This is a genomic window from Streptodolium elevatio (assembly GCF_040649515.1).
GTDB lineage: Bacteria > Actinomycetota > Actinomycetes > Streptomycetales > Streptomycetaceae > Yinghuangia > Yinghuangia elevatio.
The window spans coordinates 56,158-109,934 of record NZ_JBEZFP010000009.1 but is presented as its reverse complement, the minus strand read 5'-3'; the positions used below and the strand labels follow the sequence as shown (position 1 = coordinate 109,934).

The following is a 53,777-nucleotide window of genomic DNA, read 5'->3' as shown; positions in this document are numbered from 1 at the left end:
CCCATCCCGGGGGACACGCCCTCTTCGCTGTCGGGTGCCGCCCAGGCGTCGATGAGGCGCCCCGCCTCGGCGGCGAACGCGTCGCGCCACGCGCCGTGCAGGTAGTCGGGTGCCTTCGCCCAGTCCGGCTGCTCCTTAGCCGCCAGCGCTTGGAAGTTCACGACGACCTGGTACAGGTGGTTGGCCAGGTCTCCGACGGTGAAGTCGGCGCAGGGCGTGGGCGCGGCCAGGAGGTCGTCGGGAACTCCCCGGACCACGGGGACGGCGCGCTCGGCGGCGGCCGCGAGGAGATCGGTGATGCGCTGGGTCATGCGGCCCACGTTATGCGTCGGCCCGGCGGGGCTCTTGAAGAAACGCGACACCGGCGAGCGCCGGCCCACGGGAGGCCCAGGAGCGGCGGGACGGGGCGGCGGAGCTGGAAACGGGCGGGAAGGCGTGGCGAACGGGCAGGAATTGCCGAGCGGCACGGGCGGGGGCGATGGAGGATGGTGGCAGGAGCCGCGCGCACGACAAGTGCGGGAACACGTGCGGGAAGTGGTGCGGAATGCGGAAACCGAGGAGGCGCCGACAACATGACCGATCCTGACCTGCGGCACATAGCGGTCGTCCTGGACCGTTCGGGATCGATGCAGAGTGTCAAGGAGGACACCGAGGGCGGGCTCAAGGCCTTCCTGGAGGACCAGCGCGACGTCGAGGCGCGGACGACGGTCTCGCTCTACCAGTTCGACGACCGCTACGAAGTCGTCTACGAGAACAAGTTGGTGGCCGAGGTCCCCGACTTCTCGCTCCGCCCGCGCGGAATGACGGCGCTGCTGGACGCGGTCGGCCGGACCATCGCGAAGGTCGGCGAGGACCTCGCGGCGCTGCCCGACGCCCGGCGCCCCGGTGAGGTGGTCATGGTGATCCTCACCGACGGACTGGAGAACGCGTCGTCGGAGTACTCGCTGTCCCGGGTGCGCGAGATGATCACGCACCAGCAGGACCGCTACGGCTGGGTGTTCGTGTTCCTCGGCGCCGACCAGGACGCCTTCGCGGCGGCGGGCGGCATGGGCATCGCGGCCGACCAGGCACTGAGCTACAGCAGCAAGAAGACCCGCCAGACGTTCCAGTCGGCGAGTTCGATGCTGCGCCGGGCCCGGCAGGCGCCGGCCCCGGCCGCGGGCGGCTCCGCGTACTCCTTCTCCGACGACGAGCGCGTCCAGAGCAGCGACGACTGACAGCACGCCGTCCGCGGTCGTCGACCGCGGACAAGCGGTCGTCGACCGCGGACAAAGAAGGAGAGGGAGGGAGCGGGCGCACAGCGGCCGCTCCCTCCCTCCTTCCTTGCGCTGCCGGACGCCGCCGCCCGCGCGAACCGCCGGTCAGCGCGCCCCGGCCCGCCCGCGGCGGATCAGGACGAACGCCACCAGCAGCGCACCGGCCAGCACGATCGCGGCGTCCACCAGCACGCCCGCGCTGATGCCGGACAGCAGCGCGTCGGCCTCGGAGTGGGAGCCGGACTGCGACTCCATGCGGGCGGTCACGACCGAGCTGATGACCGGGATCCCCATCGCGAGGGCGACCTGCTGGGTCATCGACGCGAGGCCGGTGACGAGGCCCTGCTCGTCGTCCGCGACCCCCGAGGTGCTCGTGACCATGAAGCCGACGATGGCGAACAGGTGGCCGACGCCGCCGAGCGACAGGGCGGCCAGCACCAGGGCGAGCTGCCCGCGCGAGTCGCCGACGTTGAACAGTGCCGCGGTCGTGACGCCTTGCAGCACCAGGCCGACGACCAGCGCCGCCGCACTTCCGATGCGGGCGATCACGCGCGGCGCGAGGACGCCGCCGAGGAAGCAGGCGACACCGACGACACCGAACGCGAGGCCGGTCTGCAACGCCGAGTACCCGAGCACCTGCTGCAGGTACAGCGTCATGACGTAGACGAGCGCGGACTCCATCGTGAAGGTGACCAGACCGCCGACGTTGCCCCAGCTGACGGTACGCCGACGCAGCAGCCGCACCGACGCGAGCGGGGCTTCCGCGTGCAGTTCGACGAACCAGAACACGACCAGGAGCGCCGCGCCCGCGGCGAGCATCGCGAGCGCGACCGTGTCGCCCCAGCCTTCCTCCCCCGCGCGGGTGATGCCGTACACCAGGGCCAGCAGGCCCCCCGCGGCGGTGACCGCACCGGGTACGTCGAGCCGCGTCGTACCGGCCGCCCGGCTCTCGGCGATGACGGCGGGGGTCGCCAGGATGACGGCCGCCGCGATCGGCACGTTGACGAGGAAGGCCCAGCGCCAGCTGAGCGTGTCGGTCAGCAGGCCGCCGAACACCGCGCCCGCGGTGAACCCGGAGGCCAGCAGGGCGCCGTTCAGACCGAGCGCCCGGTCGCGCAGCGGCCCCTCCGGGAAGGACGTGGTCAGCAGCGACAGCGCGGCGGGGGTGGCCATCGCGGTGGCCAGGCCCTGGATCACCCGGCCGACCAGCAGAATGCCCGGCGTCGGTGCGAGTCCGCCGACCAGCGAGCCGACGATCAGCAGCGCCATGCCGGCCATGAACATGCGCCGTCGGCCGACGAGGTCCGCCACCCGGCCGAAGACCAGCGTGAACCCGGCGGCGGCGAGCGCGAACGACGTCGCCACCCACTGGAGGTCGGCGAGCCGGAACCCGAGGCCGTCGCCCAGTTTCGGGAGCGCCACGTTGAGGATCGAGAAGTCGACGGCCAGCATGAACTGCGAGCCGAGCAGCAGGACGAGGATCATCCGCTGGCGCGGCGTCATCTTGGGTGCCGCGTCGCCGGTGCGTACGGGTGGCCCGGCGTGCGGCGCGCTTTCGGAACCTGTTTCCAGGGTGGTGGACATCGTGGGGTGCCTCTCGGGGACGGTGGTGCCGGCCGTGCTGCCTGCTTACGCCGAGAAGGGTTCCGCGGCCGCCGGGACGTACCCAGCCCTCTGCCGGACGTAGGCCCGCGGAGCATGGTTTTGCGAATCCTGGTACTGACAGGGACACCCTCGCGGCTGGCCGCGACCCGCCGCTCCGGCGATGCTGGGCGGCATGGAACGACGCGATGACCTGGGAGAATTCCTGCGCAGCCGACGCGCGAGGCTGCGACCCGAGGACGCGGGGCTGACCGCGTACGGCGCGCGCCGACGCGTACCGGGCCTGCGCCGGGAGGAGTTGGCCCAGCTCGCCGGCGTCAGTGCCGCGTACTACACGCGGCTCGAACAGGGCCAGAGCGGCAACGCCTCGGACGCCGTGCTCGACGCGCTCGCGCGCGTCCTGCGCCTGGACGCGGACGAGCACGCACACCTGCGCAACCTCGCCCGCCCGCGGCAGGCTCGGCGCCGCAACGCCGCGAAACACGAGAGGGTACGCGCGCCGCTGCGCCGCCTCGTGCACGCGATCGACGAGGTGCCGACCATCCTGGTCGGCCGGTTCGGACACATCCTCGCCTGGAACCGCCTGGGGCACGCGCTGCTCGCGCCGCACTACGACTTCGCGGCGACCGACCGGCCCGCGGACCGGCCGAACTGCGCCCGGCTGGTGTTCCTCGACGCGCACACGCGCGCCCTCTACCCCGACTGGGCCGCGAAGGCGAGCGACAACGTCGCGTACCTGCGGGTCGCGGCCGGGCAGTACCACGACGACCCGCAGCTCACCGAGCTGGTCGGCGAACTCACGCTCAAGAGCCGGGAGTTCGCGGAGATGTGGGCCGCGCATCCGGTGCGCGGCAAGCGCCACGGCACCCAGCGCCTGGAACACCCGCTGGTCGGGGCCATGTCACTGGAGTACGAGTCGCTGCACCTGCCCGACGACTCCTGTGTGCTGTCCACGTTCACCGCGGAACCCGGATCGCCGTCCGAGTCCGCGCTGATGCTGCTTGCCGGCCTGACGCTGCCGACGCGTTCGCAGACCGCGTCGGCTTCCGTCACATCGGCCGGGGACCCGCGCTGACCGCGTGCTCCACGACCGGCCCGAGCGGCCGGAAGCCGAGCGCGCGGTACACCGGCTCGCCCTGCCCGGACGCCTGGAGCACCGCGACGGGACAACCGAGTTCGGCGGCGGTGCGCACCGCCGCGCGGGACATCGTGCCGCCGTACCCGCGCCTGCGGTGAGCGGCCAGGGTCGCGACGTTGTAGATGCCCGCGACGTCGGCGTGGCCGAACACCTCGGCCGCCGCGACCGGACGTCCATTCGCATAGCCGACGAGGTAGCGCGACGCGCTGTCGGGCGCGAGCGCGGTGGCCGCGGTCGCCGCGAAGAACTCGGTGACGGTCGCCGCCTCCGGCGTCCAGTTGGCGGCGAGGACGGCCGCGAAGTCGGCGAGTCCCGCGGCGTCCGCGGCGGTCCTGACCTCCAGTTCGGGGGTCCGGGCCGCGGCGCCGGCGCGGCTTTCGACCGAGGCGGAGGGTGTTGCGGACACGGCGGCGCCGTCGGCGTCGACGCCGGTGGCGAGGGCCGGTTGCTCGGCGACTTCGGCCGGCACCGCCCACATCGCGAGCCCTTGTTCCGCGCAGGGGGCACCGGCCGCTTCCAGGCGGCGCGACAGGTCGTCCGGTCCGGACGCGGGGCCGATCCACCAGGAGAACGGGCGGCCGACCCGGCGCAGGTGCCGCAGCGTGTCGGCGATCCGCAGGTCCGCGTCGCGCGGCGCGAAGCGGGCGTGGGCCACGATGTTGAAGGTGTCGTCGTCGAGGCCGCTGTCCGCGACGGTCACGTCGGGCGTCTCGGTGACGGTCATGTGCCGGGTGCGTCTGTGCAGGTGGCAGGCATGTTCGGTGAGATTGAGCTCCATGCGCAGGGCGAGGTCGGCGGCATCCACACCTCCATGATCACACTCGGGGGTCGGGCGCGGTCAGGACAGGCGTTTGAGGTATCCGTCGGGGGCCAGCAACGAGCCGGACTCGCTGCCGTAGCGGTCGACGTCCTGCCCTGGGGACAATTGCCGCTGCCACGAGATGGGCTGCCGGTAGTGGCCGATCACGTAGCCGCCGGCCGGCGCGTAGCGCCAGCCCGGGACGACCGCGTCGTAGTAGGTGTCGAGGAACTGCGGAGGCGTATCTGCGGCACCTCACTGAGGAGCCCGCGTCCCTCGCCTTCTCTCCCTCGACCCTTCGCCCCGGCCCCTCCCTGCTGCTCTCCCTCCCTCGGCGCCGAAACGGTACGGTCTCCTGACGACTTTGTGAGGGGGCTCCATGCGCAAGCCCGCACCCGCCGCGTTGGCCGGTGTCGACCTGACCGACCTCGACGTCTTCGCGGCGGGCTTCCCGCACGACCTGTTCGCGGTGCACCGCCGCGAGGCGCCGGTGTGGTGGCACGAGCCGACCGCGCACACGCCGGACGGCGTCGGGTTCTGGTCGGTGGCGACGTACGCCGAAACGCTGGAGGTGCTGCGGGACGCCGAGACCTATTCGTCCGAGCACGGCGGCACCATGCTCGCCGACTCCCCCGCCAGCGGCCTGGTGCTGAACATGCTGGACGACCCCCGGCACAACAGGATCCGGCGGCTGGTGAACAAGGGCCTGACGCCGCGCATGGTGGCGCTGCTCGGCGACGACCTGCTGCGCCGCACCCGGGCCCTCTTCGCCGCGGTGCCCGAGGGCGAGCCGGTCGACTTCCTGGCCGCGGTCGCCGGCGAACTGCCGATGCAGACGATCTGTTCGATGCTCGGCGTGCCGGAGGAGGACCGGCACGAACTGTTCGGCTACATCGAGCACCTCTTCGACCACCGCGAGGGCCGCGACGCCGAGAAGGCCGCGGCACAAAAGGCGATGTTCGCGTACGGCGCCGCCCTCATCGCGGAGAAGCGCGAGCGGCCCACCGAGGACATGCTCTCGCTCGTCGTGCACGCCGAACTCGCCGACGTGGATCCGCCGCGCCTGACGCAGGTGGAGCTGCACATGTTCTTCAACCTGTTGTTCGCCGCCGGTGCGGAGACGACCCGCAACGCGGTCGCGGGCGGCGTCCGGGCGCTGGTCCGGAACCCGGAGCAATTGGCCGCGCTGCGCGCCGCACCGGACCGGCTCATGGGCAGCGCGGTCGAGGAGATCATGCGCTGGACCTCGCCGTCGCCGTCGAAGCGGCGGACCGCGACCCGCGACACCGTGCTCGGCGGCGCGGCGGTCGCGAAGGGCGACAAGGTGCTGGTGTGGGAGGGCTCGGCCAACCGCGACGCGGGAGCGTTCGCCGACGCCGACCGCTTCGACGTCGGCCGTGACCCGAACCCGCACCTGGCGTTCGGCCAGGGGGTGCACTACTGCCTCGGCGCGAACCTCGCCCGGCTGGAGACGCGGACGGTGCTGCGGGCACTGGTGGACACCTTCGGCACGGTCGAGGCGGCCGGACCGGTGGAGTGGACGCGCAGCAATCGGCACACGGGAATCAGGCGCCTTCCGCTGGTGTTCGGCGACAGACGTCGAGACTCCTGAGAATTCCGGGGAACCACCTGCATGAACCACAAAGCCGAATTGGGAGAGTTCCTGCGCTCGCGACGGGCGCGGCTGGGGCCGGAGGAGGCCGGGCTGCGGACGTACGGCGAGCGCCGCCGCGTCCCCGGCCTGCGGCGCGAGGAGCTGGCGCAGCTCGCGGGGGTGAGCGCGGACTACTACGTGCGGTTCGAGCAGGGCCGCACCGGCAACGTGTCGCACGAGATCGTCGAGGCCGTCGCGGGCGCGCTACGGCTCGGCGGCGACGAGCGGGAGCACCTGCACCGCCTCGTCCAGGCGGCGCAGGGGGCGAGCACGCGGCGATCGCCCGCATTGGGGTCGGCCGCGCAAGGGTCGGCCGCTCCGGCGGACGCGGACGCGTACGCGGTGCCGCAGGAGGTGCGGCCCGGCCTGCGGCGGCTGCTGGAGTCAATGCCGCACACGCCCGCGTTCATCGCGGGGTGGCGCACCGAGATCCTGGCGTGGAACCCGCTGTTCGCGGCGCTGGTGGTGGATCCGGGCGCGCGGCCCCCGGCGGACCGCAACAAGGCGCGCCTGGTGTTCCTGGACGCCGAGGTGCGGGGCCGGTTCGTGAACTGGGAGGCGAAGGCGCGCGACACCGTGGCGTACCTGCGTCTGGCGGCGGGCCGCCACCCCGGCGACCCGGCGTTCGCCGCGTTGATCGGCGAACTGAGCGAGGGCAGTGCGGACTTCCGGCGGCTGTGGGCCGAGCACGAGGTTCGGGACAAGACGCACGGCGGCTACCACGTGCGACATCCGGAGCTGGGCGTGTTCACGCTCGCGTACGAGTCCTTCCGGGTGGCGGACGACGCGGACCAACTGCTGATCACCTACACCGCCGAGGCGGGCTCGCCGTCCGAGGCCGGGCTGCGCATTCTGGCCGAGCAGACGGAAAGCGCGGGATCCGAGCGGTACCTGACAGAAGGTGTCAGGTACCGGGCATAGCGTCGCCCTTGTCAGCAGGGCCGCGATCGGCGGCTCTCGCACAAAGGCCCGCCTCCGCAGGGCCCGGCAAGGAGATGCAGCATGGCGACAATCGTTCTGATCCCCGGATTCTGGCTCGGCGCGTGGGCGTGGGACCGGGTCGCCGAACCGCTGCGGGCGGCGGGGCACGACGTGGTGCCGGTCACCTTGCCGGGACTGGCCGAGCGCGGCGGCGAAGGCCCCGCGGGCATCGACCAGGACGCCCACGTCCAGTCGGTCGTCGACCTGCTGGAGAAGGACGACCTGCGCGATGTGGTGCTGGTCGGGCACAGCGGCGGCGGCATCACCGCGTACGGCGCCCTGGACCGTGTCCCGGACCGGGTCGCGCGGATCGTGTTCGTCGACAGCGGTCCGCTCGCGGACGGCACGGCGCAGATCGACACGGCGGAGCCGGAGGAGCAGGAGGACATCCGGCGGCAGGTCGCGGAGTCGGGCGGGGTCGCGATCCCGGTGCCGCCGTTCGACGCGCAGGCGGACCCGGTGAACCTCGCGGGGCTGTCGGACGCGGACCTGGCGCTGCTGCGCGAGCGCGGCACGCCGCAGCCGTGGGGTGTCGCGACGGGCCCGCTGCGGCTGACCGACCCGGCGCGGTACGACGTCCCGAGCCACCTGGTCGCCTCGACGTTCCCGCAGGAGGTCGTCGAGCAGATGACGGCCGCCGGCCACCCGTTCTTCGCGGAGTTCGCCGCGGCGCGTACCCGGACGGTGCACGCGGTGCCGACGGGGCATTGGCCGATGTTCTCCGAGCCGGCGCGGCTCGCCGAGGTGCTCGACGGCATCGCGCGGAGCTGAGGGCCGCGGGCGGGCCGGCGGGATCGGCCGAGGTCGTACGGGGTCAGGAGCGGGCCAGGCGCAGCAGCCGGGCGCGCTCCTCCTCGACGATCTGCTGGGCGCGCCGGACGACTTCCTCCGTGAGGCCGTCGGGTACTTCGCCATGGGTGCGGTAGCGCTGGAGCTCGCGGGGGCGGACGCCGGTGATGTCGTACGCCTTGAGCGCGGCCAGGCGTATCGCGTACGCGTCGAGCGTCCGGGTCATCGCCACCTCGTCGGGTCGAACGGGCGCGGCGGCCGGTGGGCCTGCCGTGCTGCCGACGTCTCCGGTGACGGGTCCGCTGTCGGATGCGGGGACGGATGCCCGCACGGGTGTGCTGTCGGTCGCGCCGTCAGGCGCACTCTCGGACACACCGGCTGATCCGGCTCCGGCGTCGGCGGGGGCTCCCGGTGGGGTGCCCACACTGGTACGAACGCACGAACCGCCTTCCGCGTTGCCGGATTCCTCGATTTTGTCGATCAATCCCGGAGATTCGCCGACCGGTTCGCCGACTTGTCCGGATTTGCTGCGCTCCGTGCGTGGGCGCGGGACCGCACGGCCCCCGGAACGCCTGCGCCCGGTCTTGCTGTCGTTCAACACCGCCCCCGGTGATCGCCGCTCGGCTGCCGCGGATGTGAAGGGTCGTCTCCCATCCTTGTCGACACGTGTCGCGTTCGGATTCCCTCGATGGGATGAATTCCGAGGCAACTTGAGGACGACAAAGGAGCGCCGGACCGGCACCACTCGGCACGGATCCCTACAATCCGCTCGACCATTCGGCGTACCGTGCCCACGGCCGCACAGACTGTCACGATCCCCGCATCGACGCCAAGTACTAACGGTCAGTAGCTTTTGACGATCAGTCACGTGACCGCCGCCACATCCATTTCCACCTGCGGGGCAGGCATTTGGCAGGCATGGGAACACGGTTCTGCGGTGATACGTTTTAGGAGCAGTAGTCACCCAAATTGCCACGGCGCCCTGACCTCCGGACGCCGTGGATTTCACAAGGAGCGTGTGTGTCCGCCCAAGAGACGGACCCCCCGAGTACCGGTCCCTCCCGAGCCAGTGATCCGCGCGGCGTCGTTCGGGAGGATGTCCGATGAACGCCGCCTCCGCCGCCTTCGGCATACTCGCCGTGGTCGTCCTGACCGTCGGCACCGGCTTCTTCGTCGCCCAGGAGTTCGCGTACGTCGCGGCCGACCGCACCGAGCTGCGCCGCCGCGCCGAGGCCGGCGACCGCGCCGCAGGGCGCGCCCTCAAGGTGACCCGCCGCCTTTCGTTCATGCTCTCCGGCGCGCAACTGGGCATCACCGTCACGACGCTGCTGGTGGGCTTCATCGCCCAGCCCGCGCTGAGCGTCATCCTCTCCCCCGCGCTCGACCCTCTCGGCATGCCGTCCGGCGTCGACACCGTGGTGACCCTCGTGCTCGGCTTCGGCATCGCGACCGGCGTGCAGATGGTCCTCGGCGAACTGATCCCCAAGAACTGGGGCATCGCCGAACCCGAGCGCGTCAGCGTCCTGCTGGCCCGGCCGACCCTGGCGTACCTCAAGGTCATGGGACCGGTCATCCGGATGTTCGACAACGTCGCGAACCGGCTCGTGCGCGCCCTCGGCATCGAACCGGTCGAGGAGATCCACGGCGGCGCGACCACCGAGGAGCTCGGCCACATCGTCGCCGAGGCGGACCGCGAGGGCGACCTCGCCCCCGAACTCTCGGACATGCTGCAGCGAGCCATCGCCTTCGGCGACCTGACGGTCGATCAGGTGATGGTTCCCAGGCCCGACGTCATACGGGTGCGGGCCGACAGCAGCACCGCCGAACTGATCGCCCTGGTCCAGGAATGCGGTCACTCGCACTACCCCGTCGTCGGCGATCGTGTCGACGACATCGTGGGCATGGTCGGCGTCGCCGACCTGCTTGCCGTGGCTCCCGAGGACGCCGACCGCGTGACGGTCGGCGAGATCGCCCGGCAGCCGCTGCTCATCCCCGACACCGCCGGCCTGTCGTCGCTGCTGGAGCAGCTGCGGGCGGTCGACGAGGAGTTCGCGATCGTGCTCGACGAGCACGGCGGGCTGGCCGGCATCGTGACGTACGAGGACGTGGCCGAGGAGCTGGTCGGCGAGATCGCCGACGAGTCGGACGTCGAATCCGTCGTGGACGCCTTCCCCGAGGACGGCTGGTGGCGCCTCGACGCCGTCCTGCGCGTCGACGAGGTCGAGCGCATCATCGACACCGAGCTGCCCGAGGGGCCGTACGACACCCTCGGCGGCCTGGTCATCGCCCGCCTCGGACGCCTTCCGCAGGTCGGCGACCGGGTCACGATCCCCGACCCGGACGAGGCACGCGACCCGGACGGGCCGATCACCACGGTCGTGGAGATCGAGGTACTGACCGTCGAGCGGCATGTGCCCGAGCTGGTGCGCGTGCGTACGCACGTACCGCTGGATGCGAGTGCCGTGTCGGCGCCGGCCACCGCCGGGTCCGACGGCGACCGGGAACCGCAGCCGGCCGCGAGCGCGACCGCAGGCGCCGCCGAGCACCGTGAGGTGGCGGCGTGACGGCCGTGGATACCTCTTCCCTCTCTTCCCTCTCTTCCCTCGACATGGCGGCAGGCGGCGGCACCGGGATCGGCCCGATGCCCGCCTTCATAGCGACCATCGTGCTGCTCGCCGGCAACGCCTTCTTCGTGGCGGCCGAGTTCGCGCTGCTGGCGGCACGTCGGCACCGGCTCGAACAGGCCGCGGCGGCGCGCAAGCGCGGTGCCGGATCGGCGCTGGCGGGCGTACGCGAACTGACGCTCATGCTGGCGGGCGCGCAACTGGGCATCACCATGTGCTCGCTGGGCCTCGGCGTCGTGTCCGAACCCGCCTTCGCCGCGATGCTCGACCCGCTCTTCCGCTCGATCGGCCTGCCATCAGCGGCCGGACACGCGGTGGCCTTCGCGGTTGCGCTCAGCACGATCGTGCTGCTGCACATGGTGGTCGGTGAGATGGCACCGAAGTCGTGGGCGATCTCCGACCCCGAGCGCGCCGCGCTGCTGCTGGCGCCGCCGTTCCGTACCTTCACCCGCGGTGTACGCCCGCTGCTGCGCGCCCTCAACGGCATCAGCAACGCGGCCCTGCGGGCGGCCCGGATCCGTCCCCGGGACGAGCTGACCATCCCCAAGGACGCGGAGGGCCTGCGCCGGCTCGTCGGCGAGTCGCGCCGCCTGGGGCTGATCGGCAGTGCCGAGCACGACGTGCTGACCGCGACGCTGCGCACGCACACCGAGGCGCTGGCCCGCCTGGTGGTCCCGGCGGACCGCATCGACGAGGTCCCGGCGGCCGCGAAGCCCGAGGAGATCGTGGCGGCGTCGCGCCGGAACGGCCGCAATCGCCTGCTGGTCCGCGAGGCCGACGGGCGCCTGACCGGTGTCCTGCACGTACGCGAGGTGCTGGCGATACGCGGCCTGGGGGCGGACTCGCCCAACGCCCCGACGGCCGGCGAACTCGCCTCGCCTGTCCTGACGTTGGGCATCGACACACCGATCCAGCGGGCCGTGGCGGCGCTGCGCGAACGGCGCGCGTCACTGGCGCTGGTGCACGACGCGCACGGGCAACTGCTGGGCATGGTCGGCCTCGACGACCTGCTGGGCAGTGTGCTCGGCGGCGCGCGGACGGCGGCGTGACCCGAAGGCACCGTCGGCGGCAGTGCCGCACCTCTTGATCGCGACCCGCCCGGAGCTCGGCGAAGTGCCGGTCCAGGGCGGCGCGGTCACGGTGTTGTGACGAGGGTGGCGTGGAGCGGGAGCCATGCGGCGCCCGCGCAGTGCGCGCGTACTTCGTCGGGTGCGAACCAGGCCGCCGCCACGCACTCGGAGTCGGGTGCGGGGCGGGTGTCCGGGCCCGGACCGGCCAACTGCACGGCGTGGAAGGCCATGTAGGCCCGGGCCGGGTAGCCGTAGTCGGCGGGCGGGTCGGCGTGCAGGGTGATGCGCTGTCCGCCGAACGGCCGGAGCCGCGCGGCGTCCACGATGTACCCGGTCTCCTCGGCGAGTTCGCGCGCGGCGGCCTCGGCGGGTGCCTCGCCGTCCGCCACGTGCCCGCCGGGTACGTCCCACCCCCGGCCGGGTCGATCGACCCGGGCGAGGAGGGTGTGCCCGCGCGTGTCCACGACGACGGCGAAGGCTGCGGTGACGGCGTACCCGTCGGGCGTCCCCGGGGTCAGCACCACGTCCATGGTGTGCGGAAGCGGGATCCAGGGGACGGTCAGGCGGTCGAGCACGCGTGCGGTCATGTGCCCATCCTCACGCGTACCGCATGCCCATCGCCTCCCGCACCTCCCTCAGAGTCGCGTCCGCGACGACGTTGGCCCGGGCGTTGCCCGTGTGCAACACCTCGCGCACGTACGCTCGGTCGCACGCCAGTTCGGCGCGCCTGGCCCGCATCGGGGCGAAGTGGTCGTTGACCGCGTCCGTCACGACCTGCTTGAGGCGGGCCGCTCCCCCGCCGCCGATCTCCGCCGCGACCTCGGCCGGGGCGCGGTCCAGGCAGAGCGCGGCGAGCAGGACAAGGCTCGACACGCCGGGACGCCGTACCGGGTCGTACGTGATCGTGCGGTCGGCGTCGGTAGTCGCGCGGCGGATCAGCCGGGCCGTCTCGTCGGCCGTCGAGGCCAGCGACACCGCGTTGCCGCGCGACTTGCTCATCTTCGTGGCGTCCGTGCCCAGCAGCAGGGGCGCGGCGGAGAGGAGCGCCTCCGGCTCCGGGAACACGGCGCCGTAGCGGTCGTTGAAGCGCCGCGCGATGGTGCGGGTGACCTCCAGGTGCGGCAACTGGTCCTGCCCGACCGGGACCATGTCGGCCTTGCAGAACAGGATGTCGGCCGCCTGATGGGCCGGGTACGTGAACATCAGCCCGCTGACCGCCGCCTGCCGCGAGTGCGCGATCTCGTCCTTGACGGTCGGGTTGCGCTGGAGCTCGGCGACCGAGACCAGGCTCAGGAACGGGAGGAGGAGCTGGTTGAGTGCGGGCACGGCGCTGTGCGCGAAGACCGTGGTGCGCTCGGGGTCGATGCCGGCGGCAAGGTAGTCGAGCACCAGTTCCTCGACGTACTCGGCGAGGTGGTCGGCGACATCGCGGTCGGTCAACACCTGGTAGTCCGCGACGACGAGGTACGTCTCCACGCCCGCGTCCTGCAGCCGCACCCGGTTCTGCAGGGTGCCGAAGTAGTGGCCCAGGTGCAGGCGTCCGGTGGGCCGGTCGCCGGTGAGCACGCGGTGCGCTCCGGGGTCGTCGGGCACGAGTGTCCCGCGCGTTTCGGGCGCGGGCGGGTGGCACGCGCGGTCTTCGCTCGCGGGAGCGGGGGCTTGGACGGGGGCCGAGGCGACGGCCGGGGCCGTGGTGGTCAGGGCTGTGGTGGTGGTCAGGGCTGCGGTGGTGGTCATCGGGGGCTCCTGTGCTTCGGGGTTCCGGCTGCGGGAGGGGCGTCTCGCGGACGGCCTCGCCGGCTCGGAAGGTTCCGGGCGCAGGGCAGAGAAAAGGGCCGTCCGGTACGAACGGCCCGTGGCGTGTCTGAGTCGTGGCCGCTCCTAGGAGGAGCGCCACCAGGACAGATTCGCCGACGACTTCATGCGCCAAAGGTAGCAGGCACGGGTGGTCAGGAGTCGAGGGCCTCGGTCACGCGCGCCCAGGTTCCGTCGTCGGACCAGCGGCGGTGGCGGCCGTACAGGGTCTGCCAACTGCCGTACCTGCCCGGCACGTTGCGCCACGGTACGCCGGTGCGTTCGCGATAGCGGATGCCGTCGACGACACGCCGGTCGTCGGCGCGCGCGGCGCCGCGCTGGTCACCGGGCGGCAGCAGCGCGCGGATGCGGCGCCACTGGGTGTCGGTGAGGTCGGTCGGCGCCTCGGCCGCGGCCTGGTCCGAGACGGGCCGGTCGCGTTTTCCAAAACAAGGTCGGCCGGCGGCTGCGTCCGAGAGCCGGACCCGGGTCTGGCGTACCAGGTCCTCGAACAGGTCGTCGTCCTGGTAGCTCGTCAGCCGTGTGTCGATCCGCGCCCAGCGCCGGGCCATTTCCGGGGACGCGGTCTCCAACGCGGACTCCAGCGCCGTACCGACCGCCTGTCCCGGGCGGGCGAGCGGCGACTTCGCCTCCAGCAGCACGACCCCGACGGTGGTCCGGGCAATCCAGACCAGCGCGTCGGCGCGGGCGTCGTCGTCCAGCGGCCCGCGTTCGAGCACCGCGAGCAGGCGGTCGAGGGCGGCGGCCCACGCGGGCGCGATCTGCGTCGGGGTGCCGATCAACTGCGCTGTCCAGGGGCTTTCCACGATGCGGTGGCGGACGTCGGCCATCCACATCACCACCGCGTCATCCCACGGCACCGACGGGTCGACGGCCGCGCCGACCTCCTCGAGCGCCGCGTCCGCGACCGCGGCGAGCAGTGCCGCCCGGCCGTCGACGTGCCGGTAGAGCGCCATCGGCGTGACCCCGAGCCGGGTTGCGACCGCGCTCATCGTCAGCGCGTCGACGCCGCCTTCGGACAGCACGGCGCGGGCCGCGAGGACCACGTCGCGCAGCGTCAGGCGCGGGCGCGCGACGGCACGCGTCGGGGCGGCCGGGCCGTCGGCGTCCGCCTCGGCGGTGTTCATTGACCGTGTCACGGAGCAATGCTAGAACGTAATCGCTGAAGTTTACGTCATATACAAGAAGTCGACAGAGATTCGCCGCGGACGCCTGCCGGGCGTCCCGCATCGGGGCCCGGGGCCGCCGCGGCGTTACCGCCCGCCGGAGGAGCCCGCATGACTGTCACCCGCGATGTCGTCATCGACCCCAACCAGACCTGGGCACCGCTGGAGAAGCGTCTCGCCGACGAGCGCGACCCGGTGCTGCGCCGGAACCTCGAGGCGGTCATCGCGCACCAGAAGGCCGAGGCGCACGGCGACCTGGAGGCGCTGATGGCCACGCTGGCGCCGGAACCGGTCTACCGCCTCGGCGCGCCGGACAACCCGCGCCTGCACCCGCGCGGCACCGAGAGCGTTCGCGCCTACTACGGCGCGTTCGTGGCGAGCGGCGCCACCCAGCTCGTCCACGACATCGACCGCCTCGCGGTGGACCGGAACCTGATCCTCACCGACGGGACCATCCGCATCGCGTACCCGGGCGCCACGCTGACCGCCATGGGGATCGAGGTCGACGACAAGTCCGCCGACGCGTTCTACCTGTACGAGTCGCGCATGTCGATCGTGTGGGTCATCGACGACGAGGGCCGCATCATCGGCGAGGAGAGCTACACCGACCGCAACGGCTTCGAGGGGATTGCGGGGCGCAGGCTACAGGAGGGCGACATCGCGCCGCTGCGCGCGTGATGCGCGTACCGTCGCCGCCCGGGGCACCGCCCTGCGCGCCCGGCGCTGTGCGCCTGGACCTGCGGGCAGTCCCGTTGACAAGCCCCGCGTAACCGCCCTCGACATCGGGAGAGCTCCATGCGTGAACTGACCGGCCGCGTAGGCGTCGTCACCGGTGCCGCACGCGGCATCGGGCGCGGCACCGCCGAGGCCATGGCCGCCGCCGGCATGCGCGTCGTGCTCGCCGACCTCGACGCCGACCGCCTCGCGGGCACCGTCACGGCGCTGCGCGAGACGGGTGCGGAGGTGATCGGCGTACCGACGGACGTGACGGACCCCGCGGCGGTGCGGGCGCTCGCGGATGCGGCGGTCGAGGCGTACGGCACGGCTCACGTGGTCGTCAACAACGCCGGAATCTGTACGTTCGGCACCGCCTGGCAGACCGAACTCGCAGACTGGCACCGGGTATTCGATGTCAACATGTTCGGCGTCGTACACGGCGTGCAGGCGTTCATGCCGCTACTGCTCGCCAACCCGGAGGGCGGGCACGTCGTCAACGTGTCGTCGATGGGCGGCATGCTGATCGGCCCGATGATCGCGCCGTACACGGCCAGCAAGGCCGGGGTGATCGCGCTGTCCAAGGCGCTCCGGGCCGAACTGGCGATGACGGGTGCCGAGGTCGGGGTCACGGTCGTCTGCCCGGGCAACGTCGCGACCGAGATCGCCGAACACCTCATCACGGCCGCCGAACTGCCGCCGCAGGGCGCGCCGATGATCGAACGGCTGAAGAAGGGCAACGAGCACGGCATTCCGGCGTTGGAAGCGGGCGGGATCATCCTGGACGCGGTGCGCACGGGCGCTTTCTGGGCCCTGCCCAACGGTGCCGCGCAGTTCCCGCTGGTCCAGAAGGACCACGACGAACTCCAGGCCGTCGTCGGCTGACAGAAACGGACCGCCGTCGGTTCCGAGGAGTTGCAGGGGCGCCCTCGGGACCGGCGGAGGTCAGCGGCGCCGGGTTCCGTCGCCGCCCGGACCCGGTACGCGCGCCCGCCCGGGCCCACCCGCTCCTGTCCCGCGGATACGGCGGTCAACCGTCCGCCAGGCGGTCTTCCACGTACGCGACGAGGTCCGGATCGGCGGAGGTCAGCCGCTCCGCCTCCTCGCCTCCGTCGCAGCGGCACAAAGCCACCGTCACGCTGCCGCCGCGCCTCGCCGCGACCCGCCACACCCCGCCCGCGTCCTCCCAGCGACGCAGCACCGCCACCGCCCCACCGGCCTCGCCCGCTGTACTCCGCACCTCGCCCATACCAGCCATACTCCGCGATCAACCGCGTCGCGGACGAGCCCGCGGCGTACGTCGACGCTCAGCCGTCACCGGCCGCAGCCTCCGCGAGGCGGGCCTCGATGTCCTGCTTGACCGGCCGGTACGTCGCCTCGGCGGTGCGCATTCGCGCTTCGCACGTTGCCCACGCGTGCCGTGACCGGGCTCGGCGGCCGGGGACAAGGTCATAGCGGCGCAGGCGTACCGCGCGGTTGTCGGCCATGAACCCGGCCTTGGTGCGCACCCCGTGCGCCCACCGGACATCCGCCTGCGCGTCGAGCAGCTCGGCCTCGAACGCTTCGAGCGCGCGTGCCCAGCGCTCCTCGTCCGCCCCGGTCGCGTCCACCTCGGTGCCGAAGCTCAGCGGGGTGACGTAATAGAGGGTGAACTCCAGCCCCTCGGGGACCTGCACCCACGGCAGTGCGTTCCACGGCCACGGAGTGAGCGTGAAGACACGCCTGGCGATCTTGGTCACGGATCTCCTCGGGCGTGGTCGGCCAGGTCGAGTCGCAGCGTAGGTCACCGCGGCAGGCCCCGCGTGCCCGCCGGTGCGCGTGTACTGCGCCCTACCTGACCCGCACCGCAATACCCGGGTAATCGAGCGCGAGGCCCGAGGCGTCATACCGGAGCCGGCAGGCGAAGTCGAAGGCGGGCGCCTCGTAGTCGTACGCCGGCCCGGCCGCCTCGTCCTCGACGCGCAGGTAGGTCTGTTCCAGACGCCCCACTGTCGCGTCCGCCGCCCTCACATAGGCCGCCGGTGCGCTCGCCCGCTCCCCGACCGCGAGGCCGAGTCTGCGCACCGGAAAGGCGTTGGTGAGTGCCGACGCCTCCAGGTCGACGTCGAGGCACCCGTCGAGTTCCGGCGCGGCGGCCCCGTCGACCAGCCAACTCCCCTCCCCGTCAGCCTCCAGGACGACGGTCAGGCGGCCGCCGACCGACCGGCTCTCCACCTCGGCCCGCAACGTACGACCCGTCGGACCGAGCAGGATCCGGTACCGAACGGCCCAACTCAGGCCGTCCTCCACCGCCACCGCCGTCCCGTCGATGCGACGGCCGCCACCGCTCTCGCCCCGGAACCACGCCGCCTCGAAACCGTCCCGGGCGTCCACGTGCCGCCACCCCGCATCGCCGGGAAACTCCGCAAAGCCCATGCGCCCACCCTGCCACCCGTGGGCGCAGCTTCCGGTCGTTCCGCCGGCCCGGCGGCCCTGGTAGCGGCCTCGGCAACACCGATGGGGTCGTACGATCCGCACTGTCGGGGGATCGGACGATCAAGCGGGGAACGGCATGACGTACGGGGCAGGCGCGGTTGCGGGGACGATGGCCAGGGTCAGGAAACCCTTCCAGGACAAGGAGATGAGGAGGCAGCCGCCAGGGACGTGGCAGGGGCCGGTGTTGCTGGCGAAGCCGGGCGCGGGCGGGGACTGGTACGCGCCGGTGCCCGACTACGAGTTGTTCGTCGACGACGTCGCGCGGGACAAGAAGACGCAGGACAAGGACTGGCGGCATCTGACCCTGTGGCGGGACAACCGGCGTGAGGCCTGGGAGATGGTGGTCGAGACCGAGTCGGCCGGTTCCGGGAGGGCCGTGTACCGGGTGCTCGGGTCGCAGGGCGAGCTGCTGGCGCGGGTGACACGGCGGCGCGGGAGCATCTTCCGGTTCGCCCGTACGTCGTGGCGCGTCGAGTCGGCCAACGGGCCGGAACTGCGCGCCCGCAAGGGGCACTTGGTCGCCTGGTTCTTCTGGTGGCTGTTCTCGCCGCTGTGGGCGGTCATGCTCGCGCTGATCCTGGTCGGCGGCGAGTTCCCGCGGATGCCGTTGACGACGCGGTGGCGGCGGGAGGGCCACGAGGTGATGCACTTCGAGGACGACGAATACGTGGTCGTGAGCGACTGGCCCGACGCGCGACTCATATACGCCGTGGCGATGCTGCACTGGGCGCACCCGACCGTCCTGAGCAGTTGGAGCCGGCCCACGTTGTAGGCCTCTCCGGATCGTCCGAGCCTCTGCTCCGGATCGTCCGCGCCGCCGCGGGGACCACGGACTACCGCACGCGGAGGGAGTCCAGGAGGCGGGACAGGGCTGTCCAGGTGTCGTTCAGGTCTTCGGCGGTGCCGGAAGCGGCGAGCCAGAGCGCGGCTTCGTTCATGGCACCGGAGAGCAGGTGCGCCAAGGGGGCAATCGGCTGGGGAGCGATCACCCCGGCATCGGCGAGGGCGGTGAGCGCTTCGGCGAGGTGGCGGGCCGCGCCTGCCTCGTCGAATGCGCGCCACGTCTCCCAGCCGAGCACCGCGGGTCCGTCGACGAGCATGATGCGCTGGACCGCGGGCTCGGTGGTTGCGGTCAGGAACGTGCGGCAGCCGGTGGTGAGTTGTGTCCACGGGTCGCTCTCGGCGTCGGCCGCGGCGGCGACGCGGTCCGCGACCTCTTGCTGCACCTCCTCCAGCACGGCGCGGAACAGGTCGGCCTTGCCCTCGAAGTGGTGGTAGAGCGCCCCCTTGGTGACCCCCGCCGCGCGCACGATCTCCGCGAGGCCGACTGCGGTGTACCCCTGGGCCGCGAAGAGCCGGCGGCCTTCGCGCGTCAGGGCGTGCCTGGTCTGCTCGCGCTGCCGGGCCCGCTGCTCGCTCGCGTACGACACGTCGCTCCCTCGCCTCTCGGTTGACATACCTTCGGTACGCGAATTAGCGTACTTCACATACCGCCGGTATGCGAACAGCGCACCGGCACATCCCTGGAGGTGTCCCATGAAGCTCACGAGCTTCTACCCGGTCATCGGCACCGAGCGCCTGGCGGAGTCGCGCGACTTCTACACCGGACTGCTCGGGTTCGAGGTCACCTTCGAGACCGACTGGTACGTCAGCCTGCGACGCCCCGGCCCCCTCCCCTACGAGATCGCCCTCCTCGACCCGACGCATCCGACCATCCCCGAGGGCTACGGCAAGCCGGTGCAGGGTCTGCTGCTGAACTTCGAGGTGGCGGACGTCGACGCCGAGTGGCAGCGCCTCGTCGTCGAGGAGGGGCTCGACGCGAAGCTGGAGATCCGCAGCGAGGCCTTCGGTCAGCGCCACTTCATCGTGGCCGACCCCAACGGCGTGCTGATCGACGTGATCACCGAGATCACCCCCGAGGGCGAGTACGCCGAGGCGTACAAGGACCGATAGGTCAGACGCTGCCCGGCGGAACGGGCAAGGCCGTCAGGAACCGGGTGATCTCGGCGTCGAGTTGCGCCGCGCGGTGCCACGGCATCGCGTGGTGGGAGACCCCCGGGAGCACCGACACCTCGGCGTTCGGCAGGTCGCGGGTCGCGGCGGCGGCGATCTTCGCGGGGTCGTGGGTACGGCTGTCCGCGGCCAGAATCACCCGGGTCGGTGTCGCCAGCGTGCGCAGCGCGGCCCGCTTGGGGCGGCGGCCGACGACGGTCCTGGCACCGGGGAACTCCGCGGCCAGGCAGTAGAGTTCCAGCCAGTCCGCCGTGGCTCCGCCGGGCTCGGCCGCCGTTGCCCCGGCAGTCTCCCAGGCGATGAACCGGCGGGCCCGGTCCGCGGTGGGACGCAGCAGTGAGGGCAGTGCGCGTCGCAGGTAGCGGAGGCGGAATCCACCGAAGCACTGCGTGGGGTCGAGGAGTACGAGCCCCGTGACCCGGTGCGGCGCGTGCAGGGCGTAGCTGAGTGCGAGCCATGCGCCGTACGAATGGGCGCAGATGGCCGCGTCCGCGACGCCGAGTCCGGTGAGTACGCCGTCCAGCCACGCGTGCAGGCCGGCCGCGTCACGCAGGGGCCGCGCGCCGCGCCGGGAGCGGCCGGCCTCGCCGATGCGGTCGATGGCGTACACCCGGTGCCCGCGGGCCAGGTCGGCGGCGTTGGCGTACCAGACGGCGGCCGTGGTGCCGCCGCCGTGCAGCAGGACGAGCGGTGGGGCGTCGGTGGGGCCGCAGGCGATGACGTGGGTCATGCCGAACTCGGAGTCCAGCGTGATCGTCTCGACCGGGAGCGGCCATCGATCGACGACCGCGTCGTACGCGGCGGCGAAACGGGCGTCGAAGGCACCTTGAGCAGTGCGTGCGGTGCTCGGCTCGACACCAGGCGCATTGCGGGGCTCGGTCTTCCGGAACTCGGCGGTCACGGCTCACCTCGGCTCTCGTCCAAACATCTCTCGCTGAGCGATTCTCTCGCTCAACGAGATAATACGCACGGACGTGCCGGCCCCCGCCTACCCAGGTGCAACGGATGCCCGCTTCCGCGGCCCGGCGGGCGATTTCATCAGACCGGCCGCGGCGCCCGTCCCGCCGGATACGGCGTGTATGTGACCGGTTCGCCCGGCGGACAGGGAGGAATCAGCCCGCCGGCGAGGTCGCCGCGGGCGAAGGCGAGGAGAAGTGCGACGGTCGGGCTGTCGTGGAACTCCCAGGTGTTGCCGGTGACGGTGTGGAAGGCGGTTGGCCAGCTCTCCGGGTCCGTGCCGGGCTCGGCGATCCAGTGGCAGTAGACCGCGTCCTCGGTGCTGCCCCACGTGATGACCGTGATTTCGCGGTCCCGGAGCGCGGCGGGGCGGGCGTCGGGGCGGCGGCGCCACTCCGTCTGGAAGTACGTGTGCCAGTACAGACCTTCGGCGGCCAGGTCGAAGGCCCGCAGGTGGTGTTCGGGGCCGTAGACCTGGAGGTAGTTGTTGAACAGCCCCGCGCCGTGCGTCTCGATGAGTCGTCCGTAGTCGCACGGGACGTCGTACCCCAAGGCGGCGGTGACGGCCGACCAGTCGGGGGGTGGGGACGAGGCCCTGCGCATGCCGGTGAGACGAGCCAGTTCCGCAAGTTCATGGGTGGCGTCCTGCATGTGCGGGACGGTACTTGTTCCCTCCCGTCCAGGACACTCGGGAACTCGCCCGGAAACTCTTCCGAGATGATGTCTCGCTCAGCGAGATACCATGCGCGGAGTGGCCGATCGCCACCGGCTCGGGGCAGCGGGCAGGACGGCAACCTGCGGGACAGCTACGTGCGAGACCAGGACGCGGAGGGTGGCAACGTGCCGGAGAGCCCGGTCGAGGGGCAGGGCGCGGGCATGCGCGCGGTGCATCTGCTTCGCAGCATCACTGTTGAACTCGACCGGCTCGGCGGCCGGTTCGCCGCGGAGAACGGACTGCATCCGACCGATCTCCGAGCGCTCATCGCCCTGTTGGACGTCGCCCGGGCCGGCGTCCCGGCCACGCCCGGCCGCCTCGGCGCGGAGCTGGGCCTCAATTCGGCGGGCACGACGGCCCTGGTCGACCGGCTCGAACGAGCCGGGCACGTACGCCGGGTACGCGACGCGGCCGACCGGCGGCGCGTGCTGCTGGAGGTGGACGACCGGGCGGTGGCCCTCGGCCAAGGCTTCTTCGGCCCGCTGATCGACGAAGTCGTCTCCGTCGTCGACCAGTTCGACGACGCCGGACGGGACGCGGTCGAGCGCTTCCTCACCGGGGTCCGCGATGCGGTGGCCGCGCGTGGGGCCGATTCCTCAAGGTGACCGCGTAGTTGGCCGATAGGCCATGAGGGGCGCGGTCCTCTCGGGTGTCCGGATCAGCCGGGCAACGGCCGCGCATCCTTTGTGTGTCGGGAGGACGGCCACCCATGAGCAAGCGCACGAAGACGCGTACGGCGGCACTGCTGGGCGCCGCGGCGTTGGCGTTCACGGCATTTGGCGCGAGCGCCCCGGCAGCGGCCATCCCGCCGCCCTACGGCCACATCGTGCTGAGCGTGTACGCCGGCGAGGGCACCAACGGCCTCCTGATCGACCAGGTGGAGCTGTGGTGCAACTCCAACGGAGGCTCGCACCCCGACCCGGACGGCGCCTGTGCCACCGTCGACCAGGCCGACGGTGACTTCGGCCTCCTCAAGGGCGACCCCGGCCCGTGCACCATGGACTGGCGGCCGGTCACGGCGGTGGCCGAAGGGTACTGGCACGGTGGCGTCACGGACGTCGCGTTCGAGCGGACGTACGGCAACCGCTGCGCACTGCACCGCGGCACGACCCCGGTGTTCGACTTCTAGCCCGACGCGACGGTCCCTCCCCTGACCGGGGCGGGCGGTGATTCCCATTCGTCCAAGACCGCGTCCTGCCGCGCGGCCGAGACTGGGGCACACCACCGACACGGTGGGGGCGCGCCGATCACGGCGCGCCCCCACCGTCCCACCGACGCCCGGGAACCACGCCCGGCACCACGAACACGCTTCTTGGAGGCAGTCATGTCGGAACAGCAGACGGTCACGCCGATGCTGGCGTACGAGGACGCCGACGCCGCACTCGCATGGCTGGCCAAGGCCTTCGGCTTCCACGAGACGGCGCGCTACCCGATGCCGGACGGGTCGGTCGGGCACGCGGAGATGGTGACCGAGGCGGGCGGCCTGATCATGATGGCGGAGCCGACGAAGGCGTACCGCTCCCCCAGGCACCACGCGGAGACATGCGCCGACGCGGCCGGGTGGCTCGCGGTGCCGTACGTCATCGACGGCGTGCACGTGTACGTCCCGGACATCGACGCGCACTACGCGCGGGCCCAGGAAGCCGGGGCGACCATTCTGGGCGAGTTGGCGGACACCGAGCACGGGCGGATGTACCGCGCCGAGGACCGGGAGGGCCATCGCTGGATGTTCGAGGCGCTCCCGGCCGAGTAGAACCCACGGCGCGCCGGAGAGCCGGGGCTTCCGCCCGGACGAGCGGCTTCCGGACGCGCATGCGCGGCCGGCCCGCTCACCAGTGCCTATCCGCCCGCCGCCGCGCGTCGTTCGGACGAGTTGGGCACGAACTGCTCTCCTCCGCGCGTGGATTCTCCTAGCCTCGTGAGTGGCCGGGACCCGTCCTTGCCAGTAGCCATGCCCACGCCTCGCCCGTCAGCCCGTCCCTGCCACCCGCAACGTCCAGCACGCCCCCGACTGCCGAGGAGCCGCCGTGTCCGGGATCCCCCACCGCCTGCGCTGGGCGGTCGAACAACTCGACGTGCAGCCCAAGGACCGCGTCCTCGAGATCGGCGGCGGCCGCGGCGTGGCGGCCGCGCTGGTGTGCGAACTCCTCACCGACGGCAGGTTGGTCGGCCTGGACCGCTCGGAGTCGGCGGTCAAGGGTGCCACGGCGCGCAACGCCGGGTACGTCGCCGACGGCCGGGCCCGGTTCGTCCTCGGCACGCTGGAAGGCGCCGACCTCGCGTCGGAGGGGCCGTTCGACAAGGTCTTCGCGGTCAACGTCAACCTGTTCTGGACGCGCGACCCCGCCCATGAACTCGACCTGATCCGAGGGGCGTTGGCCCCGGAAGGCACCCTCCGGCTGTTCTACGAGCCGCCGCCCGCCGGCCAACTCGGTTCGCTCGGCGCACGCGTCGCGGCCACTCTCGCCGCCAACGGGTACGCCGCGGAGACGACGACCGACCCGACCGAGACCGTCCTGTGCGTGGCCGCGCGTAAGGCCGCCTGACCCCGACGCGTCAACCTGACGAGGCTGCGGCCGCCCGACCGGGCGGCCACCTGACCGGAAGCGGCCGCAGGCACTCCCGCACCGGGCTACGCCTGGTCTCCGCCCGTGTCGAGCGACGCGACGACGGCGTTCAGCATCTCGACGACGAGCCGCTCGGTCTCCTCCTTAGTGACGCCGAGTCCGCTCAACACGCCCGAGCCGTCCTCCAGTTCGAGGAGTGCGAGCAGAAGGTGCTCGGTGCCGATGTAGTTGTGCCCCAGGCGGAGTGCCTCGCGGAAGGTCAGCTCCATGACCTTCTTCGCCTGGGCGTCGTACGGCACAAGTTCCGGCGCCTCGTCGACACGGGCCGGAAGGACGGCCGATGCGGCCTCCCGGACGGTGTCGAGGCTGACGCCCTGCGCGACGATCGCCTTCCCCGCGAGGGCGTCCGCCTCGCTCAGCAGGCCGAGGACGATGTGCTCCGGCTGGATCCGTTCGTTGCCCGCGGCCTGCGCCGCGTTCTGCGAGGCGACGACCACGTTGCGGGCGCGCGCCGTGAAGCGGCTGAAGCCCTGGCTCATGTCGAACTCGGGCTTGTCGGCGTCCGCCTTGGGGACGAACCGCTTCTGCGCCGCCTGCTTGCTCACGCCCATGCTGCGGCCGATGTCCGTCCAGGACGCGCCGGAGCGCCGCGCCTGGTCGACGAAGTGGCCGATCAGGTGGTCGGCGATCTCGCCGAGGTGGTCGGCGGCGAGCATCGCGTTGGCGAGCTGCTCGAGGGCGTCGTCGTTGGTCTTCTTGATGGCGTCGATCAGGTCGTCGAGCCGGACCTGCGTGGTGACGGCTTGTGGCTTCTCCATGCGTCAACACTAGGTTGACGATCGGCGGTTCGTCAACCTCTGGTTGACGATCTTCGGTGGGTGTGTCGACTCCCGCACCCCGACCGCCTTGACCCTTCGCGCACATCCCTGTTCTCTGCTGAGGCGGCGTCAGCGGGCCGACCCGGACCGGGGTTTCGGCATTCCGAAAGGCGCCGCCGCGCGATCCGCACGAGGAGGCTCGGTGGGTATCGGGATGCTGCTCGACATGGCCGGTTCGGCCCACCCCGACCGGGTGGCGGTCGGCTCGCTCCGCGAGGACGGCCCCGTACCGCTGACGTACGCCGACCTGGCCCGCATCGCGGTCGGCGGCGCCGACGTCCTGCACGAGGCGAAAGCCCGGCATGTCGTGCACGTCGGCGTGAACGGCCCGCTGTTCCCCGCACTCCTGTTCGCCTCGGCGCACGCCGGTCTGCCGATAACCCCGCTCAACTACCGCCTCTCCCCCGCCCAACTCGCCGACCTCGTCGGCGACCTGGACGGGGCCGTCGTCGTCGCGGACGCCGCGTACCTGGAGGCGCTGTCCGACTGCCCGGCGCCCGTCGTCGCCGGGCACGACTGGATGGCGGCCGCGGCCAAGGCGGGGGCGGGCAGCACCAACCCGTCGCGCGAGGACGACGACGCACCCGCCGTCGTGCTGTTCACCTCCGGCACCACCTCGCGCCCGAAGGGCGTCGTGCTGCGGCACAGCCACCTGGTCGGGTACGTCCTGCAGACCGTCGACTTCGCCGCCGCCGACGAGGACGACGCGATCCTCGTCAGCGTCCCGCCGTACCACATCGCCGGAATCGGCAGCGTGCTCAGCAATGTCTACGCCGGGCGCCGCATGGTCCATCTGCCCGACTTCGACGCGGCCCGCTGGCTGGACCTCGTACGCTCCGAGGCCGTCACGCAGGCGATGCTCGTGCCGACGATGCTGTCCCGGATCGTCGACCATCTCGACGGACGGGACGCCGATGCGCCCAGCCTGCGCGCCGTCGCCTACGGCGGTGCGCGCATGCCGGAGACCGTCCTCGCCCGCGCGCTCGCGGCGTTCCCCGACGCCGGGTTCACCAACGCCTACGGCCTCACCGAGACCAGTTCGACCATCGCCGTCCTCGGCCCGGAGGACCACCGCGCCGCGTTTGCCGCCACCGACCCCGCGGTCCGAGCGCGGCTCGGCTCGGCCGGCCGGTTCGTGCCGGGCGTCGAGGGCCAGGTCCGGGACGGCGAACTGTGGGTGCGCGGCCCGCAGGTGTCCGGCGAATACCTGGGCAGCGGCTCGACCCTGGACGAATTCGGCTGGTTCCCCACGCGCGACCGCGCCCGCATCGACGCCGACGGCTATCTCTTCATCGAGGGCCGCGCCGACGACACCATCATCCGCGGCGGCGAGAACATCGCCCCGGCCGAGATCGAGGACGTCCTGATCCACCACCCCGCGGTGCGCGAAGTGGCCGTCGTGGGCACACCGGACGAGCAGTGGGGGCATCGCATCACCGCCGCCGTGGTGCCTGCCGCGACCGGAGGCGGCGCGGCCGCCGCTGCGGCCGCCGACGGGGAACTGGCGGAGGAGCTGAGGGCGTTCGTACGCGGGCGGCTGCGCGGCTCCCGCACCCCCGACGAGATCGTCTTCCGCGAGGCACTGCCCTACACGCCCACCGGCAAGCTCCTGCGCCGCCAACTCGCGGCCGAACTGGCGGAACCGGCCGAACTCGCCGAGAACACCGCGCCCACCGGTTGACTCACCGGACGGGCGTATCGGGCGACCGGGCTGACGACCCGGCTGTCAACTCAAGGCTGCCGCCCGGGATTCCGCGCTGCCGCCGCCGGATGCCGCCGCCCAAGGCCGCCGCATCCTGGGCGGCTACGACGCCGTGGGCCGCAACCACGCCAGCACCGCCAGCACGCGGCGGTGGTCGTCGGCCGACGGCGGCAGGTCGAGCTTGTCGAAGATCGACGAGATGTGCTTCTCGATCGTGCCCGCACTCAACTGGAGAATGCGGCAGATCGCCACGTTGCGGCGCCCCTCGGCCATCAGCCCGAGCACCTCCTGCTCGCGCGGAGTCAGCGCGTCGAGCGGGTTGCGCCGCCGCTGCCGGGTGAACAGCGCCGACACCACCTCGCTGTCGAGAACCGTGCCACCGGCCGCGACGCGCGCCAGGGCGTCGGACAGTTCGGTCAGTTTCGACACGCGGTCCTTGAGCAGATAGCCGACGCCGCCACCACCCGCGTCGGCGGTGGCCAACAGGTCGGCGGCGTAGGACTCCTCGACGTACTGCGACAGCACCAGGATGGCCGTCGCCGGGACCTCGGCACGGATGCGCAGCGCGGCGCGCAGGCCCTCGTCGGTGAAAGTCGGCGGCATGCGTACGTCGACCACCGCGACGTCGGGCCGGTGCTCCGCGACCGCATCGACCAGGGACACCCCGTCCCCGACCGCCGCGACCACCTCGGCCCCCGCCTCGTCGAGGAGCCGGATCAGGCCCTCCCGCAGCAGAACCGAGTCCTCCGCCAGCACGACCCGCATGCAGATCCTCCGTCGCGCGCTACCCGCGCGCCTCGTCCCCGCCCCCACCGTGGTGCGGGCCTTCGCCCTCGCCCACCCCGCGCAGCGGAATGGACGCCGTCAACATCGTCGGCCCGCCGACCGGGCTGACCAGGTCCATTGTCCCCTCGACCGCCGCGAGCCGGTCGGCCAGCCCCGCCAGGCCGTGGCCCTTCCCGAGGTGCGCGCCGCCGTGCCCGTCGTCCCGAACCTCCGCGCGCAGAACGGTCCCGTCCACCGTAACGGTCACCGTGCAGGCGCCGGCCCCCGCGTGCTTGGCGACGTTGGTCAGCGCTTCGGTGACGACGAAGTACGCGGTGTTCTCCACGACGGGCGCGAACCGCCGCCGTTCGTCGAACCGGGTGTCCAGGGTGACCGGCACCGGGCACCGGGCCGCCGCCGCGGCGAGGGCGGCCACGAGGCCGCGGTCCGCCAGGACCGGCGGGGCGATGCCGCGCGACAAGGCCCTGATCTCGCCCAGCGCCTCGTGGGTCTGGGTCAGCATGTCGTCGACGAGCGGCCGGGCCCGGTCCGGGTCGTCCGAGTCGAGGCGGCGGGCCACCGCCTCCAGGTCCATGGTCAGCCGTACGAGGCGCTGCTGCGGCCCGTCGTGCAGGTCGCGTTCGAGGCGGCGCAGGGTCTGGGCCTCGGCGGCGACGGCGCCGCGGCGCCCGGCGTCCAGGGTCTCGGCGCGGGCGCGCAGGGCCTGCTTCTCGTTGGTGAGCAGGGCGCGCGAGAGGGAGACCTGAAGGGCCGCGAAGGCGCGTACCACCGGCACGGCGGTGGCCAGCAGGACTACGCCGACCACCATGTTGAAGGCGATGTCGGCCCAGCGCGCCTCGATCCCGGTCATCAGGTCGACCAGCCCCCGGGTGCCGTCGTCGCGGGGGATCGACCAGGACCAGGCGCCGTAGAGGACTTCGCCGATGCCGCCGACGACCCAGGTGACGGCGAAGCAGAACCCGACGAGGCGCAGCGGGAAGGCGACGAGGACGTGCAGTACGTCGCGCCACGCCTGCCGGTCGGAGAGCGCGCCGAACCACCGGGCCAGGGTGGTTTGGCCCTGGACGTCCTGGTAATGGTGCGGCGGGAGGGGCCGCCCGGTGAGGTGTTCCACGCGCCTGCGCTCGGCGGCGGCGAACGAGCGGGCGGCGTGCAGGGTCCGGACCAGGAGGGGCAGGCCGAACACGACCGCCGCACAGCCGATGCCGAACGAGAGGCCCGTGACGATCGCCACGAAGGTGCCCACGGCCAGGGGGAACCCGACGAGGAGATAGGACAGTTCGCGGTGGAAGCCGCCGCGGCGGGACTCGGCGTCGGGCTTCGCGGCGTCGAAGCCGGTCCCGGCCGAAGCTGTGGTCTCGATCATGCCCTCACACTCCCGCTTCGCGCCCGGCCTCCCCAGCCGGTGCGCCACCAGTGCAGGGTAGGGCAAACCCCCGCACCGGACGGATGGCCGCCTTCACGTCGCCCCCGCGTAACGTGGCCGTGCCATCATGCCCCGATGGTGAGTCTCTTCGAGCACGCCGGGGGCCACGACGCCCTCCACAGGTTCGTCGACATCTTCTACAGCAGCGTCCTCGTCGATCCGCTGCTCCAGCCCCTCTTCGGTGCCGGGCATCCCGAACACGTCGCGCGGCTCACGGCTTTCGACTCCGAGAGCTTCGGCGGCCCGGACACGTTCTCGCGTGAGATGGGCGGTTTCTCGGGGCTGATCGCGGCGCACCGCGGCCTGGAGATCCGCGAGGAGCAGCGGCAGCGGTTCGTCGAGCTCTACCTGGCGGCGGCGGACAAGGCCGGGCTGCCGAACGACCCGGACTTCCGCGAAGCGCTGCGCTCGCACGTCGAGTTCGGGTCGCAGGTCGCGATGCAGAACTCGCACGCCAGGACCGACGCGGAACTGCACCCGCTGCGCGAGGTGCCGCACTGGGACTGGCCCGGCGACCATGCGGACGAGGGGTAGCCGGCGCGTCCTGCGGCGGGCCGCGGGGACGCCGACGCGAAGTCGGACGTCCCCGCCGGCCCGCGGGGCCACCGGTGCTGTGGCCAGGGCGGTCGCAGCACTAGGGTTCCAGGCATGACGTCCGCTCTGGTCCTCATCGACCTCATGCCGCGCATCCTCGCCCTGCCTGTGGCCCCGTACAGCGGCCTGGAGGTCCTCGAGCGCAGCCGCCGCCTGGCCGAGGCCTTCCGCGCCGACGGGCGGCCCGTCGTCCAGGTGCGCGTGGACCGGCCGGACGTCGACGAGCAGCCGCCCGGCAGCGGGTTCGCCGACGCCCTGGTGGCCGACGGCGACATCGTGGTGGTCAAGCGCACCATCGGCGCCTTCCACGACACGGAGTTGCACGAACGCCTCAAGGAGCACGGCGTCGACACGGTGGTGCTCGGCGGCCTGGTGACGACGATGGGCGTCGAGTCCACCGCGCGCGCCGCGAGCGACCACGGATACGACATCGTGTTCGTCGCCGACGCGATGTCCGGATTTGCCGCCGACGAACACGAGTTCGCGGTCACTCGGACCTTCCCCCGCTTCGGCAAGGTCGTGACCTCGGACCACTACCTCGCCGCCCGCTCGGCCTGACACGACGGGCCCACTCGACGGCCCCCTCGACAACCGGACGACCGACGGGTGCCGCCTCCGGATCGCTCAGTCGGCGGTGAGCGCGGCCGTCAGCATGCCGGTCAGCAGGCGGACGAAGTGGTCGTGCCCCGGCGCCAGATCCACGTCCGGTACGTCCATCTCGTCGATCCGCCGCGCCCGGTCCGCGAACGCGGTGGCGTGCATCTGCGCGAGCAACGCCAGCCGCTCGTCGACGTCTTCGAGCCCACGGTCGGCAAGGTGGGCGCGCAGCAGCGCGAACGTGCGGTCGAGGCCGACCGGGCGGGGGCGGTCCGCCTGCCGGACCTCGGCCAGGTGCGCGACCTGCGGAAGCAGCCGCAGGTAGGCCCGCCCGGGCGCGGTACGCAGTTCCTCGGCGGCCGGCGCGACCAGCAGGGTGACCAATTTGCCCAGGTCGGCGCGAGCCGCGTCACCGTTGGCGGCGTTCGACTCCGGGGAGGCCGAGGGCTCCGGCGACTCCGATGCCGCCAACGCCTCCAGAGCGCGCAGGCGGCGCTGTTCCACGATGTCGCGGTGCCGCAGGTGGATGGCCGCCGCCAGGCCGGCGACCGAACCGAAGTGGTAGGTAAGCGCGGACTTGTTGCGCTGGTCCGCCTCCTCCTGGATGCGGCTCGCCGGGACGCCGAGGCCGTGGCGGGAGATCAGCCGCGCGCCGACGCGCATGAGTGCGTCCCGGGTCTCCGCCGCGTTGCCGCTCCGGCCGCGGGGCCGCCTGCCGTTCGTGTCGTCCGCCATGGGTGTAGTCAACCCCGCCCGGGCCGCGAGGCGCGACGCGGGCGGGAGGCATCGCTTCCGGATCCGGTCCGGCATACGAGGCCGGTCACGCGTACATCGTGACCCGGCGCAGTACGCGCTCGGCGTCGCCGTAGTCGTTCACGGCGTAGTGCATCGTGCAGCGGTTGTCCCACATGGCCGCGTCACCCGGCTGCCACGACCAGCGCACGGTGTGCTCCGGCTTCTCGGCGTGCGCGAACAGCAGGTCCAACAGCCCCCGACTCTCGAGAGGGGACAGGCCCGGGATGCGGGTGGTCCAACCACGGTTGACGAACAGCGCTTTGCGGCCGGTGACCGGGTGTGTGGTCACCATCGGGTGGGTGTGGACGCCGGTCATGGGCGGGCGGCCGTGCTCGGCGGACAGCCCGTCGACGAGGTCGCGGATCGGCTCGGACAGCGTCTCGTAGGCGAGGTACTGGTTGGACCACAGCGTGTCGCCGCCGCGTGCGGGGCAGACCTTCATCGACAGCAGCGATCCGACCGGCGGGGTCTCGGTGAACGTGACGTCGGTGTGCCACATGTTGGCGCGGTCCTTGCGCGCGTCGATCTCCAGGATCTCCCCGTTCGGGCCGAACACCGTCTGGTCGCGGTGGTCGTCCTCGAGCCCGGGGCTGGTGGCGTGCAGCGTGCCGAAGACCGAGCCGAGGGCGATGTGGCGTTCGTCGTCGAGGCGGGCCTGCGGGAAGAAGAGCACCAGGTTCTCGGCCCAGGCCTCGGACAGCGCGGCGGCGGTGGCCTCGTCGATGTGCTCGGGCAGGTTGTCGACGACGGCGCCGAGCGTCTGGGGCAGACGGGTGATCGTGAGGCCCATGGGTTTCCCATCGTCCGAACGGTCGGGGCGGCAGGCGCGCCCCGTTAAGGAAATTACTTAAGGGATTTCCTTAATCAGAGTGTCGAGCACCGCCGGACAAGTCAACCCTCGGCCGTGTCGATCGCACACTGCCCACCGCGCCGGTCGCACGGCCGCTCACAGTGCCGGCCGAAGGGCCGCTCACCATGCCGGTTGCGGGGCCGCTCGGCGTGCCATCCGCAGCGGCCGTTCCCAGGGGCGTTCGCACAGCCGCGCAGGGTCCGTTCGGGGGCGTGATCCGCAGTCTCGCTCCGACTCGATCAGCGTGGATAGGCCAAAACCCCTCGATTTTCCCGGCCTTCGCCTTGGTACGGTCCGCCGCATGTTCTCGCTCGCACAGCCTCCGCTGTTCACCCGTCTCGCCCCCTGCCGCCGCATCCTCATCGCCGGCGCGGGCGGCGGGTTCGACGTCTACGCCGGTCTGCCGCTCGCCCTCGCACTGTGGGAGGCGGGCAAGCAGGTCCACCTGGCGAACCTGTCGTTCGTCGGTGTCGACCGGCTGCCCAAGCGCGACATGCTGCGGCCCGGCGTCGCCGCCGTGGTGCCGGACACCGGCGGCGACAGCGGGTACTTCCCGGAGCGCTCGCTCTCCCGCTGGCTGGACGAACAGGGGCTGCCGGCCACGGTGTTCGCGTTCCAGATGACCGGCGTACGTCCGCTCGCGTCGGCCTACCGCACGCTGGCAAAGCTCCTCGACCTCGACGCGATCGTGCTCGTGGACGGCGGCACCGACATCCTCATGCGCGGCGACGAGTCCGGCCTCGGCACCCCGGGCGAGGACATGACCAGCCTCGCCGCGGTCGATGTCGTCGACGTCGGCACGAAGTTGGTCCTGTCCCTCGGATTCGGCGTCGACGCGTACCACGGCGTCTGCCACGCCCACGTCCTGGAGAACCTGGCCGCCTTGGACCGTGACGGCGGGTACCTGGGGGCCCTGTCGATCCCGCGCGAGTCGCGCGAGGGCCGCCGCTACGTCGACGCCGTCGCGCACGCGACCGCGGAGACCACGTCCGGTCCCAGCATCGTGCACGGCTCGGTGGCGGCGGCGGTGCGGGGCGAGTTCGGCGACGTGGCGCTCGGCAAGCGCACCGCGGGGAGCGAGTTGTTCGTCAACCCGCTGATGGCGATGTACTTCGCGGTCGAACTCGACGCGCTCGCCCGGCGCAACCTCTACATAGACCGGCTGCACCAGACGTACACGATGTGGGACGTGGTCCGGGAGATCGAGGCCTTCCGGGACGCGGTCGACCCCATCCGGCCGCAACGCGCCTACCCCCACTAGATATTGGCGCCGGTGGCCGGCCTCCGCGGCGCCGCGTGCTAGTCGACGGTGTCCGGCGTGGGGCCGGAGCGGGCGAGGGCGGCGAGGGTGGCCAGGGCCGCGGCGAGGACGTCCGGGGGCGGGGAGGCCAGACCGAGGCGGACCGCGTCGGGGGCGGAAGCCGGGCCTGCCGCGAAGGCCGCTCCCGGCGTGATCGCGATGCCCCGGCGGGCGGCCGCGGCGACGAAGGTGTCGGCGCGCCAGGGGTCCGGGAGGTCCCACCAGCACATCGCGGCGTCCGGTGCGGTGCGTACGCGGAAGCCGTCGAGCGTTGCCCGCACCACCTCCTGACGGGCCCTCACGTCGGCGCGCTTCGCTTCGGAGACGGCGGCCACGGTGCCGTCGCGGATCCAGCCGACCGCCGCGTCCAGGGCGAAGCTCGGCGCGGTCCAGGCTCCCGAGCGGATGGCACCGGCGAGGACGTCGGCGAACTCGGGCGGGGCGACGGCGAATCCGAGGGTGATTCCGGGGGCGACGCGCTTGGACAGGCTTTCGACGAGGACCGTGTGCTCGGGAGCGTACGCGGCGAGCGGCGGCGCGGAGTCGTCCGCGAGATGCGACCACACCGCGTCCTCGATGATCGGCACGCCCAACCTGCCGGTGAGCTCCGCGAGTTCGGCCCGCCGGCCGGCGGGCATCGTCACGGAGGTGGGGTTGTGCAGGGTCGGCTGCACGTAGATGGCCCGGAGGCGACCGCGGCGGTGGGCCGCGGCCACCGCGTCGGGGCGCAGCCCGTCGTCGTCCAGTCCGAGGGGGACGACCGTGATGCCGCGCTGGGCCGCGATCGCGCGCGCCGCCGGGTACGTGAGCTCCTCGACCCCCATGCGCCCGCCCGGCGGCACCAGCGCCGCGAAGGCGGCGGCGATGGCCTGGCGGCCGGTGCCGGTGAACAGGATCCGGCCGGGGTCGGGGGTCCAGCCGGGCCGGGCCAGGGCGGCGGCGGAGGCCGCGCGGGCGTCGGGCGTGCCGGTGGCGCCGAGCGGGCGCAGGGACGCGGCGAGGACATCGGGGCGCAGCATGCGCGCGAGGCCGTCCGCGAGAGCGGGGAACTGCTCGGGGACGGTCGGCACGCTGAGTTCGAGGTCGACGGGTGCGCCGGTCGGCTCGGCGAGGCCGAACGCGCGGTCCTGGGCGGCCCGGACGAAGGTGCCGCGCCCGACCTCGCCCACGACCAGGCCCCTGCGCGCGAGTTCGGCGTAGACGCGCGTCGCCGTCGAGTTGGCGATGCCGTGCGCACGCGCGAAGTCGCGCTGCGGGGGCAGGCGGTCGCCGGGCCGCATCCGCCCGGCGGCGATGTCCGCCTCGACGACGTCGGCGACGGCGCGGTAGTCGCGGGGCACTGCCTGCATTGCACCGACCTTCCGAGCGATCCATTGGATTGCACCGAGAACAATATAGATATTGCACCGACAAGGCGAGTCGTCCTACGCTGCCGATCATGTCGGGAATCGGAGTGGACACCGCAGCCGTGCTCGGCGTCACCGCAATGTCGCTGGGCATGGCGCTGACGCCCGGGCCCAACATGATGTACACGGTCTCGCGCAGCATCACGCAGGGCCGCCGGGCCGGGGCGGTCTCCGTAGCGGGGGTCGCGGTCGGGTTCCTCGTGTACCTGACCGCGACAAGCCTCGGGCTGTCGGTGCTGTTCGTGGCGGTGCCGCAGTTGTACGTGGGCCTCAAGGTCGCGGGTGCCGCGTACCTGCTGTGGCTCGCGTACCAGGCCCTCAAGCCCGGCGGGATCTCGGTCTTCGAGCCGGGCGAACTGCCGCGCGACTCGGACCGGCGGCTCTTCACGATGGGCGTGCTGACCAACCTGCTCAACCCGAAGGCGGCGGTCCTCTACCTGACGCTGATCCCGCAGTTCCTGCACCCTGAGGCCGGGCACGTCCTGGCGCAGAGCTTCCTGCTCGGCGGCGTGCAGATCGCGGTGAGCGTCCTGGTCAACTCCAGCCTGGTCGTCGCGGCCGGCGGCATCGCCGTGTTCCTGGCCCGTCGCCCCGGCTGGCTGCGCATCCAGCGGTACGTGATGGGCACCGCCCTCGGCGCCATCGCCGTCAAACTCGCCACCGACTCCTCCAAGCCCGCGACGGCCTGATCCCGGCCGGCATCCCGCGGCCGACGTCCCGCGGCCGACGTCTCGCAGTCGGCGTCCCGCGACGGCGCCGGGCCCGTGCTTCGGGTCAGAGGGCTCCCGCGTCCAAGAGATCAGCGGGACTGACGAGTTCCACCGCGCCTAGGTAGCCGCCACCGGTCATGATGCCGTCGTGGGCCGTGTAGCCGAGCAGTCGGCGGGCGTCCGCCCCGAGGGGGCGGGCCCGGTCGGGGCCGGCGACCAGGTACTGGTTCTCCTCGGTGCGCAGCCAGCCCGCGCAGAAGCTGACGTGGATACCCCGGCGCCAGGCGTTTTCGGTGGTGTTGCCGCCGCCGGCGTGGATCGTGGAGCCCAGGTAGACGACCGCGGACCCGGCGCGCATCTCGGCGACCGCCAGTTCGTCGTCGGTCGCCTTGCGGTCCCAGTCCCAGGTGTTGCTGCCGGGGACCACGACGGTGGCGCCGTTGGCCTCGGTGAAGTCGACGAGCGCGACGACCGAGGCGATCTGGATCTCGCCGACGGAGCGCGGTACGTGGTGCCACACCTGCTGGTCACGGTGCAGCAACTGGCGTTCCGCGCCCGGCCCGCGGTCCATGACCTGGCCGAGGTTCAGGACGTGCTGCTCGCAGACCGGGGCGAGGAACGCCTTGGCGACCGCGTCGTAGAGCGGGTGCACCACCACCTCGTCGACGAACGTCGCGGACTTCCCGGCGAGTCCGGTGACGTGGCGTACGTGCTCGCCGTAGAACGCCGCGATGAGCGGGTTGACGAACTGCCCGTCGTTGCCCGGCCGGGCGGCTGCCAGGAGCGGGTCGAGCTCGGCGTTGAAGCGGGTCAGGACCTCCGGGGCGAGGAAGTCCTCGACGATCACGGCGCCGTCGCGTTCGAGTGCGGCGACGATCGTCTCGACGGGCGTCCGGACAGCGTGCAGGCGCTGGATGGCGGCCATGTGGGGTCCCCCCTTCGGTGCGGCGGTACGGCAGTACAGCGCGCGGGATTCAGGTCACGGTTGCGCCGCGGATCCATCCACGGACCCACACGCGCGTCGGCGCGCGAATCCCCGCAAGGATCGTCGCGCGGTTCAGCGCACGAGGCGGAAGAAGCGGCGTACTTCCTCGACGAACACGGCGGGCTGCTCGAACGCCGCGAAGTGGCCGCCGCGGTCCAGTTCGTTCCAATAGCGCAGGTCGGTGAAGCGCTTCTCGGCCCAGCGGCGCGACGCCCGGATGATCTCGTGCGGGAAGATCGACGCGCCGGTGGGCGACGTGACCTCCGCGAGGTCGGGCTGCCGGAAGCTCTCCCAGTACAGGCGCGCCGAGGACGCGGCGGTGCCGGTGAGCCAGTAGAGAGTGACGTTGTCGAGCATCTGGTCCCGGGTCAGGGCGTTCTCGGGGTGCCCGTCGCAGTCCGTCCACGCCTGGAACTTCTCGACGATCCAGGCCAGTTGCCCGGTCGGCGAGTCGGCCAGCCCGTACCCGAGGGTCTGCGGGCGGGTGGACTGGATCTTCGAGTACCCGGTCCCCCACTCGCGGTGTCGGGCGAGGTGCTGGAGCGTCTTCTGCTCGTCGGGGGTCAGGTCGGAGAACGTGTCGGGGTCGGGTGCCACCACCGGCATGTTGAGGTGGATGCCCGCGACGCGGTCACCGCCCGCGCGTGCGGTGGCGACGGTGACCATCGAGCCCCAGTCGCCGCCCTGCGCGCCGTACCGCGCATAGCCGAGGCGGTCCATGAGCACGGTCCACGCCTGACCGATGCGCTCGATGTTCCAGCCTGCGGCGGTCGGCTTGTCGCTGAACCCGTAGCCCGGCAGCGACGGGCACACGACGTGGAACGCGTCGGCCGCGTCGCCGCCGTGCGCAGTCGGGTCGGTCAGCGGGTCGATGACGTCGAGGAACTCCACGATCGAGCCCGGCCAGCCGTGCGTCAGGACGAGCGGCAGCGCGTCGGGGTGCGGCGACCGTGCGTGCAGGAAGTGGATCCCGAGGCCGTCGATCTCGGTGCGGAAGTGCGGGTACGCGGACAGCCGCGCCTCCGCCTTGCGCCAGTCGTAGTCCTCGGCCCAGTAGCGCGCGAGTTCGCGCGTGTAGTCCAGCGGTATGCCCTGCGACCAGTCCGCCACCGGCTCGGCATCGGGCCATCGGGTACGCGCCAGGCGCTCCCGCAGGTCCGTCAAGTCGGCTTCCGGGAACTCGATCTGAAAGGGAGTCACATCCGCGGGCTGCGTCATGGTGGGCACGGTAGCGGCAGGTCGGTGGCGTGACCAGGGCCGCGGCTGTGCACTCGCCGCTCGGTCCGATGCGTCACGGGGCCCGGCCGATGCCACCCCGCCGTTGGCCCGATGGACAGGCCGTGCAAGGATCCGGCCATGCATCGTGTGGTGGTTCTGGCGCTCGAAGGCGTCTACCCGTTCGAACTGAGCATTCCGGTGCGCATCTTCGGGACCGCCGCGGGCCCTGGCGGCGAACCGCTGTACGAGGTCGTCACGTGCAGCCTCGACGGGCGGCCGGTGCGTACCAGCGCGGACTTCTCGGTGGCGGTGGAGCACTCCGCCGAGGTGTTCGCGACCGCCGACACGCTCGTGATCCCGCCGTTCACCTGCGGCCCGGACGAGAACGGCGACCGCGACTGGCTGCCGGCGCCCCTGGCCGCAGCGTTCGCGCTGCTGCGGCCCGGCACCCGGATCGTCTCGATCTGCTCCGCCTCGTACGTCCTGGCGGCCGCCGGGCTGCTGCACGGACGCCCGGCCACCACGCACTGGAACGAGGCCGAGCACTTCCAGCGGCAGTTCCCGGACGTCCGGGTCGACGCCGACGTGCTCTTCGTCGACGACGGCGACGTGCTCACCGCCGCCGGGGTCGCCGCCGGGATCGACCTGTGCATGCACCTGGTACGCCGCGACCACGGCAGCGAGGCGGCGAACCGGGTGGCCCGCAGGTGCGTCGTACCGCCGTGGCGCGAAGGCGGCCAGGCGCAGTTCATCGAGCGCCCCGTCCCCGAGCCGTCCGCGACCGGCACCGCCGCGACCCGGGCGTGGGCCATGGAACACCTGCACCGGCCGCTGTCGCTCGCCGAGTTGGCGGCGCACGCAGGGATGAGTGTGCGCACCTTCACGCGGCGCTTCCGCCACGAGGTCGGGACGACGCCGGGACAGTGGCTGACCCGGCAGCGCGTCGAGCACGCACGGCGGCTCCTGGAGAGCACCGATCTCGGCGTCGACCGCGTCGCCGACCGCGCGGGGTTCGGCACGGCGGCGTCGCTGCGGCAGCACATGGTCGCTGCGGTCGGCGTGCCGCCGTCGACGTACCGCCAGACCTTCCGCGCGACCGCGTAGTCCCCGGCACCACAGGCGCGGACCGGTTCGCCGACCGGGCCGGTGCCTCAGCCCAGGAACGACACGCGGACCTGGCGGTTCGGGTTGTCGCGGTTGGTGTCCACCAGGACGACCGACTGCCAGGTGCCCAGTTCGAGTCGGCCGCCGACCACCGGAAGCGTCGCGTGCGGGGGGACGAAGGCCGGGAGCACGTGGTCGCGGCCGTGCCCCGGACTGCCGTGCCGGTGCCGCCAGCGGTCGTCGGCCGGGAGGAGGTCGCGGAGTGCGGAGAGCAGGTCCTGGTCGCTGCCCGAGCCGGTCTCGATGACGGCGAGTCCGGCGGTGGCGTGCGGGGTGAACACGTTGAGGAGGCCGTCGCGGCCGGACGCCGCGTCACGCAGGAACGCGGCGATGTCGGCGGTCAGGTCGTACACGGTCTCCGACGTGCCGGTGCGGATGTCCAGGAGCCGGGTGGTGAATGCGTCGCCCATGCGGCAATCCTCGCGCGTCCCGGCCCGGATCGCGGTGAACCGCTACGACGAGTCGCGGGCGCGCAGCGTCGCCTCCCACACCGACAGGCGGTCCGGCGTGATGCGCGGCGGCTGCTTGACCGCGTCCGCGATGCGTTCGGCGATGGTGGCGAGTGGCACCGTCGCGGAGAACGCCACGGAGGACAGCCTCGGCCGGACCATCTCGCACAGCGGCAGGTCGTCGGTGCCGACGAGGGCGATGTCCTCGGGTACACGTACGCCGGCGTCGTGCAGCGCGCCGAGCAGCAGCGCGCCGTACTCGTCGTTGTAGCCGAACACCGCGTCGGGGCGGTCCCCGGAACTCCACGACGCCACCACTGCGGCGGCCTCTTCCGGCGTCTCGTGCATCTCGATCTCCCGGATGCGCACCGGGTGCGGCGCCTCCTCCGCGGCCCGGCGGACGCCTTCCAGGCGGCCGTGGCCGAGCGCCGCGAGCCCGGCCTCGCGCTCGGTGGGTTCACGCGGGACGATCACCGCGATGTCGCGGCGGCCGGACTCCACGAGGTGCCGCCCGGCGACGTAGCCGGCGTGCGCGATCTCGCCGTCGAGGACCATCGACGCGCCGCCCGCCACGTCCGCGCCCATGCTGAGGGCGACCACGGTGATGCCGCGGGCGGTGAGGTACTCGGTGGAGCGCTCGGTCAGGCGGCTGGGCATCACGACGACGGCCGCCGGGCGCAGCGCGGCCCACGCGCGGGCGGCGGCCTCGGGGCGCGTGTCGGAGTCGCCGTACGTGATGAGCGTGTGGCCGAGCCGGTGCAGTTCGCGGGCGAGTCCGTCGACGAAGTCGTTGAGCAGGCGCCCGAACGGCACGTTGTAGGTGGGCAGCACGACGAGGTCGGTGCGGCCGCGGCGCAGCGAGCGCGCGTCGGAGCGCGGCTCGTAGCCCAGGTCGCGCGCGATGTCCCGCACGCGGCGCCGGGTCTCCTCAGGGATCCGGGCGTCCGCGGTGTCGTTCATCGCGTAGGACACGGTCGCCCGCGAGACGCCCGCGGCGCGGGCCACGTCGGCGCCGGTCACCGCGCCGATGATCGGGCGGGTGCCTTCGGCGGCGCCGGCCGGGTCCGCGGCACCGGCCGTGTCGGGGCTGTCGAGGGTGTCGGCGGCGGTTGCCGCGGAGCCCGCGGCCGCGTCTCCGGACGCCCCGAAGGCGTCGGGTTGCGGACCCGCTGCGGGGGTGCTGGCGGTTCGCGGGACGCGCTTGCGCGGCGACTTGGTCATACAGCGATTCTGGCAGGTCGCGGCGTGTGCGACCGGATTCCGTCCGACCAACGCTTAATCGTGTCATCGAAAAGGCGTACGATGCGTGGACGCACCTCCGCTGAATCGAGTCAGCTCCATCGCACCCACAGTCGGCGCCACCGGTCAGCGGACTGCCCGGCCGTCCCCGGCCCCGTCGCGGGTGCGGGGACCCACTCCGAAGGGAGCCCGACCTTGCGGCTGTTCACCCACGAGCGCGGCGACGGCGACAAGCTCGCGCTGCTGATCCACGGCGGCATGTCCGACCACCGCACCTGGCACGCCATCGAGGACCAACTCGTCGCCCGCGGCTACCGCGTCGTCTCCTGCGATCTGCGCGGGCACGGGCAGAGCCCGCGCGGCGAGTACCGCGCCGACCTCTTCGCGGACGACGCCGTCGAGTCGCTGCCCGCGGGCGCGGACCTCGCGATAGGCCACTCGCTGGGCGGCCTGACGCTGCAACTGGCCGCCGACCGGCTCGCCCCCAAGCGCGCGGTCCTGTCCGACCCCGCGTTCATCACCGACGAGATGCCCGCCGAGATCACCGCGATGATGGCCACGATGGTCGCGACGGCGACCGCCGAGAGCGTCCGCCAGATGAACCCGAAGTGGTCCGACAAGGACATCGAGTGCGAACTCGCGGGCTTCGCGCTGTTCGACTCGGAGGTCATGAAGTCGATCCCCGGCGGCTACGTGCCGCCGGCGCCGCTCGTCCCGACGCTCGTGCAGCTCGCCGAGACGAGCGTGGTCTCCGACGCGACCGCCGCCACGCTGACCGAACGCGGCTTCGAGGTACGCCGGGTCCCGGGCACCGGCCACTGCATCCACCGCGACTCGGTGGAGGGCTTCATGGCCTCGCTGGAGGGCTGGGTCTGACCCCGAGGCCGGACGGCGGCAGACGGACAGCGGGGACGGCGGTGCCACCGGCCTCCGGTCACGCCAGACGGTCCGGCCCCCGGCAAGGGGCCGGACCGCCCGAGACCGGCGCGCGGGGTCGAGTGAGGACTCCCCCGCGCGCCGCCGCTCAGGCCTTCTTGCCGCCCAGCTTGCCGACCGCCGGGCGCAGCGGTACGTCGAGCGCGTCGTACAGCCCCGGCTCCGCCTCGACCAGCCAGTCGATGGCGCCGACCAGCCGCCCGACCGCGGTGGCGTTGCCGCCCGCCGAGCGGTTCTCGCCCTCGTCGACGGCCTCCACGGTGACCTCGATGCGCGGACGGCCCTCGATGATGACGCGGTGCGCGCCGTCGCCGCCGTCGGGAGGCGTGGGCCAGTCCGGGGCGCACGCGGCGTGGATGCGGGTGACGTGCTCGATGACGATGCGCGGCTCGCCGCCGACGATGCCCTGCACCTCGAAGCGCACGGCGCCCTGCGTACCGGCCTCGAACTCGCCCATCAGGCGGGTGTTCACCGTTTCGTCGAGTGCGCGGCGGTCGACCGTCTCGCGGATCTCGTCGAGCTCGACGCCGAGTGCGCGGGCCATCAGGCGTATCTGCCCGCCCCAGACCATGGTCGGCATGTCGGGCCACAGCATGGGCGGCCCGTAGTCCATCGGCATGCCCATGCCGATCAACTGCCGGACGGATTCCTCCTGGTCGTACGTGGTGTAGTCGAAGATCTCCTGGCAGCGGATCGCGTCGACGGTGGTGCCCAGGCCGCTGATCAGCAGCGGCAGGATGTCGTTGCCCCAGCCCGGGTCGACGCCCGAGACGAACAGCGAGCCGCCGCCCTCGGCGACCGCGGCGACGACCGGGTCGCGGAACTCGGGCGGCGCGTTGCGCTGGTCGTACAGCGGGTAGAGCGCGGGGCTGACGACGACCGCGCCGGCGCGGATGGCGCGGCAGATGTCCTCGAGCGCGTCGTCGGGGCGGATGTCGCCGGAGGCGGCGTACACCACGGCCCCCGGGCGGGTGGCGAGGACGGCGTCCACATCGTCGGTGGCGGCCACCCCCAACTCGTGGTCGAGTCCCGCGAGTTCGCCGGCGTCGCGGCCGACCTTCGCGGGATTGTGGACGATGACGGCGGCGAGTGTGAGCGCCGGGTGCGCGTCGACGGCCCTGATCGACGCACGGCCGACGTTGCCGGTACCCCAGACAACCGTGGGAATCATGCGGTGGAGGGTAGCGAGCGCCTTGATCGGTTCATAGTCCTTGATCGAAGCAATTAATACGGACTCCGCGAGGCGTGGCGCGGGTGTACGCCTACCCGCTCCGACGGCGGGCCGCCGCGGCGGCCTCGCGGACGCACGCGACCGGGTCCGTGTCGGCGGCGGCGACCAGCGCGCGGGCGGTGGCGGCGTCGGCGGGCAGGCCGCCCAGCGCGGTGGCGGCATTGGCGCGTACCCGGTGGCACGGGTCGGCGACCAGCGCGGCGGCGATCGCGGCGGCCGCGTCGTGCAGGCGTTTGGAGTGGCCGGGCGGGAGTTCGTCGGCGCGGACGCGCCCGAGGGAGTTGGCGGCGCGGGCGCGTACGCCGGGGTCGTCGTCGCGTAGCAGTTCGATCAGCGTGCCGAGGGTGACCCAGTCGGCGGGCAGGCGGCCCAGCCCCCAGGCCGCGGCACGGCGCGACTCGACGTTGTCGGTCCCGGACGGCCAGTAGTAGCGCAGTACGGACGCCCCGTCCGACCGTCCCGCCACGACCAGCGCGCGGCCTGCCGCGTAGCACGCCGGCCGGTCGCCGCCGGAGCGCAGGATCGCCTTGAGTGCCGGTATCGCGCGTTCCGTAGCCACGCGTTCCAGACCCGCGAGGGCCGCGGCGCGGTGCGGTCCGGCCGGCATCTCGACGAGGAACGGGACGAACCGGCTGTCGACGACGCGCGCGACCATGTGCAGGGTCGTCTCGTCCCACGGCTTGCGCATCGCGGCGGTGAGGCGCAGAAGTGCGTCGACGGCCGCGGGAGTGCCGACGTGCGCGAGGCTGCGGGCGAGCGCTTCACCGGCGTGCGGCATGTAGTGGGACGTCGCGGCGGCCTGCGCGGACCACATCCCGGCGGCGCGGACGAGCGCCGCCTCGGCCTCGGGCGTACGGAACGCGCCGAGTGCGCGGATGACTTCGGCGTTCCACCCGGGCGAGCCGGACGTCTCGTCGAGCCACGCCGCCAGGAGCGGAGCCGCGCGCTCGTCGCCCAGCACCGCGAGCAGGCGGGCGGCCTGCACGGCCCAACTCGACTCGCGTGGCGGGACGAGGGCCCGGACGGCGGCGTCGGCGGCGCGGGCCTCGTGGGCGCGCACGAGGCGTTCCCCCGCGGCTCCGGCCAGTCGGCTGCGGCGGCCGAACCCGCGCTCGAACGCGTCGACGAGGATCTCGACCGGCGCGGACCGCAGCGCACGCCGGGCGAGCCCGAATTCGCAGGGCTCGTCGGCCGCCGCCCCGCCGTCGTCGCGCGTCGTGTCTGCCATGTCCGCCCATTGAAGTGAGGGCGGCGCGGCGGCTCAAGCCCTTTGGGCGAATGCTTCGTTGGGACGGAGAGGGCTTGCGGGGCGTACGTACGTAATGCGCCGTTCGGCGGGTCGCACGGCTGCGGGTGTCGAGGCCGCGGCATACCGTTGCGGCAGGGCGGTCGGCGACCGGGGTGACGGAGGTTCGGGCATGGCGACCAACGCGGACGACGTACGCCGCGAGGCTCTGGCGCTGCCGGAGACGAGCGAGAAGTTCACCTGGAACACCCCGACGTTCCGGGTGCGCGACAAGATCTTCGCCGCGCTCGGCGAGGACGACACGTCGGTCGCGTTCCGGTGCCCGCGCGAGGAGCGCGCCGAGCTGATCTCCTCGGAGCCGGACAAGTTCTTCATGCGCGCGGGCCACGACGACAACTACGACTGGATCCGCGCGCACCTCGCGGCGGTCGACGACGTCGAGGAGTTGCGGGCGATACTCCTTGACGCCTGGCGCATGACCGCGCCCAAACGGGTGCTCAAGGCGTACGACGAGGCCCGCGCCGCCGACGACTCCTGACCGGACCGGCCGGGCCGGCGGGCAGGGTCTACTACGGCACCGAACCGGTGTCCGGCAGTGTGCGTCACGCCTCGACGGCGAACATCCGGGCCGCGTTGTCGTGGCAGACCGCGCGCAGCCAGGCGTCGCCCAGGTCCAGGCGGGCGAGGGCGTCGAGTGCCTCGTAGTAGGGGTACGGGATGTTGGGGAAGTCGCTGCCCAGCAGGATGCGGTCCGCGAAGTCCAGGAGCCGCGGCAACTGGTCCTTCGGGAAAGGCGCGTCGGCCTCGGTGAACGCGGTGAAGGACATGGTCGTGTCGAGGTGCACGCCGTCGTACCGCTCGGCGAGGTCGAGGAAGTCGCCGTACTCCGGTAGCCCCATGTGCGCGACGATCATGCGCAACGACGGGTGCCGGGCAAGCAGTTGCGCGACGGGCTCAGGACCGGTGTGCCTGCCGGGCATCGGCCCCGAGCCGCAGTGCGTGACGACGGGAACGCCGGCCTCGGCCAGGACGCCCCAGACCGGATCGAGGAGGGGGTCGTTGGGGTCGTACGCGCCGACCTGGAGGTGTGCTTTGAACAAGCGCGCGCCGTCCGTGATCGCGCGTTCGACGTACGCCGCCGCGTCCGGCTCCGGAAAGAACGTCGCGGTGTGCAGGCAGTCGGGGGTCCGTGCGGCGAAGTCCGCGCCCCAGGCGTTGAGCCAGGCGGCCATGTCGGGCTTGTGCGGGTACAGCAGCGCGGTGAAGCGGCGGACCCCGAACTCACGCAACCGGGCGACGCGCTTGTCCTCCTCGATGCGGTACGCGATCGGCCAGGGCCGCCGGGTGAGCGGGCCCGCCCGGTCGAAGTAGGCCCACACCTTGGCGAGCACACGTTGCGGCATGAAGTGCGTGTGCACATCGATCAGTCCCGGGAGGCCGAGACCCTGCCAGAACCCGGCCACCTGTGCGTCGCTGTGCTCGGTCGCAATCATCCGGCCATCGTGCCACTGCGTGGCCGGTACACGCACTGACTGGAGGCGAACTCAGGCGGCCGGCACGGCGCGCGCGGCGTCCGCGGCAACCTGTGCGGCGGCGGCCGGACCGAGGCGGGCGAGGTCGTCGGAGAACACCTCGACGCCGACCGGCGCGTCGACCCCGGCGGCGCGCAGCGCCGCGAGCACTCCGGCCACGTCGGCGTCGCCGAGGCCGGGCAGGAGGCGTCGGTGCATGGTCTCGTCCATGAGGTCCATGGCGTGGGGCGCTTGCCCCGCGGTGCCGTTCGCCGGGAGAGCGGGGGCGTCGCTGATCTGGATCCCGTTGACCCGGCGCGCGAGGTCCGGGACGAGGTCGGCCGCGGTGCCGCCGGAGCGGTACAGGTGCCAGGTGTCGAGCAGGATCCCGCCGTTGGGCCGGTCGGCGAGGCCGACGATCCCGGCCGCCGCACGGATGTCCGGGATGCCGGACCAGGGCAGGAACTCCAGGTGGACGAGGAGGCCGTACGCGGCGGCCCGGTCGCACAGTTCGGCGAACGCCTCCGCGGCGCGCTCGGCCTCGACCGCCGCCCCGGCGATCTCCACGACGTTGAGCGAGCGCGCGCCGAGTGCCTCGGCCATCTCCCAGAACACGTCCGCGGGGACGGCGAAGCCGGCCGCGTCGGTGTCCGCGCCCGCTTCCGGCGGCGCGGCCGGGGCCTTGGGCAGCCAGTCGGTGACGGCGTCGAGTTCGCCGATGGCGAGGCCGTTGTCGGCGAGGACGGCACGCATGTCGGCGGCGGTCAGCCCCTCGTCGATCGCACGCTGCCAGTCCTGCGCCCACAGCGTGATCCCGGCGAACCCGGCGGCCGAGGCCGCCTCGGCGCGCTCACGGAAGCCGCTGCCCAGCACCGTCCCGGCGCACAGCACCAGGTCGTCCGCTCCCAGCACACGCACCACTCCCCTGCGAACGATCGACCTGGTGACGACTATTCGTCCCCAGGTGTCGAAAGTTCGTGCATGCTAGGGGTAGGCGGTCGCGAAGTGAAGGCCCGCCCGGCCGCCGGCGCCGTTGCGGCCGTCGCGGCCGTCGCATCCGGTGACGTCGTCGGGTCCGCTACGGGCACTTGAGGCCACTGCGGGCGCTGGACAGCGTGCCACTCAAGGTCTCCAGCGGAACCTTCAGCGCGTCGACGGTCTGCTGGACGGTCGAACTGTCCCCGACCGACTCGAGCACGGACTTGACCGCGTCGGCCGCCGCCTTGACCGCGGCTCCGGCCGCCGAGTTGAGGTCGCCCGACGATTCGGCCAGCGACGACAGGTCGTCGGTGACCTTGTCGACCGAACTCTTCACCTCGTCCTTGCTGGTGGTCGCGGGGTCCAGCGAGGTCAGGGAGTCGGTGTCCTTTTTCAACCGGTCCAGGTCGCCGCAGGCCGCGGTGGCCGCCGCACTGGCCGACTTGGACGCCTTCGCCTCGGGAGACTCGTCGTCGTCCGAGCATGCGGAAACGGACACCAGGACGGCCGCGGACAGGGCCGCCGCACACAGTCGGCGCTTCACAGGACCTCACTTCGCCGCGCTTTGCCTATGGCCATAAACAACCACAAATCACCACCAACCTCACACGCCCCATCTGCCCCGGCAACCGGGCGGAGCCATCCGGGCGTCACCCCGCAAGCCCGACGTGGTTCGATATCTCGACCACGATGACGGAGAGTCCGAACACTGAGAGGGCGGCGGCGGACATGCGCGCAGTGCGGGGCAAGGCGACGGGGACAGGCACTGGCGCGGATGGCGGCGGCGTGGCCGTCGAAGTGGTCGACGTCGCCGATGTGCCGTGCGTACCGGGTGCGGACCGCGAGATCGAACTCGTCGCGGCCGGAATCTGCGGGTCCGACCTCGGGTACCTCGCGATGGGGAGCACCCTGCTGCTCGGGCACGAACTCGCGGGCATCGGCGCCGACGGCGCGGCGTACGCCGTCGAGGCGGTCTTCGGCTGCGGCACCTGCGCCCAGTGCGCCGCCGGGCACCGCAACCGGTGCGTCGACGTGCACCTGCGCGTGCCGGGCATGACGATCGACGGCGGCATGGCCGAGCGGTACGCCGTTCCCGCGACCGCCCTCGTCCCGCTCCCCGACGGCCTCGCGGTCCGCGACGCCTGCCTGGTCGAACCGTCCGCCGTGGCGTGGCGTGCCGCGCGCCTCGCGGGCGTCGCCCCCGGGAGCCGGGTGGCGGTGGTCGGCGGCGGCGCGATCGGCCTGCTCGCGGTCGCCGCCGCACAGGCGCTCGGAGCGTCCGAAGTGGCGCTCTCGGCAAGGCGGATCGAGCGGGTCGAGGTCGGACGGCGACTCGGCGCGGCCATCGTGTCGGACGCCGCGTCCGGCGCCGGCGGCTACGACGTCGTCATCGACGCCGCCGGAACCGCGGGAGCCCTCGCCGACGCGGTCGGCCTGCTGGCGCCCGGCGGCACGCTGTCGATCGCGGCGCTGCACGCAGGCGACCTGCCACTGCCGTTCCTTCCGTCGTTCCTGAAGGAGGCGCGCGTCGTGATGTCGATGGCGTACGGCGCCGACGAGCACGGCGTCCGCGACGTCGACCAGGCCGCGCGCATGCTCGCCGCACGCCCGGACATCGCCGCGTCGGTGATCACGCACCGCTTCCCGCTCGAAGACGCCGCCGAGGCGTTCCGCGTCGCCGCCGACCGTTCGACCGGCGCGATCAAGGTCGTGGTCGAACCCTGACCCGGCCGGGCGGGCGTACGCTGCCGGGAGAACAGCCGCGGAGAACAGCGAGGAGGCCGCCGATGGGTGCCGCGACGCCCGCCGCAAAGCCCGCCGCCACGAAGCACAAGGTCCTGGTCAGCCGCTGTCTGCTCGGACACCGGGTGCGCTACGACGGCGGCACGCAGGAGCGGCTCGCGGTGCTGGCGGCCTGGGAGGCGGAGGGCCGCATTGTGCCCGTGTGCCCCGAGGTCGAGGGCGGCCTGCCGACGCCTCGGCCGCGCGCGGAGATTCCCGGGGGCCGGGGCGCCCAGGTGCTCGACGGCACGGAACGGGTGCTCACTCACGAGGGCGCCGACGTGACAGGGCCCTACCTGGAAGGCGCCCGGATCTGCCTGGAGTTGGCGGCCCGGCACGGAATTCGGGTGGCGGTGCTGAAAGCACGCAGCCCGTCGTGCGGGAACCGCGAGGCGTACGACGGCACGTTCACCGGCACGCGCGTGACCGGCGAGGGTGTCGCGGCGGCGGCGCTCCGCAGGGCGGGGGTGCGCGTCTTCAACGAAGACGAACTCGACGCCGCCCGCGCCGCGTTGGAAGCCCTGGACCACCTGGACGACGCCGTTCGCCCGCCCCAACCGGACTCCCCCACCACTGCGGACGACGCGTCTCGCTGACCGGCTCAGCGACGGGACTCAGTGACGGGCTCACTGACGGGGCTCAGTGACGGGGCTCGGCGAACGGGCGCGCGGCAGGGCCCGGGTGGACGGTGACGTCGCGGTTCGTCAGGTGCGTGTGCCCGTCCGCGCATTCCACGACCACGCGTACCGGCGCACCGCAGTCGGCGTGCCGGATGTCGAGCATGAGGCCGACCGGGTCGCCGTGGTGCCGGTCGCCGAACTGCTTGAGGGCGAGCAGCACCGGCCACAGCTCCCATCCCTTGGCCGTCACCCGGTACTCCAGGCGCGACCGGGTGCCCGGCTCACGGTAGGGGCGGGTCTCCAGCAGGCCGCCCGCGACCAGCTTGCGCAGCCGGTCGGCGAGTACGGCCTCGGACATGCCGACGTGGCGCCGGAAGTCGTCGAACCGGCGTACGCCGTTGACCGCGTCGCGCAGGATCAGCAGCGACCACTTCTCGCCCACCACGTCCAGCGTGCGCCGGACCGGGCAGTTCTCCGGGTCGATGCCCAGCCATCCGAGGTCTGCGGGCGGCTCCACCGGGTTGTCCGCGCGGGTGTCCATGGGGGTATGGTACTCACCTGGCTTCATTTTTAGCAGCCAGCAGAGTGGAGTCCGAGGAGCTGAGCATGGGCAGGTCGCGCACGTATTCATGGGACGACCCGGCAGTGACCGCCGAAGGCGCCGCGTCGATGGCGGGCCTGGAGTTCCTGAACGCGATGATCGCGGGCCGTTTCCCGGCGCCGCCGATCGCCGCGACGCTCGGCTTCACCCTCGACGAAGTCGAGCACGGGCGCGCCGTGTTCTCGATGACACCCGGCGAGGAGCACTACAACCCGATCGGCAGCGTGCACGGCGGGGTGTACGCGACGCTGCTCGACTCCGCGGCGGGCTGCGCGGTGCACACCACCCTGCCGGCCGGCATGGCCTACACCTCGCTCGACCTGTCGACCCGCTTCCTGCGGCCGATCGGCTTCGACACCGGCCGGATCCGCGCGGTCGGGCGCGTCCGCACCCAGGGGCGCCGCACCGCGATGGCGGAGGCCGAACTGCTCGACTCCCGCGACCGGCTGCTCGGCCACGCCACGAGCACGTGCATGATCTTCCCGATCCCGGGCGCACCGTCCGCATAGAGTCGGGGGCCATGAGCACTGCCGACGCGAGCACGGACGGAAACGCGGGCGAGAACGCGGACGGGACGGCCGGCGTACCCACGCGGCGCATCGACCCGCCGTATCTGGGCGGCGAGCGCGAGACGCTGCGGGCGTACCTCGACTACCACCGCGCGACGCTCGCGTGGAAGTGCGACGGGCTCGGCACCGAGGAGTTGCGCAAGCGCTCGATGCCGCCGTCGACGCTGACCCTGCTGTCGTTGGTCCGGCACATGGCCGAGGTCGAGCGCACCTGGTTCCGGCGGGTCGTCAACGGCGAGGACATCCCGCTGCGCTGGTCCGCCGAGAATGACTTCCAGGTCGCGTACGACGCCTCCGCGTCGACCCGCGAGGAAGCGTTCGACGCGTGGCAGACCGAGGTCGCGCACGCGCGCCGCATCGAAGCCGCCGCGGAGTCGCTGGACGTGACGGGCCATCAGGCGCGCTGGGGCCAGGACGTCTCGCTGCGCTTCGTGATGCTGCACATGATCCACGAGTACGCCCGCCACAACGGCCACGCCGACTTCCTCCGCGAAGGCGTGGACGGCACCACCGGCGCGTAGCGCACCACACGTGGGCCTCGCGACACGCACGCGTAGCGGTCAGGGTGCCGCGTGCTCGGTCTCGTTCCCGCTTCCGTACGCGGCCGCGTACGCCTCGTCGCCCAGCCTCTTGCGGGCCGCCGACTCGATGCGGTCGACATCCGTGCGCTCGGCGGACGCCAGCGGATGGCCGGTCGAGGCACGGGCCCGGTGCGCGGCGCCGAGCAGGGCCGCTCCCCGTGCCGCGTCGCCGGCCAGCACGGCCGCCCCCGCGAGTCCCTCGTAGGCAAGGGCGATCATGCGCGGGTCACCGACCCGGCGGGCCGCCGCGAGGCCTTCGCGGTGGTACCTCTCCGCCGCCTCGGCGTCGCCCCGTAGTTCGGCGATGAATCCGAGCTCCGCCACGGTGATGGCGACTCCCGGAGGGCCGTCGTTGGTACGCGACCAGTCGAGCCACGGCAGCAGCATGCGTTCGGCGTCGTCGTACCGGCCCTGGCGGCGCGCGGCCAAGGCGAGGCCCATCTCGGCGAACATCGCCGCCGCCTCGTCGTCCAGGTCGTGGGCGATGCGCAGCGCGCGCTCGTGGAACGCGTCGGCGTCGGCGAAGTCGCCGCCGAGCATCGCGTACCGGCCGAGGAGGGCCAGGCGTCCGGAGTACTCGGCCCACAGCCCCAGTTCCTCCGCGATGCGGAGCCCGTCGCGCGCGATGGCCGCGGCCTGCGCGTATTCGCCGCGGACCTCGGCGAGCGTGCCGAGGGTGTCGCCCGCGCGCAGGACGCCCCAGCGGTCGCCCAGGCGCGTGAACAGCCGGTGGCTCTCCTCCGCATAGCGGCGACAGGCGACGAGGTCGCCGTCGACCTGCGTCCCGTACGCGGTCAGGCTCAGCGCGGCGGCGATTCCCCACTGGTCGCCGAGCGCGCGCAGGGTCGTGAGGGCGCGGGCGCAGATGGCCCGGCTGTCGCTCGAATCGCCGTACCACCAGAACGCGGTGGCCAGCAGCAGTTCGGCGTACGCGAGGTCGCGTGTGCCCTCCGCGTCCGTCGTCTCGGGGTCGAACTCCGCGAGCGCGTCCTTGGCCGTACCGAGGCCACCCGCGTCGACATCGGCGGCCATGCCGACGGCCGCGCGCAGGACGATCGCGCGCGTACGCAGCACCGCGGGCGCCTCGCCCGCCGCCGCGAGGGCCGTGTCCAGGACTCGGCATGCCTCGCGTGAGCGGCCTCTGACGTACCACGACCAGGTGGCGGCGGTCGCCAGGCGCAGCGCGCTCGCCGCGTCGCCGTGGGCGGCCGCGTGTTCGACGGCGCGCCGCAGGTTGGCGTTCTCGGCTTCGAGGAGTCCGAGCCAGCGGCGTTGCCCGGGGCCGCGGAGGTGCGGTTCGGCACGCACCGCGAGGTCGGCGAAGTAGTGGTGGTGGCGTTCCGCGGCCGCCGCGAACTCGTCTGCCTCGCGCAGGCGTTCGAGGCAGTACTCGGCGACGGACTCCAACAGGCGGTAGCGGGGTCTCCCGGTGCCGTGGTGCGCGACGGCGACGAGCGACCGGTCCACGAGCCGGGCGAGGACGTCGGCGACGTCCGCCGACAGCACGTCCCCGGCCGCGCACACCGCTTCGGCGGAGTCCAAGGTGCAGCCGTCGGCGTGCACGGCGAGGCGGCGCAGCACCGCGCGTTCGGTCTCGCCGAGCAGGTCCCAGCTCCAGTCGATGGCGGCACGGAGGGTCTGCTGACGCGCGGGTCCGCCGCGTTGCCCGGTCCCGAGTACGCGGAAACGGTCGTCGAGGCGGTCCGCCAACTCGTGGACGCCGAGCGCGCGGACCCGGGTCGCGGCGAGTTCGAGGGCGAGCGGGATGCCGTCCAGGCGCCGGACGACGGTGGCGACGGCCGGTGCGGTGTCGGCGTCGAGGGTGAAGCCGGGGGCCGCGGCGGCGGCGCGGTCGAGGAACAGGCGTACGGCGCCGGCCTCGGCCATCGCCCGCAGGTCGGTCTCGGAGGCCGGGCCGCCGAGCGCGGTCCACGCCGTCGCGGTAGTCCCGGCTGTTCTGAATGTCGTAGATGTCCGGGTCGTCGCGCCATCTCGGTCGGGCGAGGGTGGTGCCGGTGCCGGCGGCAGGCTCAGCGGCGGGACCGGCCACTGCACCTCCCCCGGTACGGCCAGCGGTTCCTGACTGGTCGCCAGCACCGTCAATCCCGGAGAAGTGCGCAGCAGCGCCGCGACGACCTCGGCGGCCGGCTGGATCACGTGCTCGCAGTTGTCGAGGACGAGCAGCAGTTCCCGGCCGCGCAGCGCGGTGGCCAGGCGTTCGACCACGGACACGGAGCTGCGTCCCATGGCGCCCTTGATGTCCTCCCGCAGGTCGTCGCGCAGGTCGAGCGCGGTCGCGATCACGTCGGCGATGTCGGAGACGTCGCAGAGACACTCGGTCGACGGGAGCCGGCCGGCGAGTTCGACGAGCCAGACACCGTCGGGGAACGCCTCGGGCGAGCCCTGGGCGGCGCTCGCCAGCGCGAGGCGGGTCTTGCCCACTCCGGCGGGGCCGGTGAGGGTCACCAGGCGGCCGGTCGCAAGGAGTCCGGCGACCTCCTCGACGGCCTGGTCGCGGCCGACGAGGGTGGTCAGTGCGGTCGGCAGATTGCTCCGGCGGCGCGGCGGCCGGTCGGCGGCCTGCGGCGGGTCGAGTGCGGGGTCCTGCTCCAGGATCGCCTGGTGCAGGGCGAGGAGTTCGGGTCCGGGGTCGACGCCGAGCTCGTCGGCCAGGCGGTCGCGGAGTTCGCGGAAGCCGTCGAGGGCCTCGCTCTGGCGTCCGGAGCCGTAGAGGGCCCGCAGGTGTGCGGCGTGCAGGCGTTCGCGCAGCGGGTGGCGGGCGGTCAGGGCGGCCAGTTCCGCGACCAGTAGGCGGTGTTCGCCGAGTTCGAGCCGGGCTTCGGCGCGTTCCTCCAGCGCGGTGAGGCGCTCCTCTTCGAGGCGGTCGGCCCAGGCGCGGGCGAAGGGCAGGTCGCCGAAGTCCGCGAGGGCGCTGCCGCGCCACAGGGCGAGGGCGTCGGTGAGCAGGGCCGCGCGCGTGCGTGGGTCGTCCGTGTCGCGGGCGCGGGCGACGAGGGCCGCGAAGGCGTCGGCGTCGAGGGTGGCGGTGTCCGGATCCCCTGGGGGGTCGTCGCCGGGACGTGTGCCGTCCGGATGTGTGCCGCCGGGACGTGCGCCGCCGGAAGGGCCTTCGTCCGCGGCCAGCAGGTAGCCGGGACGCCGCGAGACGACGAGGTCGCGCGCTCCGGGGTTCGCCTCGTCGAGGGCGCGGCGCAACTGGGAGACCTTGGCCTGCAGCGCGTTGGCGGGGTTGGCCGGGAGGGCGTCGCCCCACAAGTGGTCCACGAG

Annotated in this window: 58 protein-coding genes (2 of these 58 only partly in view); 27 read left to right on the top strand and 31 right to left on the bottom strand. The window is 72.7% G+C overall.

Features of this window, described 5'->3' with window-relative positions:
• On the bottom strand, positions 1-311 hold the 5' portion of the coding sequence (locus tag AB0C36_RS05750) for a TIGR03086 family metal-binding protein (protein ID WP_358349733.1). It extends 262 nt beyond the left edge of the window; the window shows 311 of its 573 coding nt (coding positions 1-311); its start codon is at positions 309-311; the stop codon falls past the left edge of the window.
• Between the two features lie 261 nt (positions 312-572).
• Here AB0C36_RS05750 and AB0C36_RS05745 point away from each other — a divergent pair, with 261 nt between their 5' ends.
• Positions 573-1,217 carry a vWA domain-containing protein gene (locus AB0C36_RS05745; RefSeq protein ID WP_358349730.1) on the top strand — a complete coding sequence of 215 codons (645 nt, stop codon included), beginning with the start codon at positions 573-575 and terminating at the stop codon, positions 1,215-1,217.
• 144 nt (positions 1,218-1,361) lie between these two features.
• Here the strand turns inward: AB0C36_RS05745 and AB0C36_RS05740 are convergent, their stop codons facing one another.
• Positions 1,362-2,840, bottom strand: a complete 1,479-nt coding sequence (locus AB0C36_RS05740) for an MFS transporter (RefSeq protein ID WP_435838985.1) — start codon at positions 2,838-2,840, stop codon at positions 1,362-1,364.
• A 193-nt stretch (positions 2,841-3,033) separates the two neighbouring features.
• Here AB0C36_RS05740 and AB0C36_RS05735 point away from each other — a divergent pair, with 193 nt between their 5' ends.
• Positions 3,034-3,933 (top strand): helix-turn-helix domain-containing protein, encoded by a 900-nt coding sequence (locus AB0C36_RS05735; RefSeq protein WP_358349727.1) that lies wholly within the window; start codon positions 3,034-3,036, stop codon positions 3,931-3,933.
• Here AB0C36_RS05735 and AB0C36_RS05730 read toward each other — a convergent pair.
• Together AB0C36_RS05730 and AB0C36_RS05725 are read right to left on the bottom strand one after the other, a co-directional pair.
• Positions 3,908-4,774 carry a GNAT family N-acetyltransferase gene (locus AB0C36_RS05730; protein ID WP_358349764.1) on the bottom strand — a complete coding sequence of 289 codons (867 nt, stop codon included), beginning with the start codon at positions 4,772-4,774 and terminating at the stop codon, positions 3,908-3,910. The genes AB0C36_RS05735 and AB0C36_RS05730 overlap by 26 nt on opposite strands.
• A gap of 60 nt (positions 4,775-4,834) precedes the next feature.
• Positions 4,835-4,963: a hypothetical protein gene (locus AB0C36_RS05725; protein WP_358349725.1), complete on the bottom strand. Its 129-nt coding sequence runs from the start codon at positions 4,961-4,963 to the stop codon at positions 4,835-4,837.
• A gap of 211 nt (positions 4,964-5,174) precedes the next feature.
• On the opposite strand from AB0C36_RS05725, the gene AB0C36_RS05720 reads away from it, so the two are divergent.
• The 3 genes from AB0C36_RS05720 (at position 5,175) to AB0C36_RS05710 (ending at position 8,201) form a co-directional block, all read left to right on the top strand.
• The gene (locus AB0C36_RS05720; RefSeq protein WP_358349722.1) at positions 5,175-6,407 is read left to right on the top strand and encodes a cytochrome P450; all 1,233 of its coding nucleotides are present in this window, start codon (positions 5,175-5,177) and stop codon (positions 6,405-6,407) included.
• Between the two features lie 21 nt (positions 6,408-6,428).
• Entirely contained in the window at positions 6,429-7,370 is a 942-nt protein-coding gene (locus tag AB0C36_RS05715) for a helix-turn-helix transcriptional regulator (RefSeq protein WP_358349719.1), read from the top strand.
• Between the two features lie 81 nt (positions 7,371-7,451).
• A complete protein-coding gene (locus AB0C36_RS05710; protein ID WP_358349716.1) occupies positions 7,452-8,201 on the top strand; it encodes an alpha/beta fold hydrolase in 750 nt (249 codons plus the stop codon).
• A gap of 43 nt (positions 8,202-8,244) precedes the next feature.
• Here the strand turns inward: AB0C36_RS05710 and AB0C36_RS05705 are convergent, their stop codons facing one another.
• A complete protein-coding gene (locus AB0C36_RS05705) occupies positions 8,245-8,445 on the bottom strand; it encodes a hypothetical protein (RefSeq protein WP_358349715.1) in 201 nt (66 codons plus the stop codon).
• Between the two features lie 877 nt (positions 8,446-9,322).
• Here AB0C36_RS05705 and AB0C36_RS05700 point away from each other — a divergent pair.
• Both AB0C36_RS05700 and AB0C36_RS05695 read left to right on the top strand, forming a co-directional pair.
• Positions 9,323-10,783: a hemolysin family protein gene (locus tag AB0C36_RS05700; protein ID WP_358349712.1), complete on the top strand. Its 1,461-nt coding sequence runs from the start codon at positions 9,323-9,325 to the stop codon at positions 10,781-10,783.
• A 77-nt stretch (positions 10,784-10,860) separates the two neighbouring features.
• Positions 10,861-11,892: a CNNM domain-containing protein gene (locus tag AB0C36_RS05695; protein ID WP_358349710.1), complete on the top strand. Its 1,032-nt coding sequence runs from the start codon at positions 10,861-10,863 to the stop codon at positions 11,890-11,892.
• A gap of 86 nt (positions 11,893-11,978) precedes the next feature.
• Here AB0C36_RS05695 and AB0C36_RS05690 read toward each other — a convergent pair whose 3' ends face one another.
• The 3 genes from AB0C36_RS05690 to AB0C36_RS05680 all read right to left on the bottom strand — a co-directional run bounded on the left by AB0C36_RS05690 (position 11,979) and on the right by AB0C36_RS05680 (position 14,867).
• The gene (locus tag AB0C36_RS05690) at positions 11,979-12,500 is read right to left on the bottom strand and encodes an NUDIX domain-containing protein (protein ID WP_358349707.1); all 522 of its coding nucleotides are present in this window, start codon (positions 12,498-12,500) and stop codon (positions 11,979-11,981) included.
• Positions 12,501-12,510: 10 nt separating this feature from the next.
• Complete coding sequence (trpS, locus tag AB0C36_RS05685) at positions 12,511-13,650, bottom strand: tryptophan--tRNA ligase (RefSeq protein WP_358349704.1); 1,140 nt, start codon at positions 13,648-13,650, stop codon at positions 12,511-12,513.
• A 212-nt stretch (positions 13,651-13,862) separates the two neighbouring features.
• Complete coding sequence (locus tag AB0C36_RS05680; protein ID WP_358349701.1) at positions 13,863-14,867, bottom strand: transposase; 1,005 nt, start codon at positions 14,865-14,867, stop codon at positions 13,863-13,865.
• 138 nt (positions 14,868-15,005) lie between these two features.
• On the opposite strand from AB0C36_RS05680, the gene AB0C36_RS05675 reads away from it, so the two are divergent.
• Both AB0C36_RS05675 and AB0C36_RS05670 read left to right on the top strand, forming a co-directional pair.
• A complete protein-coding gene (locus AB0C36_RS05675) occupies positions 15,006-15,572 on the top strand; it encodes a nuclear transport factor 2 family protein (RefSeq protein ID WP_358349698.1) in 567 nt (188 codons plus the stop codon).
• Positions 15,573-15,689: 117 nt separating this feature from the next.
• Complete coding sequence (locus AB0C36_RS05670) at positions 15,690-16,493, top strand: SDR family NAD(P)-dependent oxidoreductase (RefSeq protein ID WP_358349695.1); 804 nt, start codon at positions 15,690-15,692, stop codon at positions 16,491-16,493.
• Between the two features lie 145 nt (positions 16,494-16,638).
• On the opposite strand, the gene AB0C36_RS05665 is transcribed toward AB0C36_RS05670, so the two are convergent.
• The 3 genes from AB0C36_RS05665 to AB0C36_RS05655 form a co-directional block, all read right to left on the bottom strand.
• Complete coding sequence (locus AB0C36_RS05665) at positions 16,639-16,857, bottom strand: hypothetical protein (RefSeq protein ID WP_358349693.1); 219 nt, start codon at positions 16,855-16,857, stop codon at positions 16,639-16,641.
• Between the two features lie 58 nt (positions 16,858-16,915).
• Positions 16,916-17,347 (bottom strand): hypothetical protein, encoded by a 432-nt coding sequence (locus AB0C36_RS05660; protein ID WP_358349690.1) that lies wholly within the window; start codon positions 17,345-17,347, stop codon positions 16,916-16,918.
• 91 nt (positions 17,348-17,438) lie between these two features.
• Positions 17,439-18,023 (bottom strand): putative glycolipid-binding domain-containing protein, encoded by a 585-nt coding sequence (locus tag AB0C36_RS05655; RefSeq protein ID WP_358349688.1) that lies wholly within the window; start codon positions 18,021-18,023, stop codon positions 17,439-17,441.
• Positions 18,024-18,159: 136 nt separating this feature from the next.
• Between AB0C36_RS05655 and AB0C36_RS05650 the strand changes: the two genes are divergently transcribed.
• A complete protein-coding gene (locus AB0C36_RS05650; protein ID WP_358349686.1) occupies positions 18,160-18,855 on the top strand; it encodes a hypothetical protein in 696 nt (231 codons plus the stop codon).
• 61 nt (positions 18,856-18,916) lie between these two features.
• On the opposite strand, the gene AB0C36_RS05645 is transcribed toward AB0C36_RS05650, so the two are convergent.
• Positions 18,917-19,513: a TetR/AcrR family transcriptional regulator gene (locus AB0C36_RS05645; RefSeq protein ID WP_358349683.1), complete on the bottom strand. Its 597-nt coding sequence runs from the start codon at positions 19,511-19,513 to the stop codon at positions 18,917-18,919.
• Between the two features lie 106 nt (positions 19,514-19,619).
• Here AB0C36_RS05645 and AB0C36_RS05640 point away from each other — a divergent pair, with 106 nt between their 5' ends.
• On the top strand, positions 19,620-20,036 hold the full coding sequence (locus AB0C36_RS05640; protein ID WP_358349681.1) for a VOC family protein: 417 nt from the start codon (positions 19,620-19,622) through the stop codon (positions 20,034-20,036).
• Position 20,037: 1 nt separating this feature from the next.
• On the opposite strand, the gene AB0C36_RS05635 is transcribed toward AB0C36_RS05640, so the two are convergent.
• Positions 20,038-20,997, bottom strand: a complete 960-nt coding sequence (locus AB0C36_RS05635; protein WP_358349679.1) for an alpha/beta fold hydrolase — start codon at positions 20,995-20,997, stop codon at positions 20,038-20,040.
• Between the two features lie 137 nt (positions 20,998-21,134).
• The gene (locus AB0C36_RS05630; protein WP_358349677.1) at positions 21,135-21,704 is read right to left on the bottom strand and encodes a hypothetical protein; all 570 of its coding nucleotides are present in this window, start codon (positions 21,702-21,704) and stop codon (positions 21,135-21,137) included.
• Between the two features lie 225 nt (positions 21,705-21,929).
• Here AB0C36_RS05630 and AB0C36_RS05625 point away from each other — a divergent pair, with 225 nt between their 5' ends.
• From AB0C36_RS05625 to AB0C36_RS05610, 4 genes are all read left to right on the top strand, one after another.
• Positions 21,930-22,373, top strand: a complete 444-nt coding sequence (locus AB0C36_RS05625; RefSeq protein WP_358349761.1) for a MarR family transcriptional regulator — start codon at positions 21,930-21,932, stop codon at positions 22,371-22,373.
• A 104-nt stretch (positions 22,374-22,477) separates the two neighbouring features.
• Positions 22,478-22,897, top strand: coding sequence for an SSI family serine proteinase inhibitor (locus tag AB0C36_RS05620; RefSeq protein WP_358349676.1), 420 nt, complete (start codon positions 22,478-22,480; stop codon positions 22,895-22,897).
• A 195-nt stretch (positions 22,898-23,092) separates the two neighbouring features.
• The gene (locus AB0C36_RS05615; RefSeq protein ID WP_358349674.1) at positions 23,093-23,521 is read left to right on the top strand and encodes a VOC family protein; all 429 of its coding nucleotides are present in this window, start codon (positions 23,093-23,095) and stop codon (positions 23,519-23,521) included.
• A gap of 274 nt (positions 23,522-23,795) precedes the next feature.
• The gene (locus tag AB0C36_RS05610) at positions 23,796-24,314 is read left to right on the top strand and encodes an SAM-dependent methyltransferase (RefSeq protein WP_358349671.1); all 519 of its coding nucleotides are present in this window, start codon (positions 23,796-23,798) and stop codon (positions 24,312-24,314) included.
• A gap of 86 nt (positions 24,315-24,400) precedes the next feature.
• Here the strand turns inward: AB0C36_RS05610 and AB0C36_RS05605 are convergent, their stop codons facing one another.
• The gene (locus tag AB0C36_RS05605) at positions 24,401-25,153 is read right to left on the bottom strand and encodes a Clp protease N-terminal domain-containing protein (protein ID WP_358349669.1); all 753 of its coding nucleotides are present in this window, start codon (positions 25,151-25,153) and stop codon (positions 24,401-24,403) included.
• Positions 25,154-25,355: 202 nt separating this feature from the next.
• Here AB0C36_RS05605 and AB0C36_RS05600 point away from each other — a divergent pair, with 202 nt between their 5' ends.
• Positions 25,356-26,894, top strand: a complete 1,539-nt coding sequence (locus AB0C36_RS05600) for a class I adenylate-forming enzyme family protein (RefSeq protein ID WP_358349668.1) — start codon at positions 25,356-25,358, stop codon at positions 26,892-26,894.
• A 123-nt stretch (positions 26,895-27,017) separates the two neighbouring features.
• Here the strand turns inward: AB0C36_RS05600 and AB0C36_RS05595 are convergent, their stop codons facing one another.
• Both AB0C36_RS05595 and AB0C36_RS05590 read right to left on the bottom strand, forming a co-directional pair.
• Positions 27,018-27,680, bottom strand: coding sequence for a response regulator transcription factor (locus AB0C36_RS05595; protein ID WP_358349665.1), 663 nt, complete (start codon positions 27,678-27,680; stop codon positions 27,018-27,020).
• Positions 27,681-27,699: 19 nt separating this feature from the next.
• The gene (locus tag AB0C36_RS05590; RefSeq protein ID WP_358349662.1) at positions 27,700-29,067 is read right to left on the bottom strand and encodes a sensor histidine kinase; all 1,368 of its coding nucleotides are present in this window, start codon (positions 29,065-29,067) and stop codon (positions 27,700-27,702) included.
• 135 nt (positions 29,068-29,202) lie between these two features.
• On the opposite strand from AB0C36_RS05590, the gene AB0C36_RS05585 reads away from it, so the two are divergent.
• Both AB0C36_RS05585 and AB0C36_RS05580 read left to right on the top strand, forming a co-directional pair.
• Positions 29,203-29,661, top strand: a complete 459-nt coding sequence (locus AB0C36_RS05585) for a group II truncated hemoglobin (RefSeq protein WP_358349661.1) — start codon at positions 29,203-29,205, stop codon at positions 29,659-29,661.
• A 114-nt stretch (positions 29,662-29,775) separates the two neighbouring features.
• A complete protein-coding gene (locus AB0C36_RS05580; RefSeq protein WP_358349658.1) occupies positions 29,776-30,279 on the top strand; it encodes an isochorismatase family protein in 504 nt (167 codons plus the stop codon).
• A gap of 66 nt (positions 30,280-30,345) precedes the next feature.
• Here AB0C36_RS05580 and AB0C36_RS05575 read toward each other — a convergent pair whose 3' ends face one another.
• Together AB0C36_RS05575 and AB0C36_RS05570 are read right to left on the bottom strand one after the other, a co-directional pair.
• Positions 30,346-31,053 carry a hypothetical protein gene (locus AB0C36_RS05575; RefSeq protein ID WP_358349655.1) on the bottom strand — a complete coding sequence of 236 codons (708 nt, stop codon included), beginning with the start codon at positions 31,051-31,053 and terminating at the stop codon, positions 30,346-30,348.
• Between the two features lie 85 nt (positions 31,054-31,138).
• Complete coding sequence (locus tag AB0C36_RS05570; protein ID WP_358349654.1) at positions 31,139-31,903, bottom strand: TauD/TfdA dioxygenase family protein; 765 nt, start codon at positions 31,901-31,903, stop codon at positions 31,139-31,141.
• 361 nt (positions 31,904-32,264) lie between these two features.
• Here AB0C36_RS05570 and AB0C36_RS05565 point away from each other — a divergent pair, with 361 nt between their 5' ends.
• Positions 32,265-33,224, top strand: a complete 960-nt coding sequence (locus tag AB0C36_RS05565) for a DUF1152 domain-containing protein (RefSeq protein ID WP_358349652.1) — start codon at positions 32,265-32,267, stop codon at positions 33,222-33,224.
• A gap of 38 nt (positions 33,225-33,262) precedes the next feature.
• Here AB0C36_RS05565 and AB0C36_RS05560 read toward each other — a convergent pair whose 3' ends face one another.
• Positions 33,263-34,612 carry an aminotransferase-like domain-containing protein gene (locus AB0C36_RS05560; RefSeq protein ID WP_358349649.1) on the bottom strand — a complete coding sequence of 450 codons (1,350 nt, stop codon included), beginning with the start codon at positions 34,610-34,612 and terminating at the stop codon, positions 33,263-33,265.
• 89 nt (positions 34,613-34,701) lie between these two features.
• Here AB0C36_RS05560 and AB0C36_RS05555 point away from each other — a divergent pair, with 89 nt between their 5' ends.
• Complete coding sequence (locus AB0C36_RS05555) at positions 34,702-35,358, top strand: LysE family translocator (RefSeq protein ID WP_358349648.1); 657 nt, start codon at positions 34,702-34,704, stop codon at positions 35,356-35,358.
• Between the two features lie 85 nt (positions 35,359-35,443).
• On the opposite strand, the gene AB0C36_RS05550 is transcribed toward AB0C36_RS05555, so the two are convergent.
• Entirely contained in the window at positions 35,444-36,304 is an 861-nt protein-coding gene (locus tag AB0C36_RS05550) for a phytanoyl-CoA dioxygenase family protein (RefSeq protein ID WP_358349645.1), read from the bottom strand.
• A gap of 132 nt (positions 36,305-36,436) precedes the next feature.
• Positions 36,437-37,582 carry an epoxide hydrolase family protein gene (locus AB0C36_RS05545; protein ID WP_358349643.1) on the bottom strand — a complete coding sequence of 382 codons (1,146 nt, stop codon included), beginning with the start codon at positions 37,580-37,582 and terminating at the stop codon, positions 36,437-36,439.
• A 138-nt stretch (positions 37,583-37,720) separates the two neighbouring features.
• Between AB0C36_RS05545 and AB0C36_RS05540 the strand changes: the two genes are divergently transcribed.
• Entirely contained in the window at positions 37,721-38,686 is a 966-nt protein-coding gene (locus tag AB0C36_RS05540) for a GlxA family transcriptional regulator (protein WP_358349640.1), read from the top strand.
• Between the two features lie 47 nt (positions 38,687-38,733).
• On the opposite strand, the gene AB0C36_RS05535 is transcribed toward AB0C36_RS05540, so the two are convergent.
• Together AB0C36_RS05535 and AB0C36_RS05530 are read right to left on the bottom strand one after the other, a co-directional pair.
• Positions 38,734-39,156, bottom strand: a complete 423-nt coding sequence (locus AB0C36_RS05535; protein WP_358349637.1) for a secondary thiamine-phosphate synthase enzyme YjbQ — start codon at positions 39,154-39,156, stop codon at positions 38,734-38,736.
• A 42-nt stretch (positions 39,157-39,198) separates the two neighbouring features.
• Positions 39,199-40,416, bottom strand: coding sequence for a LacI family DNA-binding transcriptional regulator (locus AB0C36_RS05530; protein ID WP_358349635.1), 1,218 nt, complete (start codon positions 40,414-40,416; stop codon positions 39,199-39,201).
• A 213-nt stretch (positions 40,417-40,629) separates the two neighbouring features.
• Here AB0C36_RS05530 and AB0C36_RS05525 point away from each other — a divergent pair, with 213 nt between their 5' ends.
• Entirely contained in the window at positions 40,630-41,310 is a 681-nt protein-coding gene (locus AB0C36_RS05525; RefSeq protein ID WP_358349632.1) for an alpha/beta fold hydrolase, read from the top strand.
• Between the two features lie 148 nt (positions 41,311-41,458).
• On the opposite strand, the gene AB0C36_RS05520 is transcribed toward AB0C36_RS05525, so the two are convergent.
• Together AB0C36_RS05520 and AB0C36_RS05515 are read right to left on the bottom strand one after the other, a co-directional pair.
• Entirely contained in the window at positions 41,459-42,541 is a 1,083-nt protein-coding gene (locus tag AB0C36_RS05520; protein WP_358349629.1) for an NAD(P)H-dependent amine dehydrogenase family protein, read from the bottom strand.
• A 91-nt stretch (positions 42,542-42,632) separates the two neighbouring features.
• On the bottom strand, positions 42,633-43,829 hold the full coding sequence (locus tag AB0C36_RS05515; protein ID WP_358349627.1) for a HEAT repeat domain-containing protein: 1,197 nt from the start codon (positions 43,827-43,829) through the stop codon (positions 42,633-42,635).
• Positions 43,830-44,019: 190 nt separating this feature from the next.
• Between AB0C36_RS05515 and AB0C36_RS05510 the strand changes: the two genes are divergently transcribed.
• Positions 44,020-44,385: an MmcQ/YjbR family DNA-binding protein gene (locus AB0C36_RS05510; RefSeq protein ID WP_358349624.1), complete on the top strand. Its 366-nt coding sequence runs from the start codon at positions 44,020-44,022 to the stop codon at positions 44,383-44,385.
• A gap of 64 nt (positions 44,386-44,449) precedes the next feature.
• Here the strand turns inward: AB0C36_RS05510 and AB0C36_RS05505 are convergent, their stop codons facing one another.
• The 3 genes from AB0C36_RS05505 to AB0C36_RS05495 all read right to left on the bottom strand — a co-directional run bounded on the left by AB0C36_RS05505 (position 44,450) and on the right by AB0C36_RS05495 (position 46,880).
• Entirely contained in the window at positions 44,450-45,340 is an 891-nt protein-coding gene (locus AB0C36_RS05505; protein WP_358349621.1) for an amidohydrolase family protein, read from the bottom strand.
• A gap of 51 nt (positions 45,341-45,391) precedes the next feature.
• Entirely contained in the window at positions 45,392-46,276 is an 885-nt protein-coding gene (locus AB0C36_RS05500; protein ID WP_358349618.1) for a sugar phosphate isomerase/epimerase family protein, read from the bottom strand.
• Positions 46,277-46,436: 160 nt separating this feature from the next.
• Entirely contained in the window at positions 46,437-46,880 is a 444-nt protein-coding gene (locus AB0C36_RS05495) for a hypothetical protein (protein ID WP_358349615.1), read from the bottom strand.
• Positions 46,881-47,122: 242 nt separating this feature from the next.
• Here AB0C36_RS05495 and AB0C36_RS05490 point away from each other — a divergent pair, with 242 nt between their 5' ends.
• Positions 47,123-48,061 carry a zinc-dependent alcohol dehydrogenase gene (locus tag AB0C36_RS05490; protein ID WP_358349612.1) on the top strand — a complete coding sequence of 313 codons (939 nt, stop codon included), beginning with the start codon at positions 47,123-47,125 and terminating at the stop codon, positions 48,059-48,061.
• Between the two features lie 62 nt (positions 48,062-48,123).
• A complete protein-coding gene (locus AB0C36_RS05485; RefSeq protein WP_358349609.1) occupies positions 48,124-48,714 on the top strand; it encodes a 2-thiouracil desulfurase family protein in 591 nt (196 codons plus the stop codon).
• Between the two features lie 43 nt (positions 48,715-48,757).
• On the opposite strand, the gene AB0C36_RS05480 is transcribed toward AB0C36_RS05485, so the two are convergent.
• Entirely contained in the window at positions 48,758-49,279 is a 522-nt protein-coding gene (locus AB0C36_RS05480) for a winged helix-turn-helix transcriptional regulator (RefSeq protein ID WP_358349607.1), read from the bottom strand.
• A 65-nt stretch (positions 49,280-49,344) separates the two neighbouring features.
• On the opposite strand from AB0C36_RS05480, the gene AB0C36_RS05475 reads away from it, so the two are divergent.
• Together AB0C36_RS05475 and AB0C36_RS05470 are read left to right on the top strand one after the other, a co-directional pair.
• Positions 49,345-49,848: a PaaI family thioesterase gene (locus AB0C36_RS05475; protein WP_358349604.1), complete on the top strand. Its 504-nt coding sequence runs from the start codon at positions 49,345-49,347 to the stop codon at positions 49,846-49,848.
• An 11-nt stretch (positions 49,849-49,859) separates the two neighbouring features.
• Positions 49,860-50,429 (top strand): DinB family protein, encoded by a 570-nt coding sequence (locus AB0C36_RS05470; protein ID WP_358349601.1) that lies wholly within the window; start codon positions 49,860-49,862, stop codon positions 50,427-50,429.
• A gap of 39 nt (positions 50,430-50,468) precedes the next feature.
• Here the strand turns inward: AB0C36_RS05470 and AB0C36_RS05465 are convergent, their stop codons facing one another.
• Positions 50,469-53,777, bottom strand: the 3' portion of a protein-coding gene (locus AB0C36_RS05465; RefSeq protein ID WP_358349598.1) for an AfsR/SARP family transcriptional regulator. Its footprint extends 135 nt past the window's final position; 3,309 of the gene's 3,444 nt are visible here — the last part of the coding sequence; its start codon lies off the right edge, out of view; it ends in the stop codon at positions 50,469-50,471.

Coding starts and splice junctions, on each gene's coding strand:
- AB0C36_RS05745 (WP_358349730.1), top strand. CDS start 573: ATGACCGATCCTGACCTGCGGCACATAGCGGTCGTCCTGGACCGTTCG.
- AB0C36_RS05740 (WP_435838985.1), bottom strand. CDS start 2,840: ATGTCCACCACCCTGGAAACAGGTTCCGAAAGCGCGCCGCACGCCGGG.
- AB0C36_RS05735 (WP_358349727.1), top strand. CDS start 3,034: ATGGAACGACGCGATGACCTGGGAGAATTCCTGCGCAGCCGACGCGCG.
- AB0C36_RS05730 (WP_358349764.1), bottom strand. CDS start 4,774: ATGGAGCTCAATCTCACCGAACATGCCTGCCACCTGCACAGACGCACC.
- AB0C36_RS05720 (WP_358349722.1), top strand. CDS start 5,175: ATGCGCAAGCCCGCACCCGCCGCGTTGGCCGGTGTCGACCTGACCGAC.
- AB0C36_RS05715 (WP_358349719.1), top strand. CDS start 6,429: ATGAACCACAAAGCCGAATTGGGAGAGTTCCTGCGCTCGCGACGGGCG.
- AB0C36_RS05710 (WP_358349716.1), top strand. CDS start 7,452: ATGGCGACAATCGTTCTGATCCCCGGATTCTGGCTCGGCGCGTGGGCG.
- AB0C36_RS05705 (WP_358349715.1), bottom strand. CDS start 8,445: ATGACCCGGACGCTCGACGCGTACGCGATACGCCTGGCCGCGCTCAAG.
- AB0C36_RS05700 (WP_358349712.1), top strand. CDS start 9,323: ATGAACGCCGCCTCCGCCGCCTTCGGCATACTCGCCGTGGTCGTCCTG.
- AB0C36_RS05695 (WP_358349710.1), top strand. CDS start 10,861: ATGCCCGCCTTCATAGCGACCATCGTGCTGCTCGCCGGCAACGCCTTC.
- AB0C36_RS05690 (WP_358349707.1), bottom strand. CDS start 12,500: ATGACCGCACGCGTGCTCGACCGCCTGACCGTCCCCTGGATCCCGCTT.
- trpS (WP_358349704.1), bottom strand. CDS start 13,650: ATGACCACCACCGCAGCCCTGACCACCACCACAGCCCTGACCACCACG.
- AB0C36_RS05675 (WP_358349698.1), top strand. CDS start 15,006: ATGACTGTCACCCGCGATGTCGTCATCGACCCCAACCAGACCTGGGCA.
- AB0C36_RS05670 (WP_358349695.1), top strand. CDS start 15,690: ATGCGTGAACTGACCGGCCGCGTAGGCGTCGTCACCGGTGCCGCACGC.
- AB0C36_RS05665 (WP_358349693.1), bottom strand. CDS start 16,857: ATGGGCGAGGTGCGGAGTACAGCGGGCGAGGCCGGTGGGGCGGTGGCG.
- AB0C36_RS05655 (WP_358349688.1), bottom strand. CDS start 18,023: ATGGGCTTTGCGGAGTTTCCCGGCGATGCGGGGTGGCGGCACGTGGAC.
- AB0C36_RS05650 (WP_358349686.1), top strand. CDS start 18,160: ATGACGTACGGGGCAGGCGCGGTTGCGGGGACGATGGCCAGGGTCAGG.
- AB0C36_RS05640 (WP_358349681.1), top strand. CDS start 19,620: ATGAAGCTCACGAGCTTCTACCCGGTCATCGGCACCGAGCGCCTGGCG.
- AB0C36_RS05630 (WP_358349677.1), bottom strand. CDS start 21,704: ATGCAGGACGCCACCCATGAACTTGCGGAACTGGCTCGTCTCACCGGC.
- AB0C36_RS05625 (WP_358349761.1), top strand. CDS start 21,930: ATGCGCGCGGTGCATCTGCTTCGCAGCATCACTGTTGAACTCGACCGG.
- AB0C36_RS05620 (WP_358349676.1), top strand. CDS start 22,478: ATGAGCAAGCGCACGAAGACGCGTACGGCGGCACTGCTGGGCGCCGCG.
- AB0C36_RS05615 (WP_358349674.1), top strand. CDS start 23,093: ATGTCGGAACAGCAGACGGTCACGCCGATGCTGGCGTACGAGGACGCC.
- AB0C36_RS05605 (WP_358349669.1), bottom strand. CDS start 25,153: ATGGAGAAGCCACAAGCCGTCACCACGCAGGTCCGGCTCGACGACCTG.
- AB0C36_RS05595 (WP_358349665.1), bottom strand. CDS start 27,680: ATGCGGGTCGTGCTGGCGGAGGACTCGGTTCTGCTGCGGGAGGGCCTG.
- AB0C36_RS05590 (WP_358349662.1), bottom strand. CDS start 29,067: ATGATCGAGACCACAGCTTCGGCCGGGACCGGCTTCGACGCCGCGAAG.
- AB0C36_RS05585 (WP_358349661.1), top strand. CDS start 29,203: ATGGTGAGTCTCTTCGAGCACGCCGGGGGCCACGACGCCCTCCACAGG.
- AB0C36_RS05580 (WP_358349658.1), top strand. CDS start 29,776: ATGACGTCCGCTCTGGTCCTCATCGACCTCATGCCGCGCATCCTCGCC.
- AB0C36_RS05575 (WP_358349655.1), bottom strand. CDS start 31,053: ATGGCGGACGACACGAACGGCAGGCGGCCCCGCGGCCGGAGCGGCAAC.
- AB0C36_RS05570 (WP_358349654.1), bottom strand. CDS start 31,903: ATGGGCCTCACGATCACCCGTCTGCCCCAGACGCTCGGCGCCGTCGTC.
- AB0C36_RS05565 (WP_358349652.1), top strand. CDS start 32,265: ATGTTCTCGCTCGCACAGCCTCCGCTGTTCACCCGTCTCGCCCCCTGC.
- AB0C36_RS05560 (WP_358349649.1), bottom strand. CDS start 34,612: ATGCAGGCAGTGCCCCGCGACTACCGCGCCGTCGCCGACGTCGTCGAG.
- AB0C36_RS05555 (WP_358349648.1), top strand. CDS start 34,702: ATGTCGGGAATCGGAGTGGACACCGCAGCCGTGCTCGGCGTCACCGCA.
- AB0C36_RS05550 (WP_358349645.1), bottom strand. CDS start 36,304: ATGGCCGCCATCCAGCGCCTGCACGCTGTCCGGACGCCCGTCGAGACG.
- AB0C36_RS05545 (WP_358349643.1), bottom strand. CDS start 37,582: ATGACGCAGCCCGCGGATGTGACTCCCTTTCAGATCGAGTTCCCGGAA.
- AB0C36_RS05540 (WP_358349640.1), top strand. CDS start 37,721: ATGCATCGTGTGGTGGTTCTGGCGCTCGAAGGCGTCTACCCGTTCGAA.
- AB0C36_RS05535 (WP_358349637.1), bottom strand. CDS start 39,156: ATGGGCGACGCATTCACCACCCGGCTCCTGGACATCCGCACCGGCACG.
- AB0C36_RS05530 (WP_358349635.1), bottom strand. CDS start 40,416: ATGACCAAGTCGCCGCGCAAGCGCGTCCCGCGAACCGCCAGCACCCCC.
- AB0C36_RS05520 (WP_358349629.1), bottom strand. CDS start 42,541: ATGATTCCCACGGTTGTCTGGGGTACCGGCAACGTCGGCCGTGCGTCG.
- AB0C36_RS05515 (WP_358349627.1), bottom strand. CDS start 43,829: ATGGCAGACACGACGCGCGACGACGGCGGGGCGGCGGCCGACGAGCCC.
- AB0C36_RS05510 (WP_358349624.1), top strand. CDS start 44,020: ATGGCGACCAACGCGGACGACGTACGCCGCGAGGCTCTGGCGCTGCCG.
- AB0C36_RS05505 (WP_358349621.1), bottom strand. CDS start 45,340: ATGATTGCGACCGAGCACAGCGACGCACAGGTGGCCGGGTTCTGGCAG.
- AB0C36_RS05485 (WP_358349609.1), top strand. CDS start 48,124: ATGGGTGCCGCGACGCCCGCCGCAAAGCCCGCCGCCACGAAGCACAAG.
- AB0C36_RS05480 (WP_358349607.1), bottom strand. CDS start 49,279: ATGGACACCCGCGCGGACAACCCGGTGGAGCCGCCCGCAGACCTCGGA.
- AB0C36_RS05475 (WP_358349604.1), top strand. CDS start 49,345: ATGGGCAGGTCGCGCACGTATTCATGGGACGACCCGGCAGTGACCGCC.
- AB0C36_RS05470 (WP_358349601.1), top strand. CDS start 49,860: ATGAGCACTGCCGACGCGAGCACGGACGGAAACGCGGGCGAGAACGCG.